Genomic DNA, 57,439 nt, shown 5'->3' on the forward strand with positions numbered 1-57,439 from the left:
GACGATGGGCCCGGTCGCCAACCAGGTCCAATGGCGCAAGATCCAGTCGTTGATCCAATCGGGGATCGACGAAGGCGCCGTGCTCGTCGTGGGCGGGTTGGGGCGGCCAGACGATCTTCAGGCTGGCAGCTATGTCAGGCCCACGGTGTTCGCTCACGTCGATAACGCCATGACCATCGCGCGCGAAGAGATCTTCGGTCCGGTGCTGTGCATCCTGGGATACGACGACCTGGACCATGCGGTGCGCCTGGCCAACGACACCCCGTACGGACTGGCGGGCTATGTCAGCGGCCAGGACTTGGTGCAGGCCCGAGCCGTGGCGGGGCAGATCAAGGCGGGCCAGGTGTCAGTCAATGGGGCCAACGACCTGAGCGCGCCCTTTGGCGGCTACAAGCAAAGCGGCAATGGGCGCGAATGGGGCGATCACGGCTTCCACGATTTCCTCGAAACCAAGGCCATCCTGGGCTACGGCGCTTAGGCGAACGGCGCTTCACGGGCCCTCTTCACTGGCTAGCCCTCGAGCAAGCCGGTGAAGAGGCGCAGGGCGCTTTCGACCACGTCGTCGATGGGCAAGGCATAGCCGTCGGCGATCCAAACGGACGATATGCGCGCGGTCCCGGCGACCGCGCCAAGCCGCTGGAGCGATGCGCGCCCGTTCGCGCCCGCTTGCATTGGAACCAGCACGTCGGCGATGTCGCTTTGCGCTTCGCGCATGGCGTCCACGACGTCGGACCCGACCCCATCGGTCTCCAGCAAGAACAGCCGGGCCCGTGGCGGATCTTCCTTCAGGGTTTCGAAATAGGCGCGCAGAATGAGTCTCGCGCGTTCTTCGCGGCCGATCTGCGTCGCCGGCGCGGCCTGCGCCAATTCGCCCGCGAACTCCACCACCACCCGGCGAAGGCAGGCCGCGAGCAGATCCTCGCTGTCGCGGTAGGACTCGTAGAAATAGCGCTTGGTCAGGCCCGCCGCATCGCACACCGCCTGAACCGTAGAGGCGCGGTAGCCGTGCTCGCCATACACTTGGATCGCGGCTTCAAGGATCTTCTCGCGCCGCATCTCCCGTCGGTCCTCGGCGGAGTTGCCGGCGTAGCGACGAGAAGGCGACGCCACGTCAGAGTGCGTCATCGATGTCATCCGATTTTCGTCGGAGGTAGAGCCATTACCTTCATTGGGGTCAAGCCGGAGTGAGCTTGGAGCAAGGCCTTTCTTCAGCGCGCGCGCGGATCAGCGCCGCCGAGCCAGAAAGTGACACCAGATAGTTCCAGATATATTGACACTGAGCGGTTCCTGATTGATGGTTGTGCGATCAAAACTTGGAGACGCGCAATGACCCATTCGATCGCTGGCGCTCAAATCGACAAACCCTTGGTTGCCCGGCGTGACTGGGGAGGCGCGTTCGCAGCGCTTCGCAAACTCATGGCCAACAAGCACGATACCGAGCAGGTGTTCGTCATCATGAGCGCTCTGAACGCCGACGAAGATGTGCGGCTTTACAAGCGTCTCCTGACTAGCCGCAGCGGCGGCCAAGTCGCCTACCGTCGCGTGGAGTTGGCCGAAAAGCTCATGGACCGGACGTGGCTTGAGCGCTTTGAGCCTGACACCGTCGGCGGAGTCTACCGGGCCTTCCTCGACGCCACCGGCTATTCCGCCGAGGGACTGGCCGAGATCAGCCAGGCCGGCGCTAGCGACATGCATGCCGAGCATCCTTACGTCTGGATGGGGCGCCGCACACGAGACGTCCATGACCTTTGGCATGTGCTGACCGGCTACAAGGCCGACGAGCACCTGGGCGAGGCCTCCCTGGTGGCCTTCTCGTTCGCTCAGCTTGGCGGCTGGGGCTGGGCCGCGATCGCGCTGGCCAGCTGGCTGGAGACCTTGCCGGGCGGGCTGTCCAATCCGCAGGGACAGGCTATCTGGGAAGGCTATCGTCTAGGGCGCAAGGCCGTCTGGCTGGTCGGCGAAGACTATGAGAAATTGCTGGGGGAGCGCTTGGTCGACGCCCGTCGCCGACTGCGGATCGGCACGCCTGAGCGGTATTTCGCCATCCCGCAAGCCGTGCGCGCGACCAGCCTTGGCCAAGGCAAAGAGCATGAAACCACGCAGGCTTTGCTTTCGGCATGACCGACCCTGCTAAGGCCTCGAGCGGCGAGGGCGCGACCCTGGCGCAGCCGCAAGCGTGTTCTGGTCCCGAGCTGCGCGAACGTTTGAGACCCGAGATCGCCGCGGCCATGCTCCAGGGCTGGAGCGCCCAAACCGCGCCGCGCGAGGCTCTGTCCAAGACGTTCAACTTCGCCGGCTTCGCCGACGCCATCCAATGGATGGTCCAGATCGCGGCCGAGGCCGACCGCCTCGATCACCACCCCGAATGGTTCAACGTCTATGACCGCGTCGAGGTGTGCCTGACAACGCACGACGCAGGCGGCGTGACGACGCTCGACGTAGCTCTCGCCCGGTTTATGGACGCGGCGTTCTCAAAATAGCGCTGGAGGATCTCTGGGCCTCGGCGCGTCGAGCCCGGCGCTACGTCGGCAAAGGTTAGTCTCAGATCACGGGAGTCTGCTCTATGGCGGGCGTTATAATCACGGGCGGGTTGGGCGTGCTAGGCCAGGCCGTCGCTCAGGCTTTCAAGGCGGCGGGCTTCAAGATTGCGCTCATTGACTATGCGGCCGTCACTGAGCCGACATTAGACTTCACGGTATCGGGCGTGAATCTCGCCGACGCCGACCAGGCGGCCGAGGCTTTCGAGCAGGCCTGGACGGCTCTTGGCGACGTGCGGGCGCTGATCAACGTCGCTGGCGCCTTCGCCTTCGAGATGATCGACGGTGGCGATCCGATCCTTTGGGACCGTCTGTTCAACGCCAATCTCAAGACCTGCGCCAACATGTGCCGGGCCGCAGCGCCGCGCCTGCCAAGCGGTGGCGCAATCGTCAACATCGGCGCGTCGGTCGCCGAACGCGCAGGCGCGGGCTTGGGGGCCTATGCCGCCTCGAAATCGGGCGTGGCGCGACTGACCGAGAGCTTAGCGGCCGAATTGGCGGGGCGCGTCCGCGTGAACGCCGTCCTGCCGTTGATCCTCGATACGCCGCAAAACCGCAGGGACATGCCCGATATCGATCCCGCGTCCTGGACGAAGCCGGCCGCTGTGGCCGACGTCATCGTGTTCTTGGCCAACGAGGCCAGCCGAGCGATCAATGGGGCGCTCATTCCAGTCTCCGCGCCGACGACGCGATAGGCGCGGGGCCGGATTGCAAGCGGCCAAGATCTGCGTAACGGCTGGTCACTCATTCCATGCAACTTCACCGCGGAGCGCTTCGCGCAGATGGGCGGGAACAGCGTCACGCTCGATATCCAGCACGGTCTCCCCGACTACAGAGCGGTCGTCACCTGCTTCCAGGCCATGCATTAAAACCACTGGTGCGCGTGCTCTGGAACGAACCGGCCATCATCGGCAAGGTGCTGGACGCGGGGGCCTGGGGATCATCGGCCCGATGATCAGTTCCACCGCCGACGCCAGGCCCGCGCCAAGGCCAGCTTCTATCCGCCGATGGGCGAGCGCTCCAACGGTCCGGTTCGCGCCGCGACCGATGGCGGCCGCACGCCCGACCAGGACATCACCAACAGCGAGATCTTGATCTTTCCGCAGATTGAAACCCAAGAGGCGGTCGACAACCTGGAGGCCCTTCTCGACGTTCCGGGGGTCAGCGGCGCCTAGATCGGGCCCAGTGAGTTTCGTCGTGAGCGACATGGATGATCCTGGCCATGGTGCTGCTCGCGCCGCGCTAGGCGAAGACCTCCTTCATGGAAACGGACGGGTCGATGAGCCGCGCGCGGTCAACCGCCTTGCGGTTGCCGATCAACTGGCGACCCATCATGAATTCGGGCGGGGCGTTGATGGCCTCCACCGCTTGGATCTGGTCGCCCTTCATGTGGAAGACGGCGAAGCTGCCGGCGGCCGGGTCGCCGCGAACCAGCACATCGTCGACATCAAATGGATAGCCGGCGATCTGCAGCTTGATGTCGTACTGGTCCGACCATTGCCACGGCGTCTCCCCTGCGGGCGGCGGGCGACCCACGATGGCGCTGGCGGCCTGCTTGGCCTGCTCCAGCGCGTTGGGCACGCTCTCCATGCGCAACATGCGCTGATAGATCGGCATGGGCCGATGAGCGACGTCGCCAATGGCGAAGATCGAGGGGTCGGCCGTGCGAGCTTGGAGATCCACGACGACCCCGCGCGCGCACTCCAGGCCGGCGGCCGCGGCCAGGTCGTCATTGGGAACCGCGCCGACGCCCACCAGGGCGGCGTCGCAAGCCACCACGCGTCCGTCGGACAGGCGCACGCCGGTGATGGCGCCGTCTGCGCCCTCAAAAGCCGTGACGCCGCCGCCGAGGATGAAGCGCACCCCACGCGCCTCGTGGCGCGCTTGGAAGAAGCTCGACAGCACATCGCAGGCCACCCGAGCCAGAATCCGGCTTTCGCGTTCGATCACCACGACGTCCGATCCCAGCGCGCGCGCCGAAGCGGCCGCCTCCAGTCCAATATAGCCGGCGCCGATGACCGCCAGGCGTCGGCCAGGGCCCAGGGCGGCTTTGAGGTGTTCGGCGTCGGCGGCGGTGCGCAAAAAGAGCACGCCTGGTAGATCCGCGCCGTCGACCGGCAGGGTCATCGGGCGCGCGCCCGTGGCGATGATCAGGATGTCATAGGCGATCGGCCCTCCGGCGGAGAGCGTCACGGTTTTGGTCGATCGGTTGATCGTGATCGCTCGCACGTTCGGCCGAAAATCGATGCCGCTGTCGGCGTAAAAGGCCAGCGGCCGCAGCGCCAAGGTCTCTGCGTCGGCCTCGCCCTTGAGCCAGGCCTTGGACAGGGGCGGTCGCTGATACGGCGCGATCGGCTCCTCGCCCACCAAGGTGATCGAGCCTTCGTGGCCGTACTGGCGAAGGTACGCCGCGACGCATCCGCCGGCGTGGCCTGCCCCCAGGATTACGATTTGCTTCCCCGACATGTGGTGTTCCGTCGTCTAGTCCGCTTACGGCGATGGGGCGGTTGAGTTCGCCACGGTCCCCGGCAACGGGGAACCCTGGCGCGAGCCGGCCTGTCATACAGATGTCGGGAGTGGCGGGGATGGGGGGATCACTGTCTTTCGGCTCGGACTCTCCACGCCCGCCATTCCTCGCGGGTGATCTCCCACAGCTCCACGTCGTAGACGCCAGGGTCCAGCGCCGTCCTCAACCAGCGTGGCTGTGGCTGGGGAGACGAGAAGCGCGCAGGCGACGCCGCCTTCGCTCGACACGCGCATCACGCCCCGACCGCCGCTCAGCGCGCTCTCGGCCAGCCGCCTCAGAGTAGTCCCTCTGCACGGGAGCGCGCGGGGAGGGGGACAACACCGCCCAGGCCCTAGCGCGGGCCTAAACGGTTGAAGGCGCGTCGAAATAGGCGCGCAGATCGGCCAAGGCTCGCGCTCCGAGCGGGAATTCTATGAGTTCGAAGGGATAACCATCGGGATCGTAGACATAGAAGAACTTGACGCCCTCGGTCTCCTTGACCGCGCTCTCGACCGACACGCCCTCCGCCTTGAGCCGGCCATGAGCGCCGACGGCGTCTTCGATTGTGAAGGCCATGCAGGGAGCGCCTGCCTGCGGCCGCACCTGGGATGGGCTGCTTGAGGCCGGCGGCGGCTGGATTTGACCCAGTTCGATAGCGAAGCCGGCGACTATACCCTTGATGCTCGGCGGCGTTCCTGTCTGGCGCTCGTCATAAAAGATCTCGAGCCCAAGCACGCGCTGGTAAAACGCCAGCGAGCGCTCGAGGTCGGTGACTTCCAACGCGATGTGCGACGGGCCAAGAACGGACGCCAGGGGCGAAGAGGATGTCGGCATGGGGCTCTCCTTGGAGGTCAGTGTTGGTGGGCCGGCACGCGCACCACCAAGCCCTCGTGTCGCTCATCGAGGGTGATTTGGCAGGCCAGCCGGCTAGAGGGTTGCGGGTCGCTCGTGAACGACAACATCTCGGTTTCCGTGGCGCCGGGAAGCGTCAAGGCCTCTTGCCAGGGCGCTTGCACATGGACTTGACAGGTGCCGCAGGCGCAGGCTCCGCCGCAGTCGGCGTCGATGCCGGGCACATTGTTCTGGATGGCGGCTTCCATCAGCGACTGCCCTAGACGGGCGTCGACGACGAAGGTCGCGCCGTCGTGCTGAATGAATGTGATCTTGGGCATGGTGCTCGTCGCCGACAATCGGCGACCCCCTTCTGGGATCAGGCTGGAGTGGAGTGGTATTCGCGCGTCTCGCGGGCCGCTGCCGGTCAATCTTCGAGCGCGACGATCATCTCGATCTCGACCGTAATCTGATATGGCAGGGACCCCATTCCGACCGCCGATCGCGCATGGGCGCCGACTTCGGGGCCGAACACCTCAATGAGCAAATCTGAACAGCCGTTGATCACGGCCGGATGGGCGATGAAGTCGGGCGCCGCGTTGACCATGCCCAGCACCTTGACGACCTTGCTGACCTTGGAGAGCCCGGCGGCCTCCTCGATCACCGACAACAGGTTGAGCGTCGTCAGCCGCGCGTGCTGATAGGCCTCCTCGAGCGAAACCTCCGCGCCCACCTTGCCCGTATGAACGCCGCCGGCATGCACGGGACCTTGCCCCGAGAGATAGAGAAGGCGCCCATCGCGCACGGCGGCGGCGAAGTTACCGACCGCGGCCGGCGGCTTGGGCAGTTGCAATCCCAGCGCGGCCAAGCGCGCCTTCGCATCGGGGCGCGGGCATAGGGCGTTTGCGGTCATGGTCGCTCGCTCAATGGGACGGTCTGGCCGCGACCCTCATTGAGCGACAGTCGCGCCGTTCAATCAGGCCCGCGTGGGCCTTGATTTGAATACGTCACGATTTTCAATATAGCAATAACTATATTATTGAGTCTCTACCCGGTCGGCTTGGCGCGATGGTCATCGTCGAGCGAGCGGGTCAGCAGCCGCGCCGCTTCCCGCAGGAGGATCGGCCGGGGGATGCGGTCTTCCTCGAGCGCCAGTTCATCGACCGCCCAGCCGAATTCGGACCGGATGCGAAGTCGGCACCAGAGCGTGTCTGGATCGACGGCGGGAAAGAGGCGTCGGTAAAACGCGAACATCTGGTCGGCGCTCTGCCGCTGGGATTCCAGGCGAACATGCGCCAGGTTAGGCAAGGCTCTCAGCGCCCGCATCGTCCAGAGCGCGCCAGGCTCGCTCTCGAGAATTTGGGTGGCTATGCCGAACCATTCCTCAAGCGCTTCGACCGCTGTCTCGGGATTGGCCCAAGCGCCACCCTTGAAAAGCCAGGCGGCGTAAGCGTCGTTCTGGCGCTTGAGTAGGCGTCGCGCCATCACCTCGAGGATGTCGTACTTGTCGTCGAAGTAGTGATAAAGCGCCGGTGGCGACAAGTTGGCGCGCGCGCAAATCGCGTTGGTTGTCAGGCGCTCAAATCCGATTTCCCCGAGAAGCTCGCCCGTTGCGGCGATCAGCCGCTCATAGGTCTGCAGCGGCTTGCCCGCCGTTGGAGGATCCCTGGGTTTGCCGCGTTCGGCCGGTGGCGCGTCGGCCGCGGAAGCCAACTTCTTCCGCGGCGCCCTGGACGGGCGCGCTGCGGCGTCGTTTTCGGATTTGATGAGGGTCACAGCGCTCGCGAAGTTGGGTGAGAATGCGGTCGATGGGCGCACCTTGGGGCGCCGATTGGCAGAGTAGTCGCCTGCAACACCCCGTACAAGGGCGCGGCGGTCAACGCGAAGGCGTTGGCGCCCTGGATCGCCCACCAATGAGGCGCCGGGCGGGGCCGCGCACCCTGGGGTGCGTTGACATCTATCGCGGTATAGCAAAAGCTACATCTAATTCGGCGGGGGCGGCCATGATGTCGCCCGGCGGCTCAGGGAGATTTGCGGATGGGCATGCGGCTGCTGGATCGCACGCAAGAGGCGGCTGATGACGACCATTGGATAGGCCGTCCGCCAAGCGGGCCGCAGATCGTGGCCTATCTTACCGTCGGCACGGTCGCCCTGCTGTTCTCTGGTGTGCAGCCCATCCTGCTAGACGCGCTGGTCGCCGAGCAGCGCTTGACCGTCGGCCTGGTGGGCTGGTCCTTCACCGTGGAGTTTCTGACTTTGGCGCTGGGCGTGGTGCTGGCCGGCGCGTTCGCCAAGCCCGACAAGCTCGCTTTGAAAGGGTTGCTGGCGGGCCTGGCCCTCGCGATCCTCAATGGGGCCATGCTGTGCGCTTCAGGGCCTCTGGTCCTGGCCGATCGCGCCGCCGCCGGCTTGGCCGAGGGCGTTCTGGTCTGGCTGACGATGTTGATGATTACGCGCGCGTCCACCCCCGCGCTTTGGGCCGGCGTCTTTCTGGTCGCCCAAGGGCTGCTGCAGGTGGGCTTCGCCGCGATCTTGCCGGCGACCCTGATGGATCGGTTCGGCGCGAACGGCGGCTTTGCGGCCGCCGCCGTGGTGGCCTTGATTGGGGCGCTCGCCTCTTTTGCGTTGCCCAGCGCGGCGGCGGCGCTGCCAACGGACGTGGAAGCCGAAGCGGGCGGAGCCCAAGGTCATGGTGCGCGCGCCATCGCGAGCTTGGCGGCGGTCTTCCTGACCTACGCCTTCTTCATTGGTTTCTTCGCCTACCTGCCCCAACTGGCTGGCCAGGCGAAAATGGCACCGGGTGAGGTCGGTGGCGCCGTGTCCTTGAGCCTGGCGCTGTCGATCCTGGGCTCGGGTGTCGCCGCGCTCCTGGCCAAACGACTATCCTACTACCCGGCCTGCTTGGTCAGCGTTGCGGCGTTTGCTGTGGTCCTGGTGTGGATCTGGAGGCTGCCGGCCGCGCCCGTGTTCATGGCCCTAGCGAGCTTGCATGGCTTTTTCTGGGGCTTCTTCATGCCCTTTCAGATGCCTCTTGTCATCGAGTCCGACCCGACGCGGCGGGCTGCGGCCCTGGTGCCGACGGTTCAGGCGCTGGGCGCGGCGGCGGGCCCGGTGCTCTGCTCTTTGTGGGTCACCGACGCCGAAGCCCGGGGCGGATTGCTGGTCGCGGGAGCCTGCCTGGCTCTGGCCCTGCTGACGGTCACGGTGCTTCATGTCCGGCGTCTCGCGACGGCGTCTTTGAGATCGGTGTCGTCTTAGGACCTCTCCTCGTTCGGCGTCTTTCAAGGTCCGACGGCGTCGATCAGGAGACGTTCGGCGGCTATGGCCCGTCGGGCGGCGGCGCGGCGGCGCGGCGGGGTTCGAGCTCGATCGCGCCGATCCCGCTGGGCGCGCCCGGCGTTGTGCGCGTCCTGGCCAGTTAGGAGGACCCGCCCCAGAGCTTCGGCGTGGTCCGCGACGAAATGCTGACCGAAGCCCTGACCATGACCGGCGAAACCCCAGACCGCCTGGTGCGCGCCGACAGGGTCCATGCCGAGACGCCCGCCGGCGGAAATATCTTTTCGACCGGTCCGATCACCTTCTGCGGAAGCCTGGGGAACGGGCGGGGGGGGGGGGGCGACCGGCCGGTATCGCGCATCCTCGAAAATGTGGTCCGCGGTCTTAGGGGCAAGTAGCGCCAGGAATTCTAGCAAAAGCTACATAACGCGGGTCGAGATTTGCGCACGTCGCTCCATTTCATATCGCGGACGCAATTCCGGCTATCGCGAGGTGAGGGTTAATCTAGCCTCGATAGGCTGCTGACGGGTGGTTTTGCGGCAAAAAGCCGACGCCAGGCTCCACCATGGGTAGCCATTGCAATGAATATAGTTTTCGCTAGCTTATGCTTGAGGAAACGCAAACCAGAAAAAGGGGATATCCTATGATCGACAAGCGCTGGTGCATGGCGTCGGCCTGTGGCGCCGCCCTGATGTCCGCCGCCGCCGCGCAGGCCCAGACGGCCGCGCCGCAGGACGCGGCCTCGACCGTCGCCGAGGTCGTGGTCACGGCCAACAAGCGATCCGAAAATCTCATGGACGTGCCGGTGGCGGTGACGGCCTTCACGTCCCAGGCCATCGCCGACAAGCGGCTGGCGGTCCTGTCCGATCTGAACAACGCCGCCCCCAATGTCCGTATTTCCGGCGGGGACGCGGCGGCCAATCCGAAGATGTTCATCCGCGGCGTGGGCTTGAGCGACTTCAATCCGACGACCGCCAGCGCGGTCGGGGTCTATGTGGACGGGGTCTATATCGGATCGCCGTTCGCCACCCTCAGCTCGTTCTTCGACCTTGGCCAAATCGAGGTTCTCCGCGGGCCGCAGGGCACCCTCTATGGCAAGAACACCACCGGCGGCGCGATCAGCATCACGAGCAATCGCCCCACCTGGAGGCCCAGCGCCGAAGGCTCGGTGGAATACGGCCGCTTCAAGGCCTTGACTGTCAATGGCGCGGTTAGCGGCCCGCTGATCGAGGACAAGCTGGCCTTCCGACTGGCCGGCCAATACCTGCGCGACGACGGCGCGACGCTCAATACGGTGACGGGCGACCACGTGAACAACGCCAATCGCGGCGCGATCCGCGGCTCGTTGCTGTTTACCCCATCGGACAAGGACGAGGCCTTGCTGTCGGTGACGCGGTACGCCAATCGAGGCGGCGCCCGCCAAGCCAAGCAGCGTCCCCTGTTTCCGTCAACCGCGGCGGCTACCGGCGCTGATGGTCTGTGCAAGCCGGGATACTATTATAGCGGGGCGTGCGCCGACATCAGCGGCTATGCTGATCCGAGCGCGGATCCCTATCGCGTCGCCGCCGACGTCCAGGGCAAGGACCGCGTCGACTATTATTCGACGTCGCTCAACTACACCCACCATTTTGGCGGTGTCGACCTCGTCTCAGTCTCGGCGTTCCAGAACGTCAGGCGAAACATCGACGAAAACAGCGACGTCAGCCCTGCCGACATCCTGCACAACAACTTCATCGCCTATCAGAAGGAGTGGTCGCAAGAGTTGCGGCTGCAGGCGGACGTCGGGAAGCTGAAGTGGGTGCTCGGCGCCTACTACATGCGCGACGAGTTGAAGAACAACAGCACCTTCGACGTCCTGCGCGACTTCCGGCCGTTCTTTACGTCGCCGAGCAATCCGACCGGCGTCAGCGTCGACAATAGCGTGGTGTTCCTGCGCTACGCCTACACCCAGAATACCGACACCTATGCGCTCTTCGGCCAGGCTGATTACAGTCTGACCGACAAGCTTACCGCCACTGTCGGCCTTCGCTATTCAGCGGACAAGAAAACCTTCGACTATCATGAGACCGCCGAAGAGGCGTTCGACCTGGTGCCGCCCTACGCCCAGCGCAAGACTTTCGGGGCGTTCTCGGGACGGCTGGGTCTGCGTTACGACCTCACCGACCAGGCCAACATCTACGCAACCTATAACCGCGGCTTCAAAAGCGGTGGCTTCTTCGGCGGCCAGGCCGACCACGAAAGCTATGCCGAGCAGCTGGCGCCGTATGGCAACGAGACGGTCGACGCCTACGAGGTCGGCTCCAAGAGCAGCCTGTTCGACCGCCGCCTGCGTCTGAGCCTCTCGGCCTTCTACTACGATTACAAGGATCTCCAGGCCTTCGCTTTCGTGGTTCGCGGGGCCCGCACCGTGCAGATCCTCGACAACGCCGGTTCGGCCCAGGTCTATGGCGGCGAGGCCGAGATCACCGCTGTTCCGATCCGCAACCTGACCCTCACCGGCGGCCTGGCGCTGCTCCACGCCAAGTACAAGGACTACAAGTCCGAGGGTGGCGACTATTCGGGCAATCAGATGCCGGAGGCCCCGAGGTTCAACGCCAGCCTGTCGGCCAAGTACAAGGTCGAGCTGGCGTCGGGCGCCTCGATCGAGCCCTCGCTTGATGCGTCCTATCGGACAAGGATCTTCTTCGATCCGAGCCAAACCGAACGCCTGTCATCGCCTGCGGTGTTTCAGCTCAACGGGCAACTGGCCTGGCGCTCGCCGGACGAGCATTTCGAAGCTGGGCTCTGGGCCAAGAACCTCACGAACAAGGCGGTGCTGGTCGAGATCTCGCCGATCGCGGGCCTAGGCTATGACATGCTGAGCTATGCGCCGCCCCGGACCTTCGGCGTCTTCCTCCGCTACCACTACTGATCAAGCCCTCCGCGCCCCCTTGCAATTTCCTGGGGCGTTACTGGCCGGTCCCGCTCTGATGCGGGATCGGCCCTTTTTTTGGGGCGCTGCTCCAAACGAAAAAGCAGCGCCGGCTTTTTGCGCCGGCGCGGCCTCTATCCTCATGGAGGCGAGCGGGAAGACAGCTTCCCGAGGTTAGGTCTTGTAGCTGGGGTCCAGGCGATCAAGCTTGCGCAGCAGCGCGGGCCAGGCCAGGCGATCGGAGACCACGGACATTCCCGGCCCGGTGGACTGGTCGCGAACCTTCTCGGCCACGCCGGCAGGCGGCGCATGCAGATTCGCCCGGCCGGCGGAAAGCATCATCACCTGAGCTTCGCAGGCGCGCTCGAGGAAGTACATGCGAAGATAGGCCTGAGCGATCGTGGGTCCCGTCGTCAGGGTGCCGTGGTTGCGCAACAGCATCACCGACTTGTCGCCGAGATCGGCCACCAGCCGCTCCCGTTCGTCGAGGTCCGTCGCCACGCCCTCATACTCGTGAAAGGCGATGTCATGGCCCGCGATCAGCGCTGTCTGCGTATGCGGCAGGAGGCCCTCGTTCATGGCCGACACGGCTTGGCCGTGCGGGGTGTGCAGGTGCAGGACCGCATTGGCGTCGTCGCGGGCCATGTGAATGGCCGAGTGAATGGTAAAGCCCGCGGCGTTGACCGGCGCCTTGGTCGCCTCGATCGGGTTTCCATCCAGGTCGATCTTCACCAGGCTCGACGCGGTGATCTCCTCGAACATCCGATCATAAGGGTTGATCAGGAAGTGGTGGTCGCCGCCGGGAACCTTGGCGGAGAGGTGGGTGAAGATCAGATCGTCCCAGCCGTTGAGGGCCACCAGCCGATAGGCTGCGGCGAGGTCAACCCGCACGGCCCATTCCTCCGGCGCCATATCGGCCGGGCCTTTGGATGTAGAAGGCATCGGTAACTCCTTGAACAGGGCCGCGACCGGCGGCCCGAAGGGCGGGGTCAGGCCGCGGCCGATTGGCGCTTGGCCAGTCCGTCCTTACCCATCGCCTCGAGGTGATCGGCATAGGCGCGCAGCTTTTTCGGATCGACCCCAAGCGCCTTGACCGTCCCGGAGCCGGCCTGCGGCATGCAAACCTCGATCGCCTTGCGCTTGATGGCCTTGACCACCGTGTCGGCGACCGCCTCGGCCGAAACGCTCGGGGCGACAAAGCACATGACCGCGTCCGGATCGGCCGCCTCCTGCTCCAGCATCGGCGTCTCGGTCGCCGTGGGGTGGACGATGGTGAAATCGATGCCGCTATGGCGCTCCTCGATGGCCATGCCGTGGTGGAAGGCGCGCAGGGCGTGCTTGGAGGCCCCGTAGATGGCCACGCCGGGGAACGGCAGGAAGGAGGTCATGCTGCAGACCGTGACGAGGTGGCCCGCGCCCTGCTTGTGGAAGCGTTTGAAGGCCCCGACCATGCCGGTCACCGGTCCCATAAGATTGGTGTCCATGGTCAACTGGTGATCGGCGATGGCGACGTTCCTGGCCAAGCCCGTGCGCACGAGGCCGGCGTTGTTGATCAACACGTCAAAGGCCCCAAAGCGCGCGAGGGTGGCGTCAAACGCGCGCTCCCACGCGACCGGGGCTCGGATGTCGAGGGCGACGGCGCTGGCGCGCTCGCCCAAGGTCTCGGCCAGGGCGGCGGCGCCTGCGGCGTTGATGTCGGCGAGCATCACGTTCTGACGCGCCCGGGCGAGCTTGGTGGCGATCGCCGCCCCAATTCCGCTGGCCGCGCCGGTGATGAGGTAGGTCCTGGGCTGAGTCATGTCTCGATCGCTCGTCTGGCCGCCGCGGCCGGCGGGCTCTGGGAAAATTGCTGCAGGCTGCGCCGCTCAGCGACATTGTTCATTCAAGATATAGTAAAAGCTATATAATTGTTCTGTCAATCAAAGCCTGGAGCCTTGAGGCATATGATCGTCTAGGGGTCGGTGGCCGGGTGGGGGGGATTTCGAGGCTAGTAAAAGCTAAAACCTGCCGTCGCCTTCTGACGACGTTTTGGTCGCAGCACGGCGCGGGGGCTGCGGAGCGCCTGGCTAAGAGAGCGCCGCGAAGAGCGCCCCCAGATGGCCATTGAGGAATTTCCCATGCGGATCGACGGCCTCACGCGCGGCCAAGAATCTGTCCAATCGAGGATAAAGCGCGCGCACATCGGTCGCGCCCAGGGTGTGGTGCTTGGCCCAATGGGGCCGGCCTCCGCGTGCGCGCAGGCGCGCCTCGATAGCAGGGAAAAACTCTCGCCAGGGGAGCTTCGGATACTGGTGGAACGAAATGGCCGTGCAGGGGCCTTGGCCTTGAGGGCTGATCCAGATGTCGTCCGCCGCGACGGTGCGCACCATCAGCGGGAAGCAGACGGGCAGGGCGTCTGCCTTGACGGCCGCGATTACGTCCCTGACGGCGGCGACGCCCTCGGCTCTGGGGACCTCGTATTCCATCTCCTCGTTGCGCACCACGCGGGTGCTGGGGAAGATCTGGAAAGCGGGGCCCTGTCGCGGCGTGGGCTCAGACGGCGCAAAGCGCATCAGCAGTCGCTGGAGATCAGGGATCAACGGCGGCGCGGCCGCGGACATCTCGCAAAAACCGGCCAAAAGCGCCTCGTCGTCTTCCTCGGGCGGCTCGAATGCGCCGTTTGGGTCCACGGGGTCGAGGGTCTTGACCAGAACCTCGTCGGCATAGGGAAAGGCGAAGAATTCGAAGTGACGATGATCCGCCGCCAGTTCGTCGAAACGCTCGAGCACGGCGTCGAGCGGCAGCTTGAAGATCCGCTCCTCCAGATGATAGGCCGGGGCGACCTTGAGCTTGATGGCGACGACGACCCCCAGCAGGCCCAGCGACAGGCGCAGGGCCTGGAAAAGCTCGGGCCTATGGGCGGCGTCGCACTCGACGAGCTCGCCGTCCGCCAGAACCACCCTGAACCCTTGGGTATGACTGGCGAGGTTACCCAGCGCCTCGCCAGTGCCGTGGGTGCCTGTCGCGCACGCGCCGCCAAGGGTCTGAGCGTTGATGTCGCCCTGATTGAGCAGCGACAGGCCCTCGGTCCAGAGCGCGGCGGTCAGATCCTTAAGCGTCGCGCCGGCCGGGGCCCACACGGTTTGTCGGTCCTCGGCGACCTTAAGCACCCCGGGTAGCCGGTCCAGGTTGATCAAGACCTGGTCGGTCAGCCACAGGGGCATGAACGAGTGACGCGAGCCAGCCATCCGCGCCTTGGGCGCGGCGCGGACCAGATCACAGAGCGCTTCTATCGTCTCTGGCTGCGCGAAGGTTTCGGGCGCGCACGTGACGCCGCCAGACCAATTCTTCCACGGGCCCATAGGGTTCTCCTGACCTCAGGTAGGCGGGGGCGGGGTTGGTCAGCGCGCCCGTTGCGAGTGTTAAGGCGCGGCGCGCTCGCCAGCCGCGGCCCGGGTGGCGTTGATGGCCGTATAGGCGCTGAAGGCCAGGAGTTCGACGTCACTGCTGACGGTGACGATTCCAAAGCCCATCTGAGCCATGCGCGCCGCATAGGCCGGCGCGAGGTTCTGGATGCCGGTGAATTTGCCGCGCGCGGCCGCGGCGGCCAGCACGCGTTCGTAGATCGCCAGGATCTCGGGTTCTTCGCGGTCTAGAATGGGGGGCAGGCCCATCGAGAAGCCCAGGTCGCTAGGGCCGACATAGACGCCGCTGACGCCCGGGACGTCGAGAATGGCTTCGAGGTTTTCCACGGCCTGGGCCGTTTCGATCTGAGGCAGGATCAGCACCTCGTCATTGGCGAAGCCCTGATAGGCTCCGGGCACGCCGTAGCCCCCGGCGCGGATCGGGCCGTTCGAGCGCTCGCCCGCCGGCGGATAGAGGCAAGCGCGCACCAGGGCCTTGGCGTCCTCGGCGGTGTTGATCATCGGACAGATGATCCCCCACGCCCCCGCATCAAGCACCTTGCCGATGATGCCGGGCTCGTTCCACGGCACGCGAACCAGGGGCGTCACGGGATAGCCGGTCATCGCCTGAAAGCACTCCGCGGCCGAACGGTAGTCGTGCAGGCCGTGCTGGATGTCGACGGTGATGCTGTCCCAGCCGACCTTGGCCATGAACTCGACGGCAAAGCTGGACGGCAAAAGCGACCAGCCGTTGACGCAGGTCTTACCCGCCTGAAGCCGCTTGCGGAGCGGATTGGTCATGAAACCTCCCAAGGTGTTTTGCGTGGGCCAAGGCGGCCTAGAAGTAGGTCCGGATCGAGCCGGTCACGGTGTAGGCGTCGTCCACCAGGTGCAGGACCTGCCACTTGTCGAAGGTCAGGCAGGGGTGGGAAATGCCGACGCCGACCAGATCGCCGACTTGCAGCGGCGAGTCTTCGGGGACGTCGAGAAAGGCGTGCTGGTCGCTCAGATTGACCACGGCGTGACCGTCCGGAATGGCTTGCGGCGTTGCGGCCGGGTCGCCTGGGCGATACCAGGCCAGCGGTCTTGGCAGATGGTCGTAGGAGACGTCGCGCTTGCCGAACGCCAGGATCACCCGGCCCGGCTCGGGACGTGACTGGACATAGGACCAGACTTCAAGCGCTGCCGAATAGGCCCCGAAGGCCTCGACCTCGGGCGACCGGAGGGTCATTCGCCGAAAGAGTTCGGTGTACATCAACGAGTCATGCGTGAGGTAGCAGCCGGCCCGAATAAGGATGATGCGCTCGCCGGGAGCTTTAATCTGGCCAAGCTTGGCGGCGACCAAGTCGTAGAAGGTCGAGCCGCCGGCGCTGAAGATGGTCGGGCCGGGCGCGTAGAGCTTCTCCACCGCGCAGGCCTCCGACAGGGCCACGAGGCTGTCGAGGAAGGTCTCGACCTTGGCGACGGTCTCTTCCTCCGTCTGTTCTCGAATGATGCCCTCGAAGCCTTCGACCCCGACCAAGGCCAAGGTTTGCGGCCGCGCGGCGACGAGCCGGGCCAGCGCAAGACCCTCCTCCAGCGTTCGGCAGCCGGTGCGCCCGCCCAAGTAGCCCATTTCGACCAGCACTTTCAGGGGCCGCTCGAGTCCCCGTTCGGCGACCGCGCGGGCCAATTGCTCGGCGTTGGCCTCGGAATCGACCAGACAGTAGAAGTCCAGCTCCGGGTCGGATTTCAGCAGGTCGATCACCAAGCCGATCGCGGCGCGTCCGACCAACTGGTTGGCGAGGAAGAGGCGTTTGAAGCCGAACCGGTGCGCGACCTGGATCTGGTGCGGCGTGGCGACCGTGATGCCCCAGGCGCCGTCCTCCATCTGCATGTCGAAAAGCGCCGGGGCCATGGTGGTCTTGCCGTGCGGCGCCAGCTTGGCGCCAGTGGCTGCAAGAAAACGCCGCATCCAGTCGCTGTTGTTGCGCAGCGCCGAAGCCCGGAGGATGGCCGCAGGCATCGGCAGATCCTCCCTCAGAAGGTTCCAGCCCTGATGCGCCACCTGATCCAGGGGGAGCGTATGGGGCAGCGCGGGGACGCCCTTCTCGATCCCATCGAGACCGCGCTGCGCCGGCCTGTTCGAGCGGCTGTTCATCTCGCCTCCTCATCGTTGTAGCTTTTGCTATATTCATTGCGCTGGCAGATCAAGCCGGTTCTGGTCTCCCCTTGGCTGATGGCGCAACTTGGCGCGTCGCGACGAGCAAATTCGCAGATCACGACGTGTGTGGAGATTGACGATGGATATATAGTCATAGCTATATATGCATGAAGCGCGCCGATTGGCGGCGGCAGCGACGAGGGATCCATGGGCAAGCGCTTCCAGACCCTGATTTCCGACCTGGCGTTTGGCGAGTCGCCGCGCTGGCATGACGGTCGCCTCTATTTGGCCGACATGCACGCCCATCGGATCGTGGCGTTAAGGCCCGATGGCGGGCTTGAGACCATCGCCCAGTTCGACGCCCCGGTCGGCGGGATCGGCTGGTTGCCGAATGGCCGGATGCTCGTGGTGTCGATGCATGAGCGGCGGGTCCTGAGGCAACAAGCCGATGGCGGCTTTATCGACCACGCCGATCTGTCGGCCATCGCAACCTGGCACGCCAACGACATGGTCGTGGCGCCCAACGGCGAGGCCTATGTCGGTAATTTCGGCTTTTCCCTCGATCCGCCGATTGATCCGGCTAGCGTCAAGCTCGCCAAGTTGGCGCGGATATCGCCCGATGGCGCCGCCGAGGCCATTGGCGAGGACCTGTTCTTTCCCAATGGCATGGTGATCACGCCCGATGGCGCGACCCTGATCGTGGCCGAAAGCGCCTCGCGTCAACTGACGGCGTTCAGGCGCAACGCCGACGGAACCCTGACCGATCGGCGCCTCTGGGCCAGCCTGCCGCCCGATGTCACGCCCGATGGCGTCTGCCTCGACGCTGAGGGCGCGATCTGGGTGGCGGGACTGTCGGCCAATGCGGTCGTGCGCATCGGGGAGGGTGGCCGAGAGCTCGACCGCATCGTCACCGAGCAGCAGGCCGTAGCGTGCGTGCTGGGGGGAGAGGACCGGCGCACGCTCTTCGTCTGCACAGCCGACACCACCGACCCGGCGACGTGCCGGACCAGCCCGACGGCGCGGCTTCTTTCGGCGCGCGTGGATGTGCCTGGCGCGGGATGCCCGTAGCCGGCCGCAGCGTCAGCTTCCGGGTGCCCTGACGCCAAGCCCAATCGGTTCGCTCTTGAGAAACTAAGGATACGCCATGAGTCATCTGCCTCGTCGGATCGAAGACCTGCCATCCCTGGAACCTGCGGAACTGGCCGGCTGGGCCGCGGACCTCGACGGCAGTCTGGTGCGCCTTTTCGAGCGTTATCCGGACGGTCTGGCGCAAGGCGCGGGCTCGCGGCTTTTGGTGTTCGGCGCCGAACCGCTGAGACGGATCGCCGCCACGGAGGCCGCCGGCAACATGCCCGCCGACGTGCTGTCGTCTTCGGCCTTCAATGTCGGTCCCGATGGCGCGCCCGTCGAGCCCGAGATCCCGGCGGCCGCCTCGCTCGCCAAGCTGGTGTCCAACCAGGTCTTTACCGCCAATCCGCCGCTGCATGGACCAACCCGGCAATTGTTCATGCGCCAGTTCGTGCCCAAGCAGTTGCCGCGCTTCGCCGGGCTGATCGAGGCGACGGTGGCGACGCTGCTCCGAGAGGCCGGCGCCAAGACACAGGTCGATTTCGGAACGGACGTGGCCGAACGCCTGACTGCCCGGTTCTGGGCCCAGGTGCTGGGCCTGACCGCCGACGAAGAGGCCCGCGCCCGCCATCTGATCTCGGCGCTGTCGCCGATGTTCTATCTGGCGCGCACCCCCGAGGAGACCCTGAGCGCGGACGCCGCGGCGGCTGAGTACCTGGATATGGTCAGCGCCGCCGTCGAACGCGGCTTGTCTCAAGGCGATAATCCCATCTTGCAGGACATGGCCGCCGACTTTTCGGCCATTCTTCAGCCCGGGCGGCCAGAAAGCCTGGGAATGATGCTGGCGGCCAATCTGATCGACGGCTTCCACACCGCCGCCGTTGCCGCCGTCAACGCCGTTTACGGCCTGGTTCGCAATCCCGAGGTTCTGGCCAGGGTGAGGGCCGATCAAAGTCTCGTGCCGGCGGCCCTCTTCGAGACCATCCGCTTGAACCCGCCCGTCGTGCTGACCCAGCGCTACGCCTTGCGGGAATTCGAGTATGACGGCCTGACGGTGCCGGCCGATACGCCGCTCGTCATGTTGTGGATCGCCGGAAACCGCGATCCCAAGGCGTTCGCCGAGCCCAACCGAATGGATCTGTCTCGGCCGCAGCGGGGCGATGGGACGTTTGGCGGTGGGGCCCATATCTGCCCCGGCCGCAACATCGCGCGCGCCCTCGTGGAGGCTGTCTTGCGTGGCGTAACCGCGCCGGGCGTCCAGATCGAGGCTGCGGCCGCTATGGACGACTGGATGCCGCGCAGTTCGATGCGTCAGTTGATCCAGTCGCCCATGCGTGTTTCGGTCAGCCTCTAGGGGCGGCCCGGCCGCCTTTCGGCGGCCGGCCAGGCCCTCAGCCCATCTTGAGCAAGAACCGCTTGTAGACGGGCTCGACGATCCGCCACACGCCCTTGAAATCGGCCTCGACCGTAAAGGCGTCGCCAGCGCGCGCTATCACCGTCTCGCCGCCGTCGGGGGTCAGTTCAATCACCCCTTCGACCAGATAGACATACTCATGGAAGCGGGCTTCGGCCAGGTAGGCCCCCGTCGTGGACCGCCACGTCCCCGTGACGATCGACTTGTCTGGGGATTGATACTCGAACCAGGTCGTCATGGTGGGCTCGCCTTCGATGGCGGTCCAGCCGTCGGAGATATCGGTTTTGACGAGGCCGGTTTCAGGCGTGTGAAGCACTACGGTCATGAAGACTCCTTTGGACGCGGCGGAAGGGCTGGATGCTTGTGAAACAAGGTCTGCCGAGGCCGGTGTCGGGGTTAGCGGGGCGGTTGGTCGCCAGGACGACAAGGCATAAACGGGCGGCGACGGAAATATAGTGAAAGCTATATTTTTATGAGTCAATGCTTCGCGATCGACACCAGCAGCGAGCTAGGCGACATGACCGGGGAGCACATGCATCTGGGGATTCATGACGGCTCAAGTGTCGCGCTTGAGGCAAATCGCCAAAGATGACGTCTGCGTCATTTTATAGTTGAAGCTATATCGACTGTGTGACACGGTTCGCTGAACTCGATGGAGATGCCGATGACCGCACCTACCGCTCCGGCCGACCTTCACATCACGCCGCGTAACGTCGCCTTCGGACGGGGGCAGTCTCATCCTCGATGGTGGATGAGCGGCGATCCTGTGGCGACGGCCTTCTACAACTCTCTGTCTCTCAGCTTCCCGGCGGGCGAGGGGTACTTCGTCCAGAGTGTCCGGCACTACCTGAACGAGCTTCCCGAGCCGCTGCGCAGCCAGGTCGCCGATTTCGCCCAGCAAGAGGCCTATCACTCTCGCGAGCACATCGCCTTCAATCGGCAGGTCCACGACGCGGGCTACGAAACCAAAGAGATCGAGGCGCTGAACCGCGAGGATGCCCGTCGCGGCCGCGACCTGGAGCCCGAGGTGAACCTAGCGGCCACGGCGGCTCTTGAGCACTTTACCGCCATGTTCGCCCACGCCCTGCTTGCCGACGAGCGTCACTTGGCTGGCGCGCCGGCCGAAGTCCGTCGCCTGTGGCAATGGCATGCGGTGGAAGAGATCGAGCACAAGGGCGTAGCGTTCGACACCTTCATGTATGTCACGCGCGATCTATCGCCGTTCAAGCGCTGGTTCTTCCGGGTGATGGTGATGTGGCAAGCGACGAACGACTTCTGGAAGGAACGCACCCGCGACCTTCACCTGCTCCTGCAGCAGGACAACATCGACACCCCCAAGACCTGGCGGAAGCTGGCGCTCTTTCTGTTCCTCAAGCCTGGCATGTTGCGGCAAGTCTTCCTGCCATACCTGGCTTACTACCTCCCGGGCTTCCATCCCTGGGCACATGACGACCGCAAGCTCGCCAACAAAGTTGAGCGGTCACTGAAGCTGGACGAAGCTGCGCTGGCCTAAACGCGGCGAGGGCGCTCAGACAGGGAAGTTCTCGGCAACAATGTTTTGCGCCCTTCGGGACTAGCGACGCAGCGGGCGCGGCGCACCTAGATCGCTCATCTGACTGGAGACATCCCGACATGAAGACCCGCGCCGCCGTCGCCTTCGAGGCCAAGAAGCCGCTTGAGATTGTCGAGGTCGACCTGGAAGGCCCCAAGGCCGGCGAGGTGCTGATCGAGATCAAGGCCACCGGCGTCTGCCACACCGACGCCTACACTCTGGACGGCCTGGACAGCGAGGGCCTGTTCCCCTCGATCCTGGGCCACGAGGGCGCGGGCGTGGTGGTCGAGGTCGGTCCGGGTGTCACCTCGTTGGCCGTTGGCGACCACGTGATCCCGCTCTACACGCCCGAATGCCGCCAGTGCAAAAGCTGCCTCAGCGGCAAGACCAACCTCTGCACCGCCATCCGCGCCACTCAGGGCAAGGGCCTGATGCCGGACGGCACCAGCCGCTTCTCCTACAAGGGCCAGGTCATCCACCACTACATGGGCTGCTCGACCTTCTCGAACTTCACCGTGCTGCCCGAGATCGCCGTGGCCCGCATCCGCAAGGACGCGCCGTTCAAGACCGCCTGCTACTGCGGCTGCGGGGTGACCACGGGCGTCGGGGCGGTGGTCAACACCGCCAAGGTCGAGCCGGGCGCCAACGCCATCGTGTTCGGCCTGGGCGGCATCGGCCTCAACGTGCTGCAGGGCCTGAAGCTGGTCGGCGCCAACATGATCATCGGCGTCGACCTGAACCCGGACCGCGAGGCGTGGGGCCGCAAGTTCGGCATGACCCACTTCGTCAATCCCAAGGACGTGCAAGGCGACCTCGTCGCCCATCTGGTGGCCCTGACCGACGGCGGGGCGGACTACACCTTCGACGCCACGGGCAACACCACGGTCATGCGCCAGGCGCTGGAAGCCTGCCATCGCGGTTGGGGGACAAGCATCGTCATCGGCGTGGCCGAGGCCGGCAAGGAGATCGCCACGCGGCCGTTCCAACTGGTCACCGGCCGGGTCTGGAAGGGCACGGCCTTCGGCGGCGCGCGCGGCCGCACCGACACCCCCAAGATCGTCGACTGGTACATGGACGGCAAGATCCAGATCGACCCGATGATCACCCACGTCCTGCCGTTGGAGGACATCAACAAGGCTTTCGACCTGATGCACGCCGGGACAAGCATCCGCACCGTGGTGACGTTCTGATTTTTGGTTCCTCCTCCTTGAGGGGGAGGGAAGGGGGCGGCTCGACGGCAAGTGAGCGTCGATGATCGAACTCAAGCCGCAGGCCTATGGCGCCCACAGCCTCCGCCGAACGAAGGTCGCACTGATCTACAAGAAAGCCAGCAACTTGCGCGCCCGCCAACTTCTGCTCGGACACAGGAAGCTCGAGACCACCCGAGCAGCGCCGCGCGCGTCGATCTATCCCAATCCACTGAAACATCGGAAAGACGGTCTGATATGGACTTCCAAGGCAAATCTGTTCTGGTCGTAGGCGCGTCGTCCGGCATGGGCCGCGCCATCTCTTTGCGTTTTGCTCAAGAGGGCGCGCGGGTGGCGGTCACGGCCCGACGCGGGGAGCGGCTCTTGGCGCTTGTCGAAGAGATCGAAGCGGCGGGCGGTGTCGCCCTGTCGCTCCCCGCCGACGGCGCCGACGAACAGGGCGCGGCCGAGGTAGTCTCCAAAGTCATCGCGCACTGGGGCGGTATCGATCTTGTCCTGTTGAACGCAGGCGGGGCGCCGGCGCTGCGCATGACCGCGATGACCGCCGCGGAAGTGAAGTCCTACATGCGCTCCAACTACGACACCGTGGTCAATTATCTGTTCCCCGTTCTTGATCACATGAAGCAGCGCAACGGGGGAATGGTCGCCCACACCAACTCCCTGGCCAGTTTTTTCGGCGTCCCTCTGGCAGGACCCTACAGCGCCGCCAAGGCCGCGGCCCGCCTGCTCATCGACACCTGTCGGATCGAGTTCGAACAGTTCGGGATCAAGTTCGCCACGCTATATCCTGGGTTTATCGCCACCGAAGCCACGAAAGGAGACGGCATGCCGTCTCCTGGAGAGATCTCGGAAGAGGAAGCGGTCAGCTACATGATCGAGGCCATCCGTCGCGAGGATTGGGACCACATGTTCCCGCCAGAGGCGGCAGGGGAAATCTTGCAGGCGCTGGAACTGCCCAAGCCCGTACTGAACGAGATTCTGAAAGAGAAAATCCTCTACGGCCAGGGCACCTAGGCCTTGGCTAGGGCGCCGTCGTCCGACCTTGGCCGTCCCGTCATCGGCGCAGCCTTGAGGGATCACGATCGTGGAGATCGCTGCCTGTAGCGTCAAAAAGCGCCTGACCGGAACATATCTATTCCGACCAGCTCTTGTGGGAAGTAACGCTGGCAACGTCCGACAATGGCGCCACCTCGCCGCTGGAACGGAGCATCCGGAAGGCAGGGGAGGGTGGAAAGCTGCCATTAGGCGCCTCCCGAGCCTGCGCGCTAATTCGTCAGACAATTTATAGCATGACGATCCCTAGCACTTTTGTGATGCTGAGAGCGCACCCGTCGCGCAGCGTAGGGTTCCCATCGCCTATACGCCTGTAAATTGTCTGAGTAATGTTGAAGGGTCAGACTCTTTGCTCTAGAACGCTCCGCTTCGGCGAAGCGCGCGGCGCTAGTACGGTTAGTGGCCGACCTGCTTGGGGGCGATGAAATGAAATTCTGTGGGCGAGCGCATCGTCGGGTGCGAGGTTTGTTGGGAAGAGCTATTTTGGTGGCGGCGGCGTGCCTGTTCGTCGCGCAGAATGCCTGGGCGGCGGAAACAACCCAGAAGGTCGTCAACAAGGCGCCCAACGGCCTCGCGCAAACGCCTCCCATGGGGTGGAACAGTTGGAACAAGTTCGCCTGCAACGTTGACGAGAAGACCGTCCGAGCAGCCGCCGATGCAATGGTGAAGTCGGGCATGAAGGACGCCGGTTATGAATATGTCGTCGTCGACGATTGCTGGCAGGGACCACGCGACGCCAACGGCTTCATTACCGCCAACCCGGTAAAATTCTCTTCCGGAATCAAGGCTCTAGCCGATTACGTCCACTCAAGAGGACTGAAGTTCGGAATCTATTCGGATGCGGGGCGGGAGACCTGCGACGGGTTTTCGGGCAGCCAGGGCCACGAATATCAGGACGCGATGACCTATGCCCGCTGGGGCGTCGATTATCTGAAGTATGACTGGTGCGAGACGGGCTCGCGCAACGCAGAGGAAGCCTATGCGGTGATGGCCGACGCTCTGCGCGAGACCGGGCGGCCGATCGTCTTCTCGATGTGCGAGTGGGGAGGGTCCAAGCCGTGGCTATGGGCGCGAAATGTGGGCAATCTCTGGCGGACCACCGGCGACATCCGCGACAGTTTCGACAAGTGGGACCCGAAGAACCAATGGGTCCATCCTCTGCTCGAGATCCTCGATGATAACGAGCCTTTGTGGTCGTTTGCCGGTCCCGGCCACTGGAACGATCCCGACATGCTTGAGGTCGGCAACGGCGGCATGACCACGGCCGAATATCGCACTCACTTCTCTTTGTGGGCGATCATGGCCGCCCCGCTGATGGCCGGCAACGACATTTCCACCATGGACGAAAGCGCGCGCTCGATCCTTACCAACAAGGACGTGATCGCCGTCGATCAGGACCGGCTCGGGGTACAGGGCCATCGTGTGTCGAAGGACGGCGACAAGGAAATCTGGATGAAGCCGCTCGCTGGCGGCGGCCGCGCTGTCCTTCTGTTCAACCGCGGCGCGACGCCCGTGAACATCACGGTCGACAACGGCCATCTCGGTGATGCGTCCACCATGCGCGCCAGGGTCCGTGACCTCTGGACGCACAAGGAGGTGGGCAATTGGAAGGGCTCGTACAGCGCCACTGTTGAGCCCCATGGCGTCGTGATGCTGCGGCTGAATCCGTAGGTATCAAGACGGCCTCAATCTGACCAAGCCGACGCTTCTGAAGATCTGGTTCGGCATCGTTCACTGACATTGGCGCCGTTAGCGTATGGCGCCTTTTCGAAGGCCCATGCGACAGGCGGACGTTTGCTTGAGGGCCACCTCAACGCTGGTCGGACGGACGCTTCAACACGAACGGGAGAAAGAATTGCGAAAGGCTACGTTTCTGGCGGCCCTGACAGGGATTGCTCTGGCTGTCCCGGCGAGTGCGGGATCATCGCCCACGCGCCAACCCCACCTCGGCACGCGTACGATCCCGATCCTGCATGCCCAGGGACTCGCGTTTCGCGATCTCAACCGCGATGGCCAAGTTGAACCCTATGAGGATTGGCGGCTGCCGCCCCTCAGACGCGCCGCTGACCTGCTGTCGCGCATGAGGCCGGACGAAAAGATCGGCCAGATGATGCACGGCTCGCTCTACACGACCGGCGACGACTACATTGTCGCCAACGCCTCCCAAGAGATCCTCGACAAGCATGTCACCGCGATGATCACACGCTTGGCGGCTACGCCCGCTAAGCTCGCGGCCGCCAACAATGGGCTACAGGCGATCGCAGAGAAGGGCCGGCTCGGCATCCCCCTCAGCTTGAGTTCGGACCCGCGCAACCAGCTCGAGGGCGTAGCAGGGGCCAGCGTTGCGGCGGGCGGCTTCACCGCTTTCCCCGATCCGCTCGGCTTCGCCGCGATCGGAGACGCCAGGCTCACCCGGCGCAGCGCCGATATTGTCCGCCGGGAATATAAGGCGGTGGGCATCCGCATCGCGCTCTCGCCGCAGGCCGACATCGCCACCGAGCCGCGCTGGCCGCGCATCGACGGCACCTTCGGATCCAACCCCGCGCTCGCCGCGCAGATGGTCGGCGCTTACGTCGCCGGTATTCAGGGCGGCGCCGACGGCATTGGCCCTGACAGCGTCGCCGCCGTCGTCAAACATTGGGTGGGCTATGGCGCCGCTGCCGATCAGGGCTTCGACAGCCACAACTACTATGGTCGCTTCTCTGCGGTGACCCAGACGGCTTTGCCCAGGCACGTCATCCCCTTCCAGGCCGCCTTCACCGCGCATGTCGCCGCAGTCATGCCGATGTACTCGCTGCCCAAGCAGCTGAACGACGCGGAACGGCACTCGATCGGGACCGCCGCCGGCTTCAGTCGTTATCTCCTGACCGATCTGCTGCGCCATCGCTACCATTTCACCGGCCTCGTTCTGTCCGATTGGGGCATCACCAACGATTGCCACGAAACTTGCCGCGTCGGCGCAAAACCCGGGGCTGAGCCAAACTGGTCCGACTTCAGCCCCGCCTGGGGTGTGGAAGATCTGGCCGAGGAAGACCGCTTCGCCAAGGGCGTCGATGCGGGCATCGAGCAGTTTGGCGGCACGACCCGCGTCGACGCCCTTATGGCGGCATTGCGCGACGGGAAAATTGCGCAGGCCCAGGTCGATCGCGCAGTGCTCAAGGTCCTGACCCAGACCTTCGCCCTGGGCTTGTTCGAAGACCCGTATGTCGATCCCGACACGGCGGCGAAACTGGTCGGCAATGCCGACTTCCTCGCCGAAGCGCAGCGCACGCAGGCGCGCTCGATCGTTCTGCTTCAGGCCAATCGCGGCCTATTCCCGCTCTCGAGGGCGACCCACCGCCGATTGTTCCTACGCGGCCTCGCACCCCAGCCTTTCGCCGCGCTTGGTTTTACCATCGTCGACCGCCCCAATCAGGCGGACGCTGCGATCGTGCGCCTCGCCGCACCTCACCAGTTGCTTCATCCCAATTTCGCTGCAGGCCGCGTCCAGCACGAAGGCGCTCTCGACTTCCAGCCTGGCGACCCCGATCTGGAAGCAGTCCGCAAGATTGCCAGCACAACGCCGGTGATCGCGATCGTCCACCTCGATCGCCCGGCTATCCTCACCAGCCTTCGCCCCTACACCGCGATGCTTGCCGGCGATTTTGGCGCAACCGATGCGGCCGTCGCCGACGCGCTTACCGGCATTGTCCGCCCAGAGGGCCGTCTGCCCTTCGAACTGCCCTCCTCGATGGCGGCGGTGGAGAAACAGCGCCCCGATTTGCCCGACGATAGTGTTGCACCGCTTTATCCCGTCGGCTTCCGCGCCGTCGTTCCTACCCCGAAAATCAATCGGAGAGCGTCACGATGATCAAGTCGGCCATACTCTACCCTTTCGAAAGGGCGCACGCTTGAGGGAACGGGTAAGTCAGTCGGTCGGCTGCTAGTGTCTGGAATGGGGCGATCATCGCTCCAACCTGCCTAAACGTCGTGTTTCCCGAGGGATACGAGAGTCCGGTTATGTCCGTCGAGCGACCGTCTGAATGTCGTGTTTCTGGAGCGACCCAAATGGCCGCTTCTGGCGCGCGGCGGCTTTAGCTTAGGCTCTCTCGCCGCGTAGAATGGCGGCGACCTCGTCATCGCTGAGCGGAGGCCCGATGATGTCCATCCCAGCCTCGTTGGCGCAATCGATCAGCGCATCTACGTCGGCGATTGTGAGGTCTCTGTCGACGATCCGCTCGAAGAAGGTCTCAAACTCCCCCGGCGCCACCGTCACCTGGAAGCGTACCGGCGCATCGCCATAGGCGCGCCAAGTATGCGGCATGAGTTTCGGCAGCAGGATGACATCGCCAGGGCCTGCCGCACGGCAGCCTGTCGGGGTCCAGAGCACGATGTCGCCCGACTGGATCAGGAAGATCTCGTCGTCCTTGTGGTGGAAGTGACGCGGGGGGCCAAATCCGGGCGGCGCCCGATAGTCCATGATCGCAAGCGCGCCTTGGGTGTGGTCAGGAGACAGGCGTGTCCGGGAGGCCTCGCCCCAGGATGTTGTCGTAAAACCCTCGTCGGTCTCGGCATCCACCAGAAGATCGCGAACGTCATTCGACTTCGACACAGTCGTCACTTTCAACTCCATTTACTGATATTGGTCGCAGACCGCCAACACGCATGGCGCTGGCGTGAAAATGCCGACGATGCGGCAGTCTCAATCGGTATTCAGCGCATCCGGAGGACCGGCTTCACGCGCCGTTCGTTGCGACCCGCACGCCCGTCATGGTCTCGCACAACGACCAAAGTCGATTGGCGACACTCAGGTCGAGGGCCCAGGATTTCACGCCGTAGGGCGCACGACCCTCGTCGGGCACGACCGGCGCGATATCGCAGTCCTCCAGATAGACGCCGCCCTTGCCGTCCAGGTCTCGACTGACGGCCGCCCATGTGGCCGTCGCGCCGCCCTGCTGCACGGTCTTGTAGAGGTCGCCCCCGTTCTTGGGGCGACGCCTGAGGTTGAGAGCCTCGGTGACATGCAGGGCCCGAAGCGTTGCGGCGGCGAGGCGCCCGAGCGCGACCTGGCGGCCTGGCTTATGGCCAACACTGCCGGCGGCGAACAGGTCCGAGGTGGGAACCGGGCCCGGCGTCGCGGCGAAGACCCGGATCTGCTTGTCTCGCCACAGCTGGTCTTCCTTGATCGACAGGAGGATCAGCGCCGTCTTCGACTGCGCGTAGGCGCGCATTCCCGTGTAGGGCGTATGGTTGAAGTTAATGTCGTCGAGCAGGACCCCGCCCGCGTGGTGACCCCGGGAGGCGACATTGATCACTCGGGCGCCCTTCGCCCGTTCCAGCGCCGGCAGAAGCCGCACGGTCAGCTGATAGTGCCCAAGGACATTGGTCGCGAACTGTCGCTCGTAGCCACGATCGTCACGCTCGAGCGGCGTGGCCATGATGGCGGCGCTGTTGACGAGGATGTGCAGCGGTCGTCCCGACTGGACGTAGCGCGCAGCGAAGGCGTCGATCGAGGCGGGCTGTAGCAGGTCGACATATTCGACGCTGGTGTTGGCGATGCCGGACAGTCCGCGCCGCGCACGCTTCACATCGCGGGCCAGGACGATGACGTGTGCGCCAGCGCGAGCCAGGGCCCGGACCGCTTCCCGGCCCGTGCCGCTATGGCCTCCTGTGATCACCACGACCTTGCCGCGCAGATCGACGCCCTTCACGACCTCCATGGCCTTGGTGCGATGACCGAAGGGCGACGGGATCCGGTGTTGCCGCACGTTCGGAATATCGGGCGCGACATAGAGCGGAAGGCTCGCGGACGGGTCGCCTAGCGCCTTGTAGAAGAGGCCGACGATCCCGCCATAGGTCGCGGTCAAGATGCCGGCCGCCGCCAGCGTGAGGATCAAGGTTTTCTGCATGGCGCTAGAGTCGTCCGCCAAGCCGTTTCCATCAAGTAGGATGGATTTTCAGACCTAGTCTGGAAGAGCAGACCGCTATGAAGCGATGTTCTGGCCGGTTTCGAGCAGGCCATCATACTTCAGAGACCAGTCCAGCATCGCCCTGAGCGTTGGCATTAGGTCTATCCCTGCCTGGGAAAGCTCATATTCCACGCGCTGCGGTATTTCCGGATAGGCGTTGCGGATCACGATGCCGTTGGCCTCGAGGTTCCGAAGCTGCTCGGTCAGCATGTGCTGGGTGACGCCGGGAAGCGCGCGCCGCAAGGCGCCGAAGCGCGTCGGGCCTTGGATCAAGGTGCAGACGATCTCGATCTTCCATTTGCCGGTGATGGCGCGGATCGTGCGCTGGAATCGGAGGATGTCGGTCGCCTCGGGGCCTTCGCATCCGTCGCAGTCATCTCCGTAGACGCGCGGCTCGACAGTCTGGTCTCTCATTCGAACGTCCTGAAAATCCCTATGCGTCTGACCGCAGCACAGGAAACCTTGGGTGAGGATGTTCGGCCCCACCTTGATGAGACCGAACATTCCCGATGCAAGTTGGCACTGCGGCGCGCCAGTCAATGCGCCAGCGCCAGCGTGCTGGTGATCGCAGCGGCGACCGCTGGACGCGACAAGATCTCGTCGTGCCAGCGCTTAACGGCCGGGAACAGGGCGAGGTCCGCGCCGAAGGCCTTGTGGCGCCAAATCCATCCGAAATGGGCGATGTCGGCGATCGTGTACGCGTCACCCGCGACGTAAGGGTTGCGCTGGAGGACGCCGTCGAGAACCCCGAGCACGCGTTCCACTTCCTTGCGCGCCGCCGTGCGGGCGTCGCCTTCGGGCGCCTTGCGCATCTCGAGCAGGAAGGCCTGCAGGAAGGCGGGGCTGGCGGCCGAAGCGTGGAAGAAGAGTTGTTCGAACACCTTGCCCCGACGCTCCGGATCGATCGGCAGCAGTTGGCCGGTCTTTTCCGCGAGGTAGACGAGGATCGCCGCGGACTCGCTGAGCACGACGTCGGCGTCCCCGGCCGGCGCGCGATCGATCAGGACCGGCACCTTGCCGTTCGGATTGAGGGCCAGGAAGGCGTCGCTTCTTTGCTTGCCCTGGCGAAGATCGACGGGGACGAGGCTGTGGGACAAGCCCATCTCTTCGGCGGCGATGGCGACCTTGACGCTGTTGGGCGTCGCGAAGGCGTGGATCTCGAGCATTGGGAAGTTTCCTTAATGATGCTGGCCGGAACGGTGCTGGCCGCTCCGGCCTGTTCCTCAGCCGCGGCGAGCGTCGAGGCTGATGCGGCCGCCGCCGAAGGCGACGACGTGCAGAAGGCCGCCGGCCATCGCGATGTTCTTGAAGAAGTGGATGAACTGGTTCTGGTCGCCGAGCGCGTTGTGGAAGACCGCTGCGGTGACGAGCGAGAACAGCGCCAGCACGGCCGCGACGGCGCGGGTGCGATAGCCCAGCAGCAGGGCCAGGCCCCCAGCAAGCTCGACAAACACTGAAAGGCCGAAGGCGACGCTGGGCATCGGCAGGCCGACCGATTGGATGTAGCCGATGGTCATGGCCGGCGCGGCGATCTTCGATAGGCCCGACAGCAGGAAGATGGCGCTGATCATGCCGCGGCCGACGAGCGGAACCAGGGTCGAGGTCAGGTTGGAAGCCGTAGCGTTCGGCGCATCGGCAAGGGTCTGGGTATTCATGGCTTTAGTCCTTGATTTGGGTTGCAGGGGTTGTGTCCGGGCGTGAGGGGCCATGCCGCCGATCCGGACACGGGCCCGGCGGCATGAAGGCTGTTGAAGGTGTGGGAGGCGCGGGAGCCGAAACGCGGTGGCGTTTAGCCGCCGCGGACGGTGACGAACGCCTTGCGCATTTCGCTGGCGAAAAGCGCGGGCTGCTCGAAGGCGGCGAAGTGGCCGCCGCGATCGACCTTGTTCCAGTAGATCAGGTTGGGCCAGAGCGCCTGCGCCCAGGCCTTGGTGGTCGTGAAGATCTCCCGCGGGAACACGGTCGCCGCCATCGGCAAGTCGATACGACCGGCGTTCACGCCACGGCCGTTGCGCGCATTCTCCCAGTAGAACCGGGCGGAGGAGGCCGCCGAGTCCGTGAACCAATAGATCGAGATGTCGTCGAGCATTTCGTCCAGGCTCAGGGCGTCTTCGGGGTCGCCGCGGTTGTCGGTCCAGGCCTGGAACTTCTCGTAGATCCAGGTCGCCAGCCCGACCGGAGAGTCTGCCAGCGCATAACCGATCGTTTGCGGGCGGGTGGCTTGTTCGCGGAAGTATCCATGTCCATCGCCCGTGAAGCGTTGGAAGGCCTCGATGGCGGCCCGCTCCTCGGCGGTTGGGTGCTCGGGCAGGTGCTCGGGAATGACGAACTGCCAGTTCACATGCGCCGCGGCCAGGCCCGCAGGCCGTTGATGGGCCAGCGCATGCGTAACGCCCGAGCCCCAATCTCCGCCTTGAGCAACCCACCGGCTATAGCCAAGCCGTTGCATCAGGGTGGCCCAGGCGCGGGCCGTCCGCTCGACCGTCCAACCTGTCTCGGTGGGCTTGTCCGACCAGGCAAAGCCGGGCAGCGACGGGATGACGACGTCGAACGCGTCCTCGGCGCGACCGCCGTAGGCGGTGGGGTCGGTGAGCGGTCCGATCACCTTCAGGAACTCGACGACCGAACCCGGCCAGCCGTGCGTCAGGATCATGGGAAGCGCGCCCGGATGCTTGGACCGCACATGGATGAAGTGGATGCCCAGGCCGTCGATCTCGGTGCGAAATTGCGGGACCGCGTTCAGACGCCGCTCGAAGCGCCGCCAGTCATAGTGGTCACGCCAGTAGGCGACCAGCGCCTTGGCCTTGTTCAAGGGCACGCCTTGCGTCCAGTCGGTCACGGTCTCCTTTTCGGGGAAGCGAGCCATGCGCAGGCGTTGCTTGAGATCGTCGATCGCCGCTTGCGGCACAGCGACGCGAAACGGGGTGATGGCGGCTGTTACCGGCGGGGTGATGGGCGCGCCGACGTCCGCGCGGACCTCCGATGAGAGGCCAGCCAGTGTGACAACCGCAAGCCCTTCGGCCAGGCCGCGCAGGGCTTGCCGGCGCGAGGCTGAGGGCAGGTTGGGGGAGAGGGGCGTGAACACAGGGCAACTCCTTGCTGCCGGGGCTCGCCCTGGTGAGGGCGAGCGTGTTGTCGGGAATGCGGATCAGACCGCGGGGTGGGCGGTGGCCCGTCGAAACTCATCCGACGTCTCGTCCAGGAAGACGTAGAGCGCTGCGATCTTGCCATCGCGAACGATCAGGACGTCCCAGCCGGTGTATTCAGGCGCCGCGCCGCGCGGCCCCGACCCCCAGGCCAGACGCCCGGCGTTGTGGAGCACCTGAGGGTCGCCGTGCGGCGTGTAGACGTAGTGCGGATGCGTCGCGCGCAGGTCGCCGGCGAACTTGTCGATCGCCTCGCGCCCGACGATCGCGCCGGGCGGCACGTAGAGGACCGCGTCCTCCGCCCAGAGTTCATCGATCGCCGCGCGGCGCTTGTTGTCATCGCCCTCGCCGAAGACCTCCTGGAGGTTTCGGTCGAGCAACTCGCGGATACGCTCCGCCGATTCCGTGGACTGGATCATGATGGTCTCCTTGGAAGGGAGCCCGGCCTCGGGCTGCGACATCGCCCCGAGGCAGGCTCTATGATGGCTCAGATCTGGGCTTGGCCGCCGTCGACGAAGAGCTCGATGCCATTGATGAAGCTGGCGTCGTCGGAGGCCAGGAACAGCACCGCCTTGGCGATCTCGTCGGGCTTGCCAACGCGGCCGGCGGGGATCAGGCCGGCCAGATAGTCCCGGGTCCCTTGCGCCTGGTCGCCGCCGCCGAACAGGTCGTCCAGGCCGGCGGTGTCGGTGACACCGGGGCTGATCGCGTTGACGCGGATATGGCGATCCTTCAGGTCGAGCATCCAGTTGCGGGCGAAGTTGCGCACCGCGGCCTTGGTGGCGGAATAGACGCTGAACGCAGGCGTGCCCGAGATGCTGGTGGTCGAGCTGGTCAGGATGATGGACGCGCCGTCCTTGAGCAGCGGCAGCGCCTTCTGGACCGTGAACAGCACGCCCTTCACGTTGGTGTCGAAGGTGCTTTGATAGTGCTCCTCGGAAATGGCGCCGAGGGGGACCATCTCGCCGCCGCCAGCATTGGCGAACAGCACGTCGATCTGGGCGTGCTTCTGCTGGATGGCGTCGTAGAGCCGGTCAATGTCGGCCAGTTTCGACATGTCGCCCTGGACGGCGGTGACGCGGCCGCCGATCTGCTTGACGGCGGCGTCGAGCGTTTCCTGCCGGCGGCCGGTGATGAACACAAAAGCGCCTTCGGCGGAGAACGCCTTGGCCGCGGCCAGGCCGATGCCGCTGGAGCCGCCGGTAACCACCACGACCTTGTTGCTGAACTTGTTCGTCATCGTCTGTCTCCTTGGGGCCGGCCGTGCGCCGGTGATGACGAATAGATGCAGTCAGAACGATGATGCGTGTAGTCAGTGAATATGGCACTTAGCGTTCTATTGGAGGAACGCTGATGCGTATCGACCTCAACGACTACGCCTACTTCGCCGAAGTCGTGGCGCACGGCGGCTTCGCCGCCGCCGGGCGCGCCTTGCGCGAGCCCAAGTCCAAGCTCAGTCGCAGGATCTCCGGCTTGGAGGAGAGACTGGGGCTGCGCCTGATCGAGCGGTCGAGCCGGCGGTTTCGCGTCACCGACACCGGCCTGGCGTTCTATGAGCGATGCCGCGCCATGCTCGCCGAGGCCGAGCAGGCCGAGGCGCTTGTCTTGCAGGCTCAGGCCGAGCCGCATGGACGGATCCGTTTCAGCTGCCCGACGGGCATGCTGCAGCCGATCAATGGCCTGATCTCGTCGTTCCTTGCGCGCTATCCTCGGGTGCGGCTGCAACTCGTCGCGACCGATCGTGCGGTGGACTTGATCGAGGAGCGCATCGATCTGGCGTTGCGCGTGCGCACAAGCCTGACCAGCGACGCCGCGCTGACGATGCGCTCGCTGGGCACCTCGACCCGTATCTTGGTCGCCAGCCCGCAAGTGGCCAGCCAGGTGGCGACCATCGAGCAACTGGCCACGCTGCCGGCGCTGGCGACGAGCGACTCGGCCGACGATCTTGAGTGGCACCTGGAGTCAGGCGATGGCCGCACCCATGTCGTCCGCGTCCAGCCGCGCATGGGCTGCGAGGCCATGACGACCATACGGGACGCGGCGATCGACGGCCTCGGCGTGGCGATTTTGCCAGACCACGTCTGTCTCGAGGCTTTGGGGGCCGGGCATCTGGTGCGGGTGCTGCCGGCCTGGCGCGGGTTTCAGGGCATCGTGCATCTGGTCTTCACGACACGCCGTGGTCTCTCCCCGGCCGTCCGAGCGCTGATCGATCATCTCGCGGCCGGATTTCCGCGCGATGTCCTGAGCAAGCGAGCTTAACTCCATAAGGCAAGTGCTATAGGCAGTGACGCCGCATATGTAGTTTGTGGATGCCGCAAACTCGCCGGGGTGCGGTTCCCTGATGCCGGCGCTAGCGGCCTGATTGACCGGTGCATCCGTCTTTTATTGTAGTCACGGTCAGTTGCCGAAGGCAGGCCCTAAGCTGTCGTTTCGTGCCTTGAAAATCATCTGCGAACGCAGGTGGACGAGGCTGGACGCGAGGTTAAATTCAGCAAAAAGTGTGGGTAGGAGTGTGGGTAGAAAGTCTCCATTCTAAGGAGATTATTGAATATAAACGATAATTTAGATGGTTCTGGCGGGCTCCGTCTCCGCCATCCCCTCGCCATCCCTATTGTCCGCGCGGTTCGATCCGCCAAGCCGCGCCGCGCCTAGCCGGCGGCCAGGGCGCCGTGGACGAGGCTGGCGGCCAGCGCCAGCATCATGACGCCGATGCCCAGATCCAGGACGCGCCAGGCGGCCGGGCGGGAAAACAGCGGCGCCAGGAACCGCGCGCCCAGGCCCAGCGACGAGAACCAGGCCAGGCTGGCCAGGGCGGCGCCGGCCATGAACAGCGGTCGCTCCATCGGCGGCAGCGCCGCGCCCACCGCGCCCATCAGCATGACGGTGTCGATATAGACGTGCGGATTGAGGAAGGTGAAGGCGGCGCTTCCGGCCAGGGCGGCGCCCAGGGTCAGGCTGGCCTGGCGCTCGACGACCAGGGCCGAGGGACGGGCGGCCCGGCGCAGCGCAGAAACTCCATACCAGCTTAGGAAGGCCGCGCCGCCCAGGCTCAGGGCCAGCGCCAGTCCCGGAAGCAGCGCCAGCACGCCGCCCAGGCCGCTGACGCCGGCGACGATCAGCGTGGCGTCGGCGGCCGCGCAGAACAGCACGATCGGCACGACGTGCTCGCGCTTCAGGCCCTGGCGCAGGACGAACATGTTCTGGGCGCCGATGGCGATGATCAGGCCGGCGGACAGGGCGAAGCCCTTGAGGAAGGCGGGGAGGAGGGAGGCGGTCATGTCGCCTTTGATGACGGCGGCACGTGATGTAGTACAGCTAAGATGTCTTATGTTGATTAAGGTGTTCTAATGCTCGACTACGCGTCGCTCGCCGCCCTGGCCGCCGTCGTGCGCGAAGGTAGTTTCGACAAGGCCGCCGCCGCGTTGGGGGTGACGCCGTCGGCTGTGTCCCAGCGGGTCAAGGGACTGGAAGAGCGGGTCGGCGCGACCCTGCTGACGCGAGGCGTTCCGTGCCAGGCGACGCAGATCGGGGCCAAGCTGTGCGCCCATGTCGAGCAGGTCCGGTTGCTCGAAAGCGAGGTCGTCCGCGACCTGCCGGGGCTGGCCGGCCCGGCGCCGGGACCGCCCACGATCCGGGTCGCGGTCAACGCCGACAGCGTCAGCACCTGGTTTCCCCGGGCCGCGGCGCTGTTCGCCGCGGAGACGGGCGCCATGCTCGACCTGGTTCTCGAGGACGAGGCCCACACCGCCGACCGCCTGCGCTCGGGCGAGGTCCTGGCCGCTGTTACCGCCGACCCCGCGCCGGTTCCGGGCTGCAAGACCTATCCGCTGGGCGTCCTGGACTACGCCGCCGTCGCCAGCCCCGGCTTCATCGCTCGCTTCTTCCCAGGCGGGCTGGACGCCGAGAGCTTGGCGGCCGCGCCGATCCTGCGCTTCGATCGCCGCGACCAACTGCAGGCACGGTGGGCCAAGGAGGCGTGGGGCGCGTCGATCCGGCCGCCCACCCACTGGACGCCGTCCACGCCGGGCATGCTGGACATGACCCTGGCGGGCCTGGGCTGGGCGATGACGCCCGTGGTGCTGGCCGCGCCGCATCTCGCCGCCGGCCGCCTGGTGGAGCTGTCGCCGCGCCTGCGCATCGGCGTGACGCTCTACTGGCAGCGCACGCGGCTGGCCGCGCGGTTGCTGGATCATCTAACCCAGGCCGTGAGGTCGACCGGCGCCGACGCCCTGGCCAGGGTCGAAGGCTGACGGCGGCGAACCCTCAGTCCGGAACGGACAGGCGGAACCGCGCGCCGCCGAGCGGGGGATGATCGCCGGGCGCGTCCGGAGGCAGAAGCGCCAGCGCGCCGCCATGGCCCTGGGCGATCTGGCGCGCCAGGCTCAGCCCGACGCCCCATCCCGTCGCCTTGGTGGTGAAGAAGGGCAGGCAGACCTGGTCGGCCTGGACCTGCGGCACGCCCGGCCCGGAATCCTCGACCAGGAACCGGATCTCGGCCTCGACCCGCGCGACGCTCAGGCGGACGCGGGGATCGGGGCGCTCCAGCGCCGCCTCGGCGGCGTTGTTGAGCAGGTTGCCGATCGCCAGCCACATCTGGTCCGCGTCGATGCGGATCTCGACATGCGGCGGCGTCGGGCCGTCGAGCGCCACGCCCCGGGCGGTCCATTGCGCCCGGAAGCTTTCCCGCGCCACGTCCAGCCAGGCGGCCAGGTCGACGACGCGGGGCGAAGGCGGCGGAAGGCGGGTCAGGGTCCGGTAGGCGTCGATGAAGTCGCGCAGGCCCTCGGTGCGGGCGACCGCCCGTTCGAGCGCCGAGATCGCCTGGCCCGTCGCGGCCGGACCGCCGTCGCGCAGGAGGTCCAGGGCGCTGCGGCTCATGGAGGCCACCGGCGTCAGGGCGTTCATCAGCTCATGGTTCAGCACCCGCAGCAGGTCGCGCAGCGCGGCGGCCTCGGCGGCGCGGACGTCGGCCGTCATGTCGGTCAGCACGACCAGGTCGGCCTGGCCCGCCTCGTCGACGAGCTCGGCGCGGCTGACGGCGTAACTGGCGTCGCGCCAGCGCAGGGGCGAGGTCAGGTCCGACAGGGGCCGGCCGCCCGTCAGGGCCAGGCGCGCGGCGTCCGACAGCAGGTGCGGGGTGTCGAACGCCCGGCGCGCGGCCCGGTTGGCGGCGACGATCCGGTTGTCGCCCGTCCCCAGCAGGATCGGGGAGGGGGTCTGGTCCAGCAGCAGCTCCAGCCGGCGGCGGGTCAACTCGGCCGCGAAGCCGGTTTGAGCCAGGATCGGCGCCGGCCGCGCGGCCCGCCAGGCGCCGAGCTTCTGGACCAGGTCCAGGGCCAGGGCCGCGCCGGCCAGCGCGCAGAGCAGCGCCGTCGCGTACAGCCCGCGCGTCACCGACAGCCAGGCCAGGACGCCCAGCGCGAAGATCGACGCCTGGGCGAGCAGGCGCAGGGCCAAGGTCTTAGAGCCCATGCTTCTCCATCCTGCGATAGAGCGCCGCCCGGGTCAGGCCCAGGTCCTTGGCCGCCTGCGAGACATTGAACTGCCGCCGGGTCAACGCCGCCTGGATGAGCGCCCGTTCCGAACGCTCGAGATTGAGGTCCTGGGGCGGCAGGTTGGCCGGGACGCGCCGGGGCGTGTCGATGGCGGCGCGCACCGACGCCAGCAGGCGCTCGTTGTTCCACGGCTTGACGACGAAGTCCTGGGCGCCCAGCCGCATGGCCTGCACGGCGATAGCCATGCCCGAATGGCCGGTGACCACGACCACCGGCAGGTCGGGCCGAGCCGCCAAGCGCTTCTGCAGGAACGCCAGCCCCGCCTCGCCGGAGGTGTCGCCCCGCCGGAAGTTGAGGTCCAGCAGCAGCACGTCGACGGCTTCGCGGTCGAGGCGCTCATGCGCGGCCTCCGGCGTCTCCGACCCCACGAAATCGAACCCGCCGCGCATCAGCACCAGTTCGGCTGAGGCCAGGATGTCCCGGTCGTCGTCGAGAAAAAGCGCGCACGGACGGCGGTCAGGCATGTTCGGAATCGGACACATTGGCGATGTCATAAGAGCCGAGAATCTCGTGTAATGATCCATAAGTCAAATAAAACCAGAGGCTTATTGGAATTGCGCGACCTGTATTAGCCTGTAAGCATGAGCAAGCTCGCCTCGACTTCCCCAACCAGCGCCGGCGGCATGGATCGCCGCGTCGAACGGCGGTGGCGGATGACCCCCGCGCAGCGCTGGGCGGCCGGCGTCGCCGCCTTGGCCGCCGCGGGGCTGCTGGCCTGGGCGCTTTCGCCCAGGGCCGGCACGGTCGATGTCGACGCGGCGGGCCTGTCGTTCGGCACGGTGGTCCGCGCCCCTTACCTCGACTATGCGCCGCTGCGCGCCGAGGTCGCGCCCGCCCAGACCACGTTCATCGCCGCCGAGACCGCCGGTCGGGTCGAGGCCGTCCTGGCCGCCGACGGGGACCTGGTCGCGGCCGGACAGGAACTGGCCCGCCTGTCCAATCCGCAACTGAGCCTGGAGGTGACGTCGCGCGAGGCCGACATCGCCGCCCGGCTCAGCGAGAACACCGGCCGGCTGATGAGCCTCAAGGGCGCCGAGGAGAACCGGGAACAGGCCCTGGCCGACACCGCCCACGCCCTGAGCCGGGCGCGGCAGGACCTGGACCGGCGGCAGATCCTGCTGGCCAAGGCTATGCTGAGCCCCTCGGCCGTGCAACCCTATCTCGAGGAAGTCGACTACCAGAAGAATCGCCTGGCCACCCTGCGGGCGGCGCAGCGTTCGGACGCGGCCTTCTATGCCGAGCAGCGAGCCCAGGCGGCCCGCAGCGCCCAGGACCTGCGCCGCAGCCTCGAAGAGACCCGCGCCGGCCGTTCGGCACTGGTGGTTCGGGCGCCGACGGCCGGCCGGCTCACAGCGTTCGATCTCAAGCCGGGCCAGGCCGTGCGGATGGGCGATCCGCTGGGTCAGGTGGACGCCGAGGGCGCCTACAAGCTGCGCGCCAAGCTGGACGAATTCTACCTGCCCCGGCTGTCGGCGGGGCAGAGCGCCACCGCGACGGTTCGCGACCATGCGGTCTCGGCCCGGGTGACGAAGGTGTTCCCGCAGATCGCCGAAGGACGGGCGACCCTGGAACTGGCGTTCGACGGCGCCGCGCCCCAGGGCCTTCGGCGCGGCGAGACCATCGACCTGCGCCTGTCGCTGGGACGGCCCCAGGCCGCGGTCGTCGCGCCGTCGGGCGCCTGGCTGAACGACACCGGCGGAGCCTGGGCCTTCGCGCTGTCGGCCGACGGCAAGCGGGCGGAGCGGCGGGCGATCGTGCTGGGACGTCGCAACCCCGAGCAGGCCGAGGTGCTGAGCGGCCTCAAGCCCGGCGAGCGCATCGTCACCGCCGGCGCGCAGGACGTCGCCAAGGCGAAAATTCTCCGGATCCGATCGAAGGGACGACCATGATCGAACTGCAGTCCATCTCCCGCCTCTATCGCTCGGACGAGATCGAGACCACCGCGCTCCACGGGATCTCCCTGTCGATCCGGCGCGGGGAATTCGCGGCCGTGATGGGGCCGTCGGGATGCGGCAAGTCCACCCTGCTGAACATTCTCGGCGTGGTCGATCGCCCGACCTCGGGCCAGTATCTGTTCGAGGGCGAGGACCTGGCCAAGCGCAGCGAGGGCGCCTTGGCCCTGCACCGGGCCCGGCATCTGGGCTTCATCTTCCAGAGCTTCAACCTGGTCGACGACCTGACCATCGCCGAGAACATCGAGCTGGGCCTGATCTATCGCAAGAGCCGGTCGGGCTCGCGCCGGGCGCTAGTCGAGGCGGCCATGGACCGGGTCGGCATCGGCCATCGCGCCCGGCACTTTCCCCACCAGCTTTCGGGCGGACAGCAGCAGCGGGCGGCCATCGCCCGCGCGATCGTCGGCGACCCGGACCTGATCCTGGCCGACGAGCCCACCGGCAACCTCGACACCGAGAACGGCGCCCAGGTGATGGACATCCTCAAGGGCCTGAACGCGGCCGGCGCAACCATCGTCATGGTCACCCACTCGCCCAGCCACGCCGACCAGGCCAGCCGGCGCATTGACATGCTGGACGGCCGGCTGGTGGCCTCCGTCGCCCAGGCCCTGTGAGCCGCGCCATGCTGCAGTCCATCCTGACCGCCTTCTGGCGCTCCTTCACCCGGCGCCCGCTCTACGCCGCGCTCAACCTGCTGGGCCTCAGCCTGGGCGTGGCGACCTTCGTCATGCTCAGCCTGCTGCACCGTTTCGAGACTGGCTACGACAGCTGGACGCCGGAGCGAGACAAGATCTACGCCGCCGGCATCGCCTTCAACGTCCCGGGCATCGCGCCGGGCGCGCGGGTCGGGGCCATGGGGGGGCTGCTGGAGGAGATGAAGCTCGACTATCCGCAGGTTCGAGGCGTGCGGGACTGGAACCAGGCGGCGGTGATCCATAGGGGCGCGACGGTCTCAAGCGAACAGATCGAGCTGGTCGACGCCGACTTCCTGGCCTTCTTCCAGGTCCCTCTGGTCGCCGGCGACCGCGCCTCGGCCTTGCGGGATCCGGCCAGCCTGGTCCTGTCGGAGACCATGGCCCGCAAGTATTTCGGCGCCGTCGACGTCGTCGGCCGCCGCCTTGAGATCAGCGATCTGGCTGGCCGAAACGCCTACACCGTCACCGCCGTGATCAAGGATCTGCCCAAGAACAGCAATCTGAGGCTGGACTTCGTGCGCCTCCTGACGCCGCGCGATGTCGCGACGACGATGGGAGGCTGGAGCGCCTGGGGCATCGTTACGCTGCAGACCTATTTCAAGTTCGACGATCCGACTGCGGTCTCCGCCCTGCAAGCGCAACTCCCGGCCTTCGTCGATCGCCGGGTGGGCAAGGCCTTCGGCGACGCCGTCACGCCGCACGAGATGCTGAGGCTGAGTTTCGTTCCGTTGCGAGACGTGCACCTCATCGACCCCAAGCAGCGCGCCGCGATCGAGACTTTGAGGCTGGTCGGCTGGGTTGCCCTGGGCCTGGCCCTGATCAACTATGTGAACCTGGCGACCGCCCGCGCGGGACTGCGGGCCCGCGAGGTGGCGGTGCGCAAGGCTCTGGGCGCCGGGGCCGCCGTCCTGCGCCTGCAGTTCCTGGGCGAGGCGGCCCTGACCATCGCCCTGGCCTTCCTGATCGGCCTGGCGACGGTCGAGCTGGCCCTGCCGCTGATCAACGCCGCCGGCGGGCTGTCGCTGGGCCTGGACTATCGCGCGGACGGCGCCTGGGTGGCGGTGGTCTTCGCCCTGGTGCTGGCGGTCGGCTTGGCGGCCGCGATCTATCCGGCCTTCATGCTCTCGGCCTACCAGCCCGCCCAGGTCCTGGCTTCTAGCCGTACGCCGAGCGGCGGCCGGTTCGGGGCGCGGCTGAGGGAGGGGCTGATCATGGTCCAGTTCGCCGCGGTGGTCGCCGCCTTCGTGCTGATGCTCGGCTTTCTCGGCCAGGTCCATCATATGCAGAGCCTGGATTTCGGGTTCCGGCGCGACGGGCTCTATCTCGTCACCGCCACGCGCGGCGTCGGGGTGACTCCGCAACAGCGCCAGGCCTTCTGGAGCGCCGCCCAGCGCATCCCCGGCGTGAGCGGCGTAACGGCCAGCACGACGGCCCCGGCCGACGAGGCCATAAACGTCAATACGACCGCCATACGGCTGGACCGGCCCGTGGGTCCCGCGCTCGCGCCGACGCTCCTTTGGTCCGCGACCGGTCCGGACTATTTCCAGACGCTGGGGATTCGTCTGGTCGCCGGGCGGCTGCTCGACCTCGCCCATGGCGGCGACGAGCAGTACGTGCCCAATGCGGGTCCCGAGACGGTGACCAACGCCGTGATCAGTCGCGGGGCGGTGCGCCAGCTGGGCTACGCCTCGCCCGAGGCGGCCCTGGACAAGCTGCTCGATTACAACGGGCGGAAAACCCGCATCGTCGGCATCGTTGAGGACACCCGCTTCTACAGCCCCACCGAAAAGACCCCGGCCAAGCTCTACACGTTCAACGGCCATCCAGCCTATTGGCCGGCGGGCTGGCCGATCACCCTGGTGCGCTATTCGGGCCTGAGCGAGGCTGAGGTCCGCGCGCGCCTGGAAGCCGCCTGGCGCCAGGCGGCGCCGGACGTCCCGTTCGAGGGCAAGACCGCGCTGGTCAATCTGGACCGCTACTACAAGCCCCAGCGCGATCGCACGAACCTGTTCAGCCTGGGCGCCATGGTGGGGGCGGGGATCGGCTGCATCGGGCTCTACGGCCTGGCGGCGTTCAACGCCTCACGTCGAACGCGGGAGATCGGCGTGCGCAAGGTGCTGGGGGCGACCCGCGCCCAGGTGGCCCGGTTGCTGGTCGGCCAGCTCCTGCGTCCGGTGGCTGTCGCCTGCCTGATCGCCTGGCCCCTGGCCTACTGGATGCTGCGGCGCTGGCTGTCGCAGTTCGACGATCCCGTCGCCGTCGGTCCGCTGATCTTCATCGGCGGCGCGGCGGCGGCGATCGCCATCGGCCTGGCGGCGGTGGGCGGCCTGGCCTGGTCGGCGGCGTCCGCCGAGCCGGGCAAGGCGCTACGGCACGACTAGCCCCGGCGCAGGACCAGGGTGACGATCGAGCGGGGCGGGGCGACGGTTCCGGCGATTTGCTGCAGTCGGCGCGTCGCGTCGGTGACGACCATCCGGGCCGACCAGCCCGCCAGGGGCGTGGCCAGGTCGCGCGGCATGATCCCGCCGTTGACATGCACCAGGACCAGTTCGGCGCCGTCGGGCGACACGGCGCCGACCGTGTCCAGGTCATCGACCGGCGTCAGCCGGTAGCCGGGCCGGATGTAGCGGCTGAAGTGCGCCATGGCGTGGTACTTGGCGGTGACATGGATCGCGTGCGGACCCTCGGGAGGGCCGCGCAGGTCGGCCTTGACCAGGCCCCAGTTCGAACCGGGCTTGCCCTCGCGCGTGCTCAGGTCCTCGACCGCCTGCCAGAACACCCAGGCCGCCGGCTCCAGCCGCTTGAGGTCCATCACCACGTGTTCGGCCAGGGCCAGCGGCGAGCCCATGCCGTCGAAGGTCTCGGGCTCCTTGTCGAGCGGCGTGTCGTTCTCCGACATCCACAGCCGGATCCCCGAGGCCGTGGCCACGTCGCGCACGCCCGTCTGGTTGACGACGCCGTAGCTGTGGACGTTCAGCTGGCCAACCGCCGCGCGGGCTTCGGCCGGATAGGCCTCCCAGTCGGCCAGGAAGAGGTGCGAATTGGTCTCGTCGGGCGCGCTGACCACAGTCTTGAGGCCTCGCGTCCGGAGCGCGGCGGCCGAGGCGACGATCATGGCGGCCTGTCGGGCCGGCGACCAGTGGGCGCCCTCCTGGGTGTTGGCCGCGAACCAGTAGTCGGTGTTGGGTTCGTTGACCGGCGACAGGGTTCGGAAAGCGATCCCGTGGCGCCGCTGCAGCTCGTCGACGACCCGGGCCAGATAGGCGGCGAACAGCGGCTCCAGGCCGGGGCGCAGATTGTCGTCCGTTCCCTTGACGGCGCCCGACACCTTGCCGCTGACGGTCATGAACCAGGGCGGCGAGTTGGAGAAGGCTTCCAGGATCGGCTGGTCCACGCGGGCCTTGATCGCGTCGAGCCACCAGCGCTGGTTGGCGTCGGCCGACCAGTCCCACATCGACTCGTCGTCGGGGCGCCACCAGTCCTGGCCCTCGGCGCCGGCCGGCTGGCGCCAGAAGCCGGGGACCGCCGCGCCGGTCCGCAGATGGGGCGGGTCGCCCGGCCTGGCGCCGCCGCCGATATTGTAGCGTCCGATCGTCCAGCCCAGGCCGTCGGGACCATAGAACAGGTCGGCCAGCCGCCGGCGTTCGGCGTCGGGCCAGCCTCCGGTGACGTTGGCGAACCAGGCCAGCGCCGTACCCCAGCCTTCGAACGCCGGCCCCGCGCGGTCGAGGGCCGGGCGCAGGGTGACCCTGACCGCCGGTGTCGACGAGGGCGGGGCGGCGAGGGCCCTGGGGCTGATCGCCAGTCCGGCCAGAAGGCCGAAGATCCCGCGTCGCGACAACGCCATGAAGCCCCCGTGTTTTTATAAAAGTGTCTGCGTCAAATTTGTATGACAATTGATAGGTCGCGGCAACCCGAGCCGCCTGACAAAACCGGCAGTCCTACGCTCTCTCCCGTCCGGAGCGATGGCGCGATTCGGGACCGGCCTGGACGCCTTGGGCGCGGTCAGGGTGCGAAATGCGGTGGGCCGGGCGTGCGCGAAACCTCGGGCGTGAAGGCGGCCGAATCCCTGGTCGTCCAGCACGGTTCGTCGCTAAAGTCCTGTTTTCCCTATCAAGCTTGACCATTAAGGTCCGGCCCTCGATCGACCGGCGGCCATCGATCGCGCGGATCGGCCCTTCCGATCGGGGTGGCGCGCCGATGGCTTTGTCAGGAAAGCCGCGCCGGATGGCGTCACCCGTCACGTGGAACGCCTGTTCCAGGTTGGCGGTTATACAAAAATATCATTTACGGGTCTGACTGAATAAAATCGTACTTGTAGTACAAATGCGAGCGGCATATGTCTGACATGAAATCACGCCGTACGAGAGCGTGACGAATCGAAGCCAGGAGGATGACGAGATGAGGGGTGTTCAGTTCAGGTTGATGGTGAGCGCGTCGGTGGCGGCCCTGGGGGTCTGCGCGACGGCCGGCTCGGCCACGGCCCAGACCAGCGGGTCCACGGCCAAGGCGCCAGCCGACACGGCCGCCGTTTCCGAGATCGTCGTCACCGGCGTCCGCGCCAGCCTGCGGTCGGCCCAGGCGATCAAGCGCAACGCCGACCAGGTCGTCGATTCGATCCAGGCCCAGGACATCGGCAAGCTGCCCGACGCCAACACCACCGAGGCCCTGCAACGCGTGACCGGCGTCCAGATCCAGCGCCGCTATGGCGAGGGCGCCACCGACTTCGACCACCGCACCCAGCCGGCGATCGCCGTGCGCGGCCTGACCCAGGTGCAGAACTTCCTCGACGGACGCGCGGTCTATTCGGCGTCCGGCGGCCGGGCCTTCGATCTGGAAGGCGTGCCGCCCGAACTTCTGGCCGGCATCGATGTCTACAAGAACGCCCCCGCCAACATCATCGAAGGCGGCGTCGGCGGGGCGGTGAACCTGCGCACCCGGTTGCCGTTCGACTCGCCCAAGCGGGTCCTCAGCGCCACCTTCCGCGGCAACTACTACGATCGGGTCCGCAAGAACGGCGGCTCGATCTCGGGCCTCTACAGCGATCGTTTCGACACCTCGATCGGCGAGATCGGCGTTCTGGTCAACGCCGTCCTGAGCAAGAGCCGCTATCGCCAGGACGGTTTCCTGGCTGGCCCGTTCGCCGCTGTTCAGCCGGGTTCGATCGCCAGCGCGCCGGCCAACGCGCAGATTCCCTACGGCTTCGAAATCTATGACGATACCGGTGATCGTAAGCGGCTTGGCGTCGCCGCCGCCGTGCAGTGGAAGCCCAGCGACACCCTGTTGCTGACCGCCCAGTACCAGCGAACCAAGTACTGGTTCAACCGGACGGGCGCCTACTATTACGACTTCAACAACCGGTCCAACGTCACGGACGCCAACGGCAACGTCACCAGCTATGGCACCGACCCGCTGCCCGGCGCGAGCTTCGCGTTCAATGACGAGGGCTACGCCACCAAGGGCGCGCTGCAGAACCAGACCTTCGAGACCGGGCGCTACGACCAGCAGCTCTGGAGCCAGAGCCAGAACTTCACGCTGAACGCGGCCTGGACGCCGACGGAGCGCTTCAAGGCCAACTTCGACGCCCAGTACCTGAAGTCTTACTACAACGCCGACCGTAACGGCCACGTGCTGTCGCTGTACTCCCAGTCGGGCCAGACCGGCTTGACCGCGCCGCACAAGTCGATCGTCGACTTCGACCTGACCGGCAAGTATCCGCGCTGGGAGGTGCGTGACGCCTCGGTCCTGAACAACCCGGCCAACTACACCACGCCGTACATGGCCGACTCCCTGCAGCGCAACGACGCCGACACCCTGTCGTTCGCGGCGGACGTCGAGTACGACCTGGAAGGCGGGTTCTTCGACAAACTGCGCGGCGGGGCCCGCTATTCCGACAACAGCATCGACCTGCGGGGCACCTGGCACGGCGTCTGCATCACAACCCTGGGGCCAGACGCCAACTGTTCGGCTCCAAACGGCACGCCGTTGGTGCCGCTGTCGGCCCATCCGGAACTGTCGATGCCCGGTCCGTCGATGCGGTGGTTCGACGGCAACACCGTCAAGGGCGGTATCCTTTATCCCGCCTTCCCGAAGGGCGACGGCGTCTGGGCTCAGACCAAGGCGCTCTACGCTCTATTCGGCGCCCAGACCCAGGACGCGTTCGGCCCGCGCGACCTCAACAGCCAAACGGAAAAGACCTATACCGGCTGGGCGATAGCCGACTACGCCGGTGAAGTGGCGGGTGTCCAGATCGACGGCGGCCTCGGCGTGCGGGTGGTCCGGACCGAAGCGACGTCCACCGGCACGCTGATCGACGCGAACGGCGGAGCCTCGCCTATCGATGTCAGCAAGACCTACACGCGCGCGCTGCCCAGCTTCAATCTCCGCGCCAAGCTGACCGACACGATCCAGGCCCGCTTCGCCTTTTCCAAGGGCTTGGCGCGAGCCAACTTCGATCAGCTGTCAACCAATGTGACGCTCAACCGCCCGGATACGAACGGTGTTCTCACCGCCAGTTCCGGCAACCCTGCGCTACGGCCGATCGAGTCCGATAACTACGACCTGACCGCGGAATGGTACTTCTCCGACACCGGCTCGCTGACCGCCGGCGTCTTCTACAAGAAGGTCGATGGATTCCTGGCCAGCGGTCACGTCGACCGCACCTTCAACGGCCAAGTCTACGATGTCAGCACCGTAGTCAATACGGGCAGCGGGACTGTCAAAGGCCTGGAAGTGGGCTACCAGCAGTTCTTCGACTTCCTGCCCGGACTGCTTGGCGGGCTGGGCGTCCAGGCCAACTATACCTATGTCGACAGCAGCGTGACGAACCCCTTCTTCTCGGCCGGATCGGACTCGTCCGAACAGCTGCCGCTCGAGAAGCTGTCGAAGAACAGCTACAATCTGATCGGTCTCTATCAGAAAGGGCCGGTGTCCGGGCGGCTGGCCTACAACTGGCGTTCCAGCTATCTGGACCAGACATCGGGCAGCGGCGCGAACGGGCTGGCGCAATACGCCAAGCCCTACGCCTCGCTGGATGCGTCGCTCAGCGTCGACATCAACGACCACGTGGCGTTCTCGGTGGATGCGGTGAACCTGAACAACCGCATGAACGTGCTCTACATCGGCACGCCCGCCGCGCCGCTGCAGTACCAGCTCAACGACCGCCGCTTCGGCGTCGCGCTGCGCATCACCTACTGACCTCCCCTGCTAGCCGACGTGGCGCGCGGCGCGCCACGTCGGCGCTTTTTTCGACAAAACACCTTCGGTCCGCACGCAAGACATGGTTCGATCGATCCGATGCTGACCGAAACCTCGCGTGAAGACGGGCCGCTGACCCGCATCGCCATCGTCGGGGGTGGGGCGGCCGGCTGGATGGCCGCCGCGGCCCTCGCCCGCGTGTTGGGCCCCCATGGACCGGCGATCACCCTGATCGAATCCGAGGAGATCGGCATCGTCGGGGTGGGGGAGGCGACCATCCCCCCGATCCGCGCCTTCAACGCCATGATCGGCCTGGACGAGGACGTCTTCGTCCGCGAGACCAAGGGCACGTTCAAGCTGGGCATCGAGTTCGTCGACTGGCGCAGGCTCGGCCACCGCTATTTCCATCCGTTCGGCGTCTATGGCCCCGACTTCGGCCCCGCGCCGTTCGAGGGCGCCTGGCGACGGCTGCGCCAGGCCGGACGGGCCGAGCCGCTGGAGGCCTATTCGATCTGCGCCCAGGCCGCGGCGGCCGGGCGCTTCGCGAGGCCCCAGCCGGGCTCGGGACCGCTATCCCAGCTGGCCTACGCCTTCCATTTCGACGCCGCCCTCTACGCCAAGCTGCTGCGCGCCCACGCCGAGGCGGCCGGGGTCGTGCGCCGCGAAGGCAAGGTGGCCGCCGTCAACCTGCGGGGCGGCGACGGCTTCGTCGAGTCGGTGACCATGGAGGACGGCGAGCGGATCGCCGCCGACCTGTTCCTGGATTGCACGGGGTTTCGCGCCCTGTTGATCGGCCAGACGCTGGAAAGCCCGTTCGAGGACTGGTCGCGCTGGCTGCCCAACGACCGCGCCGTGGCCGTCCCGTCGGCCAATGCCGGCCCGCCGACGCCCTATACCCGCTCGACCGCCCGGGAGGCCGGCTGGCAGTGGCGCATCCCGCTGCAGCACCGCACCGGCAACGGCTACGTGTTTTCCAGCCGCCATGTCTCCGAGGACGAGGCGACCGCCACCCTGCTGGCCCATCTCGACGGCGAGCCCTTGGCCGAACCCCGCGTGCTGCGGTTCCAGGCTGGTCGGCGCCCCGCCGGCTGGGTCAAGAACGTCGTCGCCCTGGGTCTGGCCGGCGGCTTCCTGGAGCCGCTGGAATCCACCAGCATCCACCTGATCCAGGTCGGGATCGCCCGGCTGCTGGAAATGCTGCCGACCCGCGCCTTCGAGCCCGCCGACGCCCGGCGCTACAACCGGCTGATGGCGGCCGAGTTCGACAGCGTGCGCGACTTCCTGATCCTGCACTTCCACGCCACCGAACGGAACGACACGCCCTACTGGGAGCAGCTGGCCGGGATGTCCGTTCCCGACACCCTGCTCGAGCGGCTGCGCATCTATCGCGCGACGGGGCGGGTGTTCCGCGAGAGCGACGAGCTCTTCACCAAGACCAGCTGGCTGGCGGTGCTGGACGGGCAGGGGCCTAAGGTCGAGGGCGGCGAGCCGCTGGCCGAGGGCCTGCCCCTCGACCAGGTCGGGGCGCGGCTGGCGCGGATCGCCGAAGCGACGGCGCAGGCCGTCCGGCGGATGCCGTCCCAGGCCGAGTTCATTCGCGCCCATTGCCAGGCCGCGTCGCTGATCGCGGTTTGATCCAGATTTACACCGACAGACGGGGCGAGCCGCCCCATGAGAAGAGGTTCGTATGCGACGGATTCTATTGGCGGGCTTCGCCTCGTTCGGACTGCTGACGGCGGCCCACGCCGAGGATCCCCGCGTCCAGCCGGTGCAGGTGGACGCCTCGCGTCCGGACTGGGAAAACCCGGCGGTGTTCGCGCGCGGCAAGCTGGCGGCCAGCGCCACGCACTTTGCGTTCGAGAGCCGCGAGGCAGCCCTGGCCGGCGACATGACCCGGTCGGCGCGCTACCAGTCGCTGGACGGGCCGTGGTCGTTCAGCTTCTCGCCGTCGTCGGACGCGGTTCCTGAAGGCTTCGAGAACCCGGACTATGACGTCTCGGCCTGGAAGACCATCAAGGTCCCGGCCCTGTGGCAGACCGAGGGCTATGACCAGCCGCGCTACAACAACATCACCTATCCGTTCCCGGCCAACCGGCCGCTGATCCCCCACGCCACCAATCCGGTCGGCTCCTATCGCCGCACCTTCGAGATCCCGGCCGGCTGGAGCGGCCAGGACGTGATCCTGCACATCGGCGCGGCCGGTTCGGCCTACCAGGTGTGGGTCAACGGCGTGGAGGCCGGCTATTCGGAAGACTCCAAGCTGCCCAGCGAGTTCGACGTCACCAAGCTGCTGAAGCCGGGTCAGGCCAACATCGTCGCCATCCAGATCCACCGCTGGTCGGACGGCTCCTACCTGGAGGACCAGGACTTCTGGCGGGTCTCGGGCATCGAGCGGTCGGTCTATCTGAAGGCTGTCCCCAAGGCCGCGGCCAGCGACCTGTTCGTCCATGCCGGCCTGGACAAGGCCTACAAGGATGGCGTGCTGTCGACCGACGTGGCCCTGGCGGCCCGCGACAAGCCGGTCACCGTGCGCATGAGCCTGCTGGACGGCGACAAGACTGTGCTGACCAAGGAAGCCAAGGTCGCGGCCGGCGCGGCTAGGACGGAGACCCTGGCGGCCAGCGTGCCGGGCGTGCGCCAATGGACGGCCGAAACGCCCAACCTCTACACCCTGCTGGTCGAGGTGCTGGACGCCCAGGGCGGCGTCATCCAGGCCACGCCGCAACGGATCGGCTTTCGCACCGTGGAGATCAGGAACGGCCGGGTGGCGGTCAACGGCAAGCCGATCGTCATCCGCGGCGTCAATCGCCACGAGCACGACCCCGAGACCTTCCACGTGATCTCGGAAGCCTCGATGCGCCGCGACATCGAGCTGATGAAGCGCAACAACATCAACGCCGTGCGCACCTCGCACTATCCCAACGCCGAGCTGTGGTACGCCCTGGCCGACGAATACGGCCTCTATGTGATGGACGAGGCCGACATCGAGAGCCACGCCTATATGGACTACGCCAACAAGCATCCGGAACTGCGGCCCAAGCTGCAGATCGGCTTCGACCCGGCCTGGGAGCAGGCCCATGTCAGCCGCGTGATGAACATGGTCGAGCGCGACAAGAACCACCCCTCGGTGATCTTCTGGTCGCTGGGCAACGAGGCCGGCATTGGTCCCAACTTCGAGAAGGCCGCCGCCGCGGCCCGCAAGCGCGATCCCTCGCGACTGATCTCCTATCTCGGCTGGGGCACGCTGGACTGGGAGCACGAGCCCAACGCCTTCGTCGACATCTACGCGCCGATGTACGACGACATCGAGAAGATGGTCGACTGGGCCAAGGATCCGACCCGCACCCAGCCGATGATCCAGTGCGAATATTCGCACATGCAGGGCAATTCCGGCGGCAACTTCAAGGACTACTGGGACACCATCTACCAGTACGACAAGCTGCAGGGCGGCTTCATCTGGGACTGGGTGGACCAGTCGATGTACCGCTACGCCAAGGACGGTCGCCGCTACTGGGGCGATGGCGGCGAGTACGGCCCCAACCCCGGCGGCGACGTCGAGTTCGGCGACGGCCTCAACCAGCCGGACCGCACGCCCAACCCGCATCTCTACGAGGTGCAGAAGGTGCTCTCGCCGATCCAGTTCGGCGGCTTCGACCCGGCGACCGGCAAGGTGACGGTGACCAATCGCCACGACTTCCGCGACCTGTCGGGCTTCGACTTCGACTGGACGCTGGAGGAGAACGGCGTCGCGATCGCCTCGGGCCAGCTGCCGGCCCTGGCGACCGCCGCTCGCGCCAGCCAGACGATCGCCCTGCCGCTGCCGGCCCTGCCGCGCAAGCCGGGCGCGGAATACTTCGTCACAGTGCGCGCCAAGGCCAAGGACGGCGCCGTGCCGTTGACCCCGGCAGGCTACACGGTCGGCTGGGAGCAGTTCGCGCTGGCCGCGACGTCGGCTCCGGCGGTCGCCCGCTCGGGCCCGGTGGCGCTGGCCGAGACCGGCGCGGCGATCACCGCTTCGGCGGCCGGCGCCACCCTGACCATCGACAAGGCCACCGGCCTGGTCGCGGGCTACGCCAAGGACGGCGTCGTCCTGGCCAAGGGCGGTCAACCCAATTTCTTCCGCGCCGAGACCGACAACGACACCCTGAACGGCATCGTCTCCCAGCAGCGGCCCTGGCAGACGATGACCAATACGCGGCAACTGCGCGGCCTGAGCACGCGCAAGACCGACAGCGGGGTCGAGATCGCCGTCGACTACGCCCTGGGCGCGGGGGCGGCCCGTTTCGTGACCACCTACACCATGGCCGGCGACGGTTCGGTGGCCGTGGCCGGGGAGCTGACCCCGCTGAAGGACGACCTGCCGCCGCCGGTGCGGGTGGGCCTGTGGTTCACCGCCCCGACCAGCCTCAAAACCGTCGAGTGGTATGGCCGAGGTCCGCACGAGACCTATGTCGACCGCTATACGTCCGCCCCGATCGGCCTGTGGCGCGGGGCGATCGCCGACCAGAACCACGACTACATGCGGCCCCAGGACACCGGCAACAAGATCGACGTCCGCTGGATGGAACTGAGCGGCGGCGGCGCGGGCCTGAAGGTCACCGGCGAAAAGCCGCTGATGATGAACGCCCTGGCCTTCCCCTACCAGGACCTCTATCGCCGCGCGCCGGGGGCGTGGAAGTCCACCGACATCGTCCCGCACGGCGAGGTCACCCTGCTGGTCGACTCGGCCCAATGGGGCGTGGGCGGCGACACGGCCTGGAGCCATGTCGGCCTGCCGCAGATGAAGTACCGCACCAGGCTGCAGCCGACCCGCGTCGCCTTCCGCCTGGAGCCGTTCAGCGGCGAGGGGACGCAAGCGGACAAGGCGCGTCCGGCCCGGGCCACCGAGGTGCAGTAGGCGGGGCTTGTTCAGCTTTCCGTGTAGCGGAGCAGGAGCCAGTCGCGGCCGGTGAGCAGCCTCGCCAGCTGATCGGCCGCGGTCGGAGGGGTCTTGGCGTAGAGCGTGGCGAGCTCCGTCGCGAGGGCTCGCGCCCGGTCTTCGCCCAGGGCCGCCGCGCGGCGAAACCCGAGCAGGCGCGCGCCGATCCCGAACAGCGACAGGCCGTGTTCCGCCTCCAGGCGCCGCGCCAGGACGAGGTTTTGCATCGGGCTGAGGTCGGACTGGAAATAGCCGTTGGGAAAGGCGGCGATCGCCTCGGCGGCGGACTGGACCGGCGCGAATTGAAAAAGGACCTCCTGTTCCCGCGCGATCCCTAGGAAGGCCTCGGGGTCGGTGTTGATCGTGACCAGGTCGTTGGCGTCCCCGGACGTCTCCCAATCCAAAAGTCCGAAAACCGCCTCGAGCCGAATGTCGCGGGCGCGCGCCAGGAGGTTGGCCAGGCGGATCGGGAATTCGGCGGGCGTGCTGAGATAGCCCTGGTGCTGGCCGTTCTCGAACACTTCGGGGCTCAGCCCGGACAGGTCGTGGCCCTCGACCTCGTCCAGCCCGTGATAGTCGGTGCCGTGGCCGGCGGTGTACGAGGCCTGGCCCAGGTCGTCGAGGGAGGCGAGCACCCGGTGGTCCGGATGGTCCCGCTGCAGGCGGGCGTGCAGGGCGAGCAGGTCCGCGAACGACGAAAGACCGCGCGCCGTCAGGCCGTCGCACAGCAGCGGGCTGAAGGTCCGGGGTTTCGCCTGGCTGAACGGCACGAGTTCCAGCGGCTTGCCGCGCGACGATCCGAACATCAGGGCATCACGCCACCGCGCCTGCCGTTGTCAAGCATCACCAATTCCGCCGTCCGTCGTGGTGGCGATGGACGGCGCTGTCCTCTCCGTGATCCGCGATTCCGCTCCAGCCATGGCTTGCAACTGCCGCTGGATAGGGCCGCCCGCTCAACGTTATATGTATATCGTATAAGATATTTGACATAAATAATATTATCGTGCCTTCCTTCTGGCCGAAACGCGCCTGTGGGAGGCGCGGTCGTTCTGGAGGGGAATTTCCATGCGCAGCAGACTGGCGCGCCTTGATCTGATGGCGGGAGCCGCGGCCGTTGCGGTCCTGTCGGTCGTCGCCGGGCCCCCCGCCGCCTTCGCCCAGCAGGTCGCCACGGCCGAAGAGCCGGCGACCCTGGACGCGGTGGTGGTGACCGGATCGCGCATCAAGCGGCCCAACCTGGTCTCGGCCAGCCCGATGACCGTCGTCGGCGACGACGAGATCAAGTACCAGGGCGCCACCTCGATCGAGAGCGTGCTGAACCGCCTGCCGCAGTTCACCGCCGATTCCAACGAGAACGGCTCCAACGGCTCGGACGGCACGGCGCGGGTCAACCTGCGCAACATGGGGTCCAGCCGCGTGCTGGTGCTGGTCGACGGCCAGCGGATGCTGCCGGCCGAGACGGCGGACGTGAACTTCATCCCCAGCGCCCTGGTCGACCGGGTGGACGTGGTGACGGGCGGCGCGTCGGCGGTCTACGGGTCGGACGCGGTGTCCGGCGTGGTCAACTTCATCCTCAAGAAGGACCTCAACGGCCTGCGGCTGGACGCCCAGTACGGCATCGCCCAGCACAAGAACGACAACGGCTATCCCCGGTCGCTGATCACCGCGGCGGGCTACAAGCTGCCGGACAGCTCGGTCACCGACGGAGCGCGAACCGACGTCAACCTGGCCTTCGGGATCAATGCGCCGGACGGCAAGGGCAATGTCACCTTCTATGCCGGCTATCGCGAGCTCAAGCCGGTCACCCAGGACAGCCGCGACTACTCGGCCTGCGGCCTGAACCTGACGGGCGACCGCAACGACGCCCTGGTCTGCGGCGGCTCCAGCAACAACGAGTACGGCCTGTTCACCCTGCTCAGCGGCCCCAACGCCGGACAGACGCTGAACAACACCAAGGACGGCAACAAGACCTGGGTCCCGTACAACAGCTCGTTCCTCTACAACTACGCGCCCACCAACTACATCCAGCGTTCGGACAGCCGCTACACGGCCGGCGCCTTCGCCCACTACGAGATCAGCAAGGCCGCCGAGGTCTACGGCAGCTTCATGTTCATGGACGACCACACCTTCTCGCAGGCGGCGCCGTCCGCCCTGTTCCAGGGGACGACGTTCAAGATCAACTGCAACAATCCGCTGATGTCGGCCTCCCAGGCCGCGACGCTGTGCGGCTCGGCCGCGGGCGCGGACGTCAACCAGGACACCTTCATCGGCTACCGGCTGACCGGACCCGGCAGCTCGCCCCGCCGCGACGACCTGCGCCACACCGCCTACCGCATCAACCTCGGTTCGCGCGGCGAGATCGCGCCGGGCTGGACCTATGACGCCGGCTTCCTCTACTCGCAGGTGGTGCTCGACGAGAGCTACAAGAACAACGTCGACAACGCCAAGGCCGCCAAGGCCCTGCAGGTGGTCAACGTCAACGGAACCCCGACCTGCAAGTCGGTGGTCGACGGCACCGATCCGAGCTGCGTGCCGATCGACGTGTTCAAGTACCAGGGCCTCAGCGCGGCGGCCTACAAGTACCTCTACGCCCCGACCTACACTCACGGTGTGCAGCGCGAGAAGGTGCTGAGCGCGACGGTGAACGGCGACCTTGGCCAGTACGGTATCAAGAGTCCGTGGGCCAACGACGGCCTGGCCCTGGCGCTGGGCGTCGAGCATCGCCGCGAGGAGCTGAAGTTCGAGGCCGACGCCCTGGCCCAGGCCGCCGGCACCAAGGAAAACGCCGGCGCCTTTAGCGTCACCGAAGCCTATGGCGAAATGGACCTGCCCCTGGTCCAGGACGCGCCGTTCATCAAGAGCCTGTCGGTCAACGCCGGCTATCGGACCTCCAAGTACGACTACCTGGACAACCGGGTCTCGACCTACAAGGTCGAGCTGCAATATGCGCCGACCTCGGACATTCGGTTCCGCGCCAGCTACAACCGCGCGGTGCGGGCGGCCAACATCAGCGAGCTGTTCGCGGCCCAAGGCCTGGGCAATGTCTCGGCGGTGGACCCTTGCGCCGGCGCTACGCCGACGGCGTCGGCCGCGGCCTGCGCCCTGACCGGCGTCACCGCCGCCCAGTACGGCAAGATCCCCGAGTGCCCGGCCGAGACCTGCGTCACCCAGGGCGGCGGCAATCCCGACCTGAAGCCGGAAGTGGCCGACACCCGTACCGCCGGCGTCGTCCTGACCCCGCGCTTCCTGCCGGGCTTCTCGATGTCGCTCGACTATTTCGACATCTATGTCGACCAGTATATCGGCTCGGTCGACGCCCCGACCGTGATCAACCAGTGCGTCCAGACCAGCAATCCGTACTTCTGCAGCCTGTTCCACCGCGACCCGACCTCGGGCGTGCTGTTCGGCGACCGCGGCTACATCGTCGCCACCAACCAGAACACCGGCTTCCTGCAGACCTCTGGCCTGGACGTCACCGGCAACTATCGCCTGGACCTGTCGTCCCTGACCAAGGGCGGCGATTGGGGCAGCCTCGATTTCAGCTTCGTGGGCACCTACCTCAACAGCCGCAAGATCGAGCAACTGCCGGGCCTGGGCGCCTATAACTGCAAGGGCCTGTTCGGCCCGACCTGCGGCCAGCCCAACCCGGCCTGGCGCCACCAGCTGCGGACCACCTGGAGCCTGCCGTGGATCCCGGCCACGGTCTCGGTCAACTGGCGCTATTTCGGCGGGACCGACCTGTCGAGCAACAACAGCAACCCGTTCCTGCAGGGCGACTACGTCGAGATCAACCGCAAGATCAAGGCCTACAGCTACTTCGACCTGGCGGCCAACTGGAAGGTGCGTGAACAGCTGTCCCTGCGCGCGGGCATGAACAACGCCTTCGACAAGGACCCGCCGGTGATCGCGGCCGGCCTGCTCAGTTCCTTCGGCAACGGCAACACCTATCCGGGCGTCTACGATCCGATGGGCCGGACCCTGTTCGTGGGCCTGACCATGGATTTCTGAGGCTTTCAACTTCTTCCGGGGATCGGCGGCGGTGGTCGAGGGGCCCCGGGGCCATCCTCCCCTAGGTGAACTCAACAGCCACCGCGCCCAGCGCCGGTGGCTGTCTTTCTGTGTGGAGGATGGTTTGCAGCGCCTCCC

At 66.4% G+C, this 57,439-nt stretch carries 49 protein-coding genes and 1 pseudogene (1 of these 50 cut by a window edge); 25 read left to right on the forward strand and 25 right to left on the reverse strand.

Translation table 11 applies throughout. From position 1 onward, the window contains the following. A protein-coding gene (locus J2X41_RS16780) for an aldehyde dehydrogenase family protein (protein ID WP_310083245.1) crosses the window boundary here: on the forward strand, positions 1-478 show its 3' portion. 944 nt of this gene lie to the left of the window's left edge; 478 of the gene's 1,422 nt are visible here — the last part of the coding sequence; its start codon lies beyond the left edge, outside the window; the stop codon is at positions 476-478. A 32-nt stretch (positions 479-510) separates the two neighbouring features. Here J2X41_RS16780 and J2X41_RS16785 read toward each other — a convergent pair whose 3' ends face one another. Beyond that, entirely contained in the window at positions 511-1,134 is a 624-nt protein-coding gene (locus J2X41_RS16785) for a TetR/AcrR family transcriptional regulator (RefSeq protein ID WP_310083247.1), read from the reverse strand. 192 nt (positions 1,135-1,326) lie between these two features. On the opposite strand from J2X41_RS16785, the gene J2X41_RS16790 reads away from it, so the two are divergent. The 4 genes from J2X41_RS16790 (at position 1,327) to J2X41_RS16805 (ending at position 3,712) form a co-directional block, all read left to right on the forward strand. Beyond that, positions 1,327-2,121, forward strand: a complete 795-nt coding sequence (locus J2X41_RS16790; RefSeq protein WP_310083248.1) for a Coq4 family protein — start codon at positions 1,327-1,329, stop codon at positions 2,119-2,121. A 71-nt stretch (positions 2,122-2,192) separates the two neighbouring features. Further along, positions 2,193-2,480: a 4a-hydroxytetrahydrobiopterin dehydratase gene (locus J2X41_RS16795; protein WP_404979947.1), complete on the forward strand. Its 288-nt coding sequence runs from the start codon at positions 2,193-2,195 to the stop codon at positions 2,478-2,480. A gap of 83 nt (positions 2,481-2,563) precedes the next feature. Beyond that, positions 2,564-3,232, forward strand: coding sequence for an SDR family NAD(P)-dependent oxidoreductase (locus J2X41_RS16800; RefSeq protein WP_310083251.1), 669 nt, complete (start codon positions 2,564-2,566; stop codon positions 3,230-3,232). Positions 3,233-3,544: 312 nt separating this feature from the next. Beyond that, positions 3,545-3,712, forward strand: a complete 168-nt coding sequence (locus J2X41_RS16805) for a hypothetical protein (protein WP_310083253.1) — start codon at positions 3,545-3,547, stop codon at positions 3,710-3,712. 67 nt (positions 3,713-3,779) lie between these two features. On the opposite strand, the gene J2X41_RS16810 is transcribed toward J2X41_RS16805, so the two are convergent. The 5 genes from J2X41_RS16810 to J2X41_RS16830 all read right to left on the reverse strand — a co-directional run bounded on the left by J2X41_RS16810 (position 3,780) and on the right by J2X41_RS16830 (position 7,650). After that, positions 3,780-5,003 (reverse strand): FAD-dependent oxidoreductase, encoded by a 1,224-nt coding sequence (locus tag J2X41_RS16810; RefSeq protein ID WP_310083254.1) that lies wholly within the window; start codon positions 5,001-5,003, stop codon positions 3,780-3,782. A 403-nt stretch (positions 5,004-5,406) separates the two neighbouring features. Next, positions 5,407-5,877: a VOC family protein gene (locus tag J2X41_RS16815; RefSeq protein ID WP_056757643.1), complete on the reverse strand. Its 471-nt coding sequence runs from the start codon at positions 5,875-5,877 to the stop codon at positions 5,407-5,409. A 17-nt stretch (positions 5,878-5,894) separates the two neighbouring features. Further along, positions 5,895-6,215, reverse strand: a complete 321-nt coding sequence (locus tag J2X41_RS16820; RefSeq protein WP_310083257.1) for a 2Fe-2S iron-sulfur cluster-binding protein — start codon at positions 6,213-6,215, stop codon at positions 5,895-5,897. A gap of 86 nt (positions 6,216-6,301) precedes the next feature. Next, positions 6,302-6,787: a RidA family protein gene (locus J2X41_RS16825; RefSeq protein ID WP_310083259.1), complete on the reverse strand. Its 486-nt coding sequence runs from the start codon at positions 6,785-6,787 to the stop codon at positions 6,302-6,304. Between the two features lie 134 nt (positions 6,788-6,921). Next, complete coding sequence (locus J2X41_RS16830; RefSeq protein WP_056757637.1) at positions 6,922-7,650, reverse strand: TetR/AcrR family transcriptional regulator; 729 nt, start codon at positions 7,648-7,650, stop codon at positions 6,922-6,924. Positions 7,651-7,911: 261 nt separating this feature from the next. Here J2X41_RS16830 and J2X41_RS16835 point away from each other — a divergent pair, with 261 nt between their 5' ends. The 3 genes from J2X41_RS16835 (at position 7,912) to J2X41_RS16845 (ending at position 12,061) form a co-directional block, all read left to right on the forward strand. Then, complete coding sequence (locus J2X41_RS16835; protein ID WP_310083262.1) at positions 7,912-9,132, forward strand: MFS transporter; 1,221 nt, start codon at positions 7,912-7,914, stop codon at positions 9,130-9,132. 188 nt (positions 9,133-9,320) lie between these two features. Next, complete coding sequence (locus J2X41_RS16840; protein WP_310083263.1) at positions 9,321-9,548, forward strand: hypothetical protein; 228 nt, start codon at positions 9,321-9,323, stop codon at positions 9,546-9,548. 245 nt (positions 9,549-9,793) lie between these two features. Continuing rightward, positions 9,794-12,061, forward strand: a complete 2,268-nt coding sequence (locus J2X41_RS16845) for a TonB-dependent receptor (protein ID WP_310083265.1) — start codon at positions 9,794-9,796, stop codon at positions 12,059-12,061. 174 nt (positions 12,062-12,235) lie between these two features. Here the strand turns inward: J2X41_RS16845 and J2X41_RS16850 are convergent, their stop codons facing one another. From J2X41_RS16850 to J2X41_RS16870, 5 genes are all read right to left on the reverse strand, one after another. After that, complete coding sequence (locus J2X41_RS16850) at positions 12,236-13,003, reverse strand: class II aldolase/adducin family protein (RefSeq protein ID WP_310083266.1); 768 nt, start codon at positions 13,001-13,003, stop codon at positions 12,236-12,238. Positions 13,004-13,050: 47 nt separating this feature from the next. Then, positions 13,051-13,860 carry an SDR family oxidoreductase gene (locus tag J2X41_RS16855; RefSeq protein WP_310083267.1) on the reverse strand — a complete coding sequence of 270 codons (810 nt, stop codon included), beginning with the start codon at positions 13,858-13,860 and terminating at the stop codon, positions 13,051-13,053. A gap of 267 nt (positions 13,861-14,127) precedes the next feature. Further along, positions 14,128-15,402 carry a D-arabinono-1,4-lactone oxidase gene (locus tag J2X41_RS16860; RefSeq protein ID WP_310083270.1) on the reverse strand — a complete coding sequence of 425 codons (1,275 nt, stop codon included), beginning with the start codon at positions 15,400-15,402 and terminating at the stop codon, positions 14,128-14,130. Positions 15,403-15,462: 60 nt separating this feature from the next. Then, complete coding sequence (locus J2X41_RS16865) at positions 15,463-16,245, reverse strand: aldolase/citrate lyase family protein (protein WP_310083272.1); 783 nt, start codon at positions 16,243-16,245, stop codon at positions 15,463-15,465. Positions 16,246-16,282: 37 nt separating this feature from the next. Continuing rightward, complete coding sequence (locus J2X41_RS16870; protein ID WP_310083275.1) at positions 16,283-17,584, reverse strand: amino acid deaminase; 1,302 nt, start codon at positions 17,582-17,584, stop codon at positions 16,283-16,285. A 210-nt stretch (positions 17,585-17,794) separates the two neighbouring features. Between J2X41_RS16870 and J2X41_RS16875 the strand changes: the two genes are divergently transcribed. Then, positions 17,795-18,655: an SMP-30/gluconolactonase/LRE family protein gene (locus J2X41_RS16875; protein ID WP_310083278.1), complete on the forward strand. Its 861-nt coding sequence runs from the start codon at positions 17,795-17,797 to the stop codon at positions 18,653-18,655. Positions 18,656-18,731: 76 nt separating this feature from the next. Then, positions 18,732-20,009, forward strand: a complete 1,278-nt coding sequence (locus tag J2X41_RS16880; RefSeq protein WP_310083279.1) for a cytochrome P450 — start codon at positions 18,732-18,734, stop codon at positions 20,007-20,009. Positions 20,010-20,046: 37 nt separating this feature from the next. On the opposite strand, the gene J2X41_RS16885 is transcribed toward J2X41_RS16880, so the two are convergent. Beyond that, positions 20,047-20,394, reverse strand: a complete 348-nt coding sequence (locus tag J2X41_RS16885; RefSeq protein WP_310083282.1) for a cupin domain-containing protein — start codon at positions 20,392-20,394, stop codon at positions 20,047-20,049. 339 nt (positions 20,395-20,733) lie between these two features. On the opposite strand from J2X41_RS16885, the gene J2X41_RS16890 reads away from it, so the two are divergent. The 6 genes and pseudogenes from J2X41_RS16890 to J2X41_RS16915 all read left to right on the forward strand — a co-directional run bounded on the left by J2X41_RS16890 (position 20,734) and on the right by J2X41_RS16915 (position 27,732). Continuing rightward, entirely contained in the window at positions 20,734-21,582 is an 849-nt protein-coding gene (locus J2X41_RS16890) for a metal-dependent hydrolase (RefSeq protein WP_310083284.1), read from the forward strand. Positions 21,583-21,701: 119 nt separating this feature from the next. Continuing rightward, complete coding sequence (locus J2X41_RS16895) at positions 21,702-22,811, forward strand: S-(hydroxymethyl)glutathione dehydrogenase/class III alcohol dehydrogenase (protein ID WP_310083287.1); 1,110 nt, start codon at positions 21,702-21,704, stop codon at positions 22,809-22,811. 58 nt (positions 22,812-22,869) lie between these two features. After that, positions 22,870-23,100, forward strand: a pseudogene (locus tag J2X41_RS16900) (hypothetical protein); the annotation flags it as partial. After that, complete coding sequence (locus tag J2X41_RS16905; RefSeq protein WP_310083289.1) at positions 23,067-23,843, forward strand: SDR family oxidoreductase; 777 nt, start codon at positions 23,067-23,069, stop codon at positions 23,841-23,843. The pseudogene J2X41_RS16900 and the gene J2X41_RS16905, both read left to right, overlap by 34 nt. A 438-nt stretch (positions 23,844-24,281) precedes the next feature. Then, positions 24,282-25,553 (forward strand): glycoside hydrolase family 27 protein, encoded by a 1,272-nt coding sequence (locus J2X41_RS16910; RefSeq protein WP_310083292.1) that lies wholly within the window; start codon positions 24,282-24,284, stop codon positions 25,551-25,553. Positions 25,554-25,737: 184 nt separating this feature from the next. Next, positions 25,738-27,732, forward strand: coding sequence for a glycoside hydrolase family 3 N-terminal domain-containing protein (locus J2X41_RS16915; protein ID WP_310083296.1), 1,995 nt, complete (start codon positions 25,738-25,740; stop codon positions 27,730-27,732). 228 nt (positions 27,733-27,960) lie between these two features. On the opposite strand, the gene J2X41_RS16920 is transcribed toward J2X41_RS16915, so the two are convergent. The 8 genes from J2X41_RS16920 to J2X41_RS16955 all read right to left on the reverse strand — a co-directional run bounded on the left by J2X41_RS16920 (position 27,961) and on the right by J2X41_RS16955 (position 34,216). Then, a complete protein-coding gene (locus J2X41_RS16920) occupies positions 27,961-28,494 on the reverse strand; it encodes a cupin domain-containing protein (protein WP_310083298.1) in 534 nt (177 codons plus the stop codon). Positions 28,495-28,597: 103 nt separating this feature from the next. Then, positions 28,598-29,770, reverse strand: a complete 1,173-nt coding sequence (locus J2X41_RS16925) for an SDR family NAD(P)-dependent oxidoreductase (RefSeq protein WP_310083301.1) — start codon at positions 29,768-29,770, stop codon at positions 28,598-28,600. 75 nt (positions 29,771-29,845) lie between these two features. Further along, a complete protein-coding gene (locus J2X41_RS16930) occupies positions 29,846-30,334 on the reverse strand; it encodes a helix-turn-helix domain-containing protein (protein WP_310083304.1) in 489 nt (162 codons plus the stop codon). Positions 30,335-30,366: 32 nt separating this feature from the next. After that, positions 30,367-30,996 (reverse strand): glutathione S-transferase family protein, encoded by a 630-nt coding sequence (locus J2X41_RS16935; protein ID WP_310083307.1) that lies wholly within the window; start codon positions 30,994-30,996, stop codon positions 30,367-30,369. Positions 30,997-31,053: 57 nt separating this feature from the next. Continuing rightward, complete coding sequence (locus tag J2X41_RS16940) at positions 31,054-31,485, reverse strand: DoxX family protein (RefSeq protein ID WP_310083310.1); 432 nt, start codon at positions 31,483-31,485, stop codon at positions 31,054-31,056. Between the two features lie 134 nt (positions 31,486-31,619). Beyond that, positions 31,620-32,915: an epoxide hydrolase gene (locus J2X41_RS16945; protein WP_310083313.1), complete on the reverse strand. Its 1,296-nt coding sequence runs from the start codon at positions 32,913-32,915 to the stop codon at positions 31,620-31,622. A 63-nt stretch (positions 32,916-32,978) separates the two neighbouring features. Then, positions 32,979-33,395: a nuclear transport factor 2 family protein gene (locus tag J2X41_RS16950; RefSeq protein WP_056760519.1), complete on the reverse strand. Its 417-nt coding sequence runs from the start codon at positions 33,393-33,395 to the stop codon at positions 32,979-32,981. A gap of 68 nt (positions 33,396-33,463) precedes the next feature. Continuing rightward, positions 33,464-34,216 carry a glucose 1-dehydrogenase gene (locus J2X41_RS16955; protein WP_310083316.1) on the reverse strand — a complete coding sequence of 251 codons (753 nt, stop codon included), beginning with the start codon at positions 34,214-34,216 and terminating at the stop codon, positions 33,464-33,466. A gap of 113 nt (positions 34,217-34,329) precedes the next feature. Between J2X41_RS16955 and J2X41_RS16960 the strand changes: the two genes are divergently transcribed. After that, entirely contained in the window at positions 34,330-35,235 is a 906-nt protein-coding gene (locus tag J2X41_RS16960) for a LysR family transcriptional regulator (RefSeq protein WP_310083318.1), read from the forward strand. 389 nt (positions 35,236-35,624) lie between these two features. Here the strand turns inward: J2X41_RS16960 and J2X41_RS16965 are convergent, their stop codons facing one another. After that, positions 35,625-36,254, reverse strand: coding sequence for a LysE family transporter (locus J2X41_RS16965; RefSeq protein ID WP_310083321.1), 630 nt, complete (start codon positions 36,252-36,254; stop codon positions 35,625-35,627). A 69-nt stretch (positions 36,255-36,323) separates the two neighbouring features. On the opposite strand from J2X41_RS16965, the gene J2X41_RS16970 reads away from it, so the two are divergent. Then, positions 36,324-37,226 carry a LysR family transcriptional regulator ArgP gene (locus J2X41_RS16970; protein ID WP_310083324.1) on the forward strand — a complete coding sequence of 301 codons (903 nt, stop codon included), beginning with the start codon at positions 36,324-36,326 and terminating at the stop codon, positions 37,224-37,226. Between the two features lie 13 nt (positions 37,227-37,239). Here the strand turns inward: J2X41_RS16970 and J2X41_RS16975 are convergent, their stop codons facing one another. Together J2X41_RS16975 and J2X41_RS16980 are read right to left on the reverse strand one after the other, a co-directional pair. Continuing rightward, positions 37,240-38,448, reverse strand: a complete 1,209-nt coding sequence (locus tag J2X41_RS16975) for a HAMP domain-containing sensor histidine kinase (RefSeq protein WP_310083327.1) — start codon at positions 38,446-38,448, stop codon at positions 37,240-37,242. Continuing rightward, positions 38,438-38,995 carry a response regulator gene (locus tag J2X41_RS16980; RefSeq protein WP_310083331.1) on the reverse strand — a complete coding sequence of 186 codons (558 nt, stop codon included), beginning with the start codon at positions 38,993-38,995 and terminating at the stop codon, positions 38,438-38,440. The genes J2X41_RS16975 and J2X41_RS16980 overlap by 11 nt, the downstream gene beginning before the upstream one ends. A 117-nt stretch (positions 38,996-39,112) precedes the next feature. Here J2X41_RS16980 and J2X41_RS16985 point away from each other — a divergent pair, with 117 nt between their 5' ends. The 3 genes from J2X41_RS16985 to J2X41_RS16995 are packed head-to-tail and all read left to right on the forward strand — an operon-like array spanning position 39,113 to position 43,559. Beyond that, a complete protein-coding gene (locus J2X41_RS16985) occupies positions 39,113-40,420 on the forward strand; it encodes an HlyD family efflux transporter periplasmic adaptor subunit (RefSeq protein ID WP_310083334.1) in 1,308 nt (435 codons plus the stop codon). Further along, positions 40,417-41,097 (forward strand): ABC transporter ATP-binding protein, encoded by a 681-nt coding sequence (locus J2X41_RS16990; protein ID WP_310083338.1) that lies wholly within the window; start codon positions 40,417-40,419, stop codon positions 41,095-41,097. Before J2X41_RS16985 ends, J2X41_RS16990 begins: the two co-directional genes overlap by 4 nt. Positions 41,098-41,105: 8 nt before the next feature. Then, positions 41,106-43,559 (forward strand): ABC transporter permease, encoded by a 2,454-nt coding sequence (locus J2X41_RS16995; RefSeq protein WP_310083342.1) that lies wholly within the window; start codon positions 41,106-41,108, stop codon positions 43,557-43,559. Here the strand turns inward: J2X41_RS16995 and J2X41_RS17000 are convergent. Then, the gene (locus tag J2X41_RS17000) at positions 43,556-45,025 is read right to left on the reverse strand and encodes a glycoside hydrolase (protein ID WP_310083344.1); all 1,470 of its coding nucleotides are present in this window, start codon (positions 45,023-45,025) and stop codon (positions 43,556-43,558) included. The two genes, J2X41_RS16995 and J2X41_RS17000, sit on opposite strands and share 4 nt — an antisense overlap. Before the next feature lie 554 nt (positions 45,026-45,579). On the opposite strand from J2X41_RS17000, the gene J2X41_RS17005 reads away from it, so the two are divergent. From J2X41_RS17005 to J2X41_RS17015, 3 genes are all read left to right on the forward strand, one after another. Beyond that, on the forward strand, positions 45,580-48,375 hold the full coding sequence (locus J2X41_RS17005) for a TonB-dependent receptor (RefSeq protein ID WP_310083347.1): 2,796 nt from the start codon (positions 45,580-45,582) through the stop codon (positions 48,373-48,375). Between the two features lie 99 nt (positions 48,376-48,474). After that, entirely contained in the window at positions 48,475-50,010 is a 1,536-nt protein-coding gene (locus tag J2X41_RS17010) for a tryptophan 7-halogenase (protein ID WP_310083350.1), read from the forward strand. Between the two features lie 52 nt (positions 50,011-50,062). Then, a complete protein-coding gene (locus tag J2X41_RS17015) occupies positions 50,063-53,272 on the forward strand; it encodes a glycoside hydrolase family 2 TIM barrel-domain containing protein (protein ID WP_310083352.1) in 3,210 nt (1,069 codons plus the stop codon). An 11-nt stretch (positions 53,273-53,283) separates the two neighbouring features. Here the strand turns inward: J2X41_RS17015 and J2X41_RS17020 are convergent, their stop codons facing one another. Further along, complete coding sequence (locus tag J2X41_RS17020) at positions 53,284-54,099, reverse strand: hypothetical protein (RefSeq protein WP_310083355.1); 816 nt, start codon at positions 54,097-54,099, stop codon at positions 53,284-53,286. Positions 54,100-54,358: 259 nt separating this feature from the next. Between J2X41_RS17020 and J2X41_RS17025 the strand changes: the two genes are divergently transcribed. Then, positions 54,359-57,301, forward strand: a complete 2,943-nt coding sequence (locus J2X41_RS17025) for a TonB-dependent receptor domain-containing protein (protein WP_310083358.1) — start codon at positions 54,359-54,361, stop codon at positions 57,299-57,301. Positions 57,302-57,439: the final 138 nt, after the last annotated feature.

Source organism: Caulobacter sp. BE254, from assembly GCF_031457295.1.
Classification (GTDB): domain Bacteria; phylum Pseudomonadota; class Alphaproteobacteria; order Caulobacterales; family Caulobacteraceae; genus Caulobacter.

Coding starts and splice junctions, on each gene's coding strand:
- J2X41_RS16785 (WP_310083247.1), bottom strand. CDS start 1,134: ATGACATCGATGACGCACTCTGACGTGGCGTCGCCTTCTCGTCGCTAC.
- J2X41_RS16790 (WP_310083248.1), top strand. CDS start 1,327: ATGACCCATTCGATCGCTGGCGCTCAAATCGACAAACCCTTGGTTGCC.
- J2X41_RS16800 (WP_310083251.1), top strand. CDS start 2,564: ATGGCGGGCGTTATAATCACGGGCGGGTTGGGCGTGCTAGGCCAGGCC.
- J2X41_RS16805 (WP_310083253.1), top strand. CDS start 3,545: ATGGGCGAGCGCTCCAACGGTCCGGTTCGCGCCGCGACCGATGGCGGC.
- J2X41_RS16810 (WP_310083254.1), bottom strand. CDS start 5,003: ATGTCGGGGAAGCAAATCGTAATCCTGGGGGCAGGCCACGCCGGCGGA.
- J2X41_RS16815 (WP_056757643.1), bottom strand. CDS start 5,877: ATGCCGACATCCTCTTCGCCCCTGGCGTCCGTTCTTGGCCCGTCGCAC.
- J2X41_RS16820 (WP_310083257.1), bottom strand. CDS start 6,215: ATGCCCAAGATCACATTCATTCAGCACGACGGCGCGACCTTCGTCGTC.
- J2X41_RS16825 (WP_310083259.1), bottom strand. CDS start 6,787: ATGACCGCAAACGCCCTATGCCCGCGCCCCGATGCGAAGGCGCGCTTG.
- J2X41_RS16835 (WP_310083262.1), top strand. CDS start 7,912: ATGGGCATGCGGCTGCTGGATCGCACGCAAGAGGCGGCTGATGACGAC.
- J2X41_RS16845 (WP_310083265.1), top strand. CDS start 9,794: ATGATCGACAAGCGCTGGTGCATGGCGTCGGCCTGTGGCGCCGCCCTG.
- J2X41_RS16850 (WP_310083266.1), bottom strand. CDS start 13,003: ATGCCTTCTACATCCAAAGGCCCGGCCGATATGGCGCCGGAGGAATGG.
- J2X41_RS16855 (WP_310083267.1), bottom strand. CDS start 13,860: ATGACTCAGCCCAGGACCTACCTCATCACCGGCGCGGCCAGCGGAATT.
- J2X41_RS16860 (WP_310083270.1), bottom strand. CDS start 15,402: ATGGGCCCGTGGAAGAATTGGTCTGGCGGCGTCACGTGCGCGCCCGAA.
- J2X41_RS16865 (WP_310083272.1), bottom strand. CDS start 16,245: ATGACCAATCCGCTCCGCAAGCGGCTTCAGGCGGGTAAGACCTGCGTC.
- J2X41_RS16870 (WP_310083275.1), bottom strand. CDS start 17,584: ATGAACAGCCGCTCGAACAGGCCGGCGCAGCGCGGTCTCGATGGGATC.
- J2X41_RS16875 (WP_310083278.1), top strand. CDS start 17,795: ATGGGCAAGCGCTTCCAGACCCTGATTTCCGACCTGGCGTTTGGCGAG.
- J2X41_RS16880 (WP_310083279.1), top strand. CDS start 18,732: ATGAGTCATCTGCCTCGTCGGATCGAAGACCTGCCATCCCTGGAACCT.
- J2X41_RS16885 (WP_310083282.1), bottom strand. CDS start 20,394: ATGACCGTAGTGCTTCACACGCCTGAAACCGGCCTCGTCAAAACCGAT.
- J2X41_RS16890 (WP_310083284.1), top strand. CDS start 20,734: ATGACCGCACCTACCGCTCCGGCCGACCTTCACATCACGCCGCGTAAC.
- J2X41_RS16895 (WP_310083287.1), top strand. CDS start 21,702: ATGAAGACCCGCGCCGCCGTCGCCTTCGAGGCCAAGAAGCCGCTTGAG.
- J2X41_RS16905 (WP_310083289.1), top strand. CDS start 23,067: ATGGACTTCCAAGGCAAATCTGTTCTGGTCGTAGGCGCGTCGTCCGGC.
- J2X41_RS16920 (WP_310083298.1), bottom strand. CDS start 28,494: ATGGAGTTGAAAGTGACGACTGTGTCGAAGTCGAATGACGTTCGCGAT.
- J2X41_RS16925 (WP_310083301.1), bottom strand. CDS start 29,770: ATGCAGAAAACCTTGATCCTCACGCTGGCGGCGGCCGGCATCTTGACC.
- J2X41_RS16930 (WP_310083304.1), bottom strand. CDS start 30,334: ATGTTCGGTCTCATCAAGGTGGGGCCGAACATCCTCACCCAAGGTTTC.
- J2X41_RS16935 (WP_310083307.1), bottom strand. CDS start 30,996: ATGCTCGAGATCCACGCCTTCGCGACGCCCAACAGCGTCAAGGTCGCC.
- J2X41_RS16940 (WP_310083310.1), bottom strand. CDS start 31,485: ATGAATACCCAGACCCTTGCCGATGCGCCGAACGCTACGGCTTCCAAC.
- J2X41_RS16950 (WP_056760519.1), bottom strand. CDS start 33,395: ATGATCCAGTCCACGGAATCGGCGGAGCGTATCCGCGAGTTGCTCGAC.
- J2X41_RS16955 (WP_310083316.1), bottom strand. CDS start 34,216: ATGACGAACAAGTTCAGCAACAAGGTCGTGGTGGTTACCGGCGGCTCC.
- J2X41_RS16960 (WP_310083318.1), top strand. CDS start 34,330: ATGCGTATCGACCTCAACGACTACGCCTACTTCGCCGAAGTCGTGGCG.
- J2X41_RS16965 (WP_310083321.1), bottom strand. CDS start 36,254: ATGACCGCCTCCCTCCTCCCCGCCTTCCTCAAGGGCTTCGCCCTGTCC.
- J2X41_RS16970 (WP_310083324.1), top strand. CDS start 36,324: ATGCTCGACTACGCGTCGCTCGCCGCCCTGGCCGCCGTCGTGCGCGAA.
- J2X41_RS16975 (WP_310083327.1), bottom strand. CDS start 38,448: ATGGGCTCTAAGACCTTGGCCCTGCGCCTGCTCGCCCAGGCGTCGATC.
- J2X41_RS16980 (WP_310083331.1), bottom strand. CDS start 38,995: ATGCCTGACCGCCGTCCGTGCGCGCTTTTTCTCGACGACGACCGGGAC.
- J2X41_RS16985 (WP_310083334.1), top strand. CDS start 39,113: ATGAGCAAGCTCGCCTCGACTTCCCCAACCAGCGCCGGCGGCATGGAT.
- J2X41_RS16990 (WP_310083338.1), top strand. CDS start 40,417: ATGATCGAACTGCAGTCCATCTCCCGCCTCTATCGCTCGGACGAGATC.
- J2X41_RS16995 (WP_310083342.1), top strand. CDS start 41,106: ATGCTGCAGTCCATCCTGACCGCCTTCTGGCGCTCCTTCACCCGGCGC.
- J2X41_RS17000 (WP_310083344.1), bottom strand. CDS start 45,025: ATGGCGTTGTCGCGACGCGGGATCTTCGGCCTTCTGGCCGGACTGGCG.
- J2X41_RS17005 (WP_310083347.1), top strand. CDS start 45,580: ATGAGGGGTGTTCAGTTCAGGTTGATGGTGAGCGCGTCGGTGGCGGCC.
- J2X41_RS17010 (WP_310083350.1), top strand. CDS start 48,475: ATGCTGACCGAAACCTCGCGTGAAGACGGGCCGCTGACCCGCATCGCC.
- J2X41_RS17015 (WP_310083352.1), top strand. CDS start 50,063: ATGCGACGGATTCTATTGGCGGGCTTCGCCTCGTTCGGACTGCTGACG.
- J2X41_RS17020 (WP_310083355.1), bottom strand. CDS start 54,099: ATGTTCGGATCGTCGCGCGGCAAGCCGCTGGAACTCGTGCCGTTCAGC.
- J2X41_RS17025 (WP_310083358.1), top strand. CDS start 54,359: ATGCGCAGCAGACTGGCGCGCCTTGATCTGATGGCGGGAGCCGCGGCC.